Origin of the sequence: Xenorhabdus sp. TH1 (assembly GCF_037260955.1) — a bacterium.
Lineage (GTDB): Bacteria > Pseudomonadota > Gammaproteobacteria > Enterobacterales > Enterobacteriaceae > Xenorhabdus > Xenorhabdus griffiniae.
Map to the genome: position 1 here is coordinate 3073700 of NZ_CP147734.1, position 57671 is coordinate 3131370.

Annotated in this window: 44 protein-coding genes and 3 pseudogenes (2 of these 47 running past the window's edge); 30 read left to right on the forward strand and 17 right to left on the reverse strand. The window is 40.5% G+C overall.

Annotated elements, in window-relative coordinates:
• Positions 1 to 547: the 5' portion of a phosphate regulon transcriptional regulator PhoB gene (gene phoB, locus WDV74_RS13425; RefSeq protein ID WP_338883279.1), read on the reverse strand. Its footprint begins 143 nt before the window's first position; only the first 547 of its 690 coding nucleotides appear in the window; it begins with the start codon at positions 545 to 547; its stop codon lies off the left edge, out of view.
• A gap of 277 nt (positions 548 to 824) precedes the next feature.
• Here phoB and sbcD point away from each other — a divergent pair, with 277 nt between their 5' ends.
• The 3 genes from sbcD to tnpA all read left to right on the forward strand — a co-directional run bounded on the left by sbcD (position 825) and on the right by tnpA (position 6473).
• A complete protein-coding gene (gene sbcD, locus WDV74_RS13430; protein ID WP_338883280.1) occupies positions 825 to 2042 on the forward strand; it encodes an exonuclease subunit SbcD in 1218 nt (405 codons plus the stop codon).
• A gap of 17 nt (positions 2043 to 2059) precedes the next feature.
• Positions 2060 to 5740 (forward strand): AAA family ATPase, encoded by a 3681-nt coding sequence (locus tag WDV74_RS13435; protein WP_338883281.1) that lies wholly within the window; start codon positions 2060 to 2062, stop codon positions 5738 to 5740.
• A 277-nt stretch (positions 5741 to 6017) separates the two neighbouring features.
• A complete protein-coding gene (gene tnpA, locus WDV74_RS13440; protein WP_338882928.1) occupies positions 6018 to 6473 on the forward strand; it encodes an IS200/IS605 family transposase in 456 nt (151 codons plus the stop codon).
• A 117-nt stretch (positions 6474 to 6590) separates the two neighbouring features.
• Here the strand turns inward: tnpA and WDV74_RS13445 are convergent, their stop codons facing one another.
• Complete coding sequence (locus tag WDV74_RS13445; RefSeq protein ID WP_338883283.1) at positions 6591 to 8213, reverse strand: ABC transporter substrate-binding protein; 1623 nt, start codon at positions 8211 to 8213, stop codon at positions 6591 to 6593.
• Positions 8214 to 8858: 645 nt separating this feature from the next.
• Between WDV74_RS13445 and gltP the strand changes: the two genes are divergently transcribed.
• Positions 8859 to 10172, forward strand: coding sequence for a glutamate/aspartate:proton symporter GltP (gene gltP, locus WDV74_RS13450; RefSeq protein WP_338883285.1), 1314 nt, complete (start codon positions 8859 to 8861; stop codon positions 10170 to 10172).
• A gap of 369 nt (positions 10173 to 10541) precedes the next feature.
• On the opposite strand, the gene WDV74_RS13455 is transcribed toward gltP, so the two are convergent.
• The 5 genes and pseudogenes from WDV74_RS13455 to WDV74_RS13475 form a co-directional block, all read right to left on the reverse strand.
• Positions 10542 to 12179 (reverse strand): bifunctional metallophosphatase/5'-nucleotidase, encoded by a 1638-nt coding sequence (locus WDV74_RS13455; RefSeq protein WP_338883286.1) that lies wholly within the window; start codon positions 12177 to 12179, stop codon positions 10542 to 10544.
• 84 nt (positions 12180 to 12263) lie between these two features.
• Positions 12264 to 14234, reverse strand: coding sequence for a bifunctional 2',3'-cyclic-nucleotide 2'-phosphodiesterase/3'-nucleotidase (locus WDV74_RS13460; protein ID WP_338885615.1), 1971 nt, complete (start codon positions 14232 to 14234; stop codon positions 12264 to 12266).
• Positions 14235 to 14296: 62 nt separating this feature from the next.
• Complete coding sequence (locus WDV74_RS13465) at positions 14297 to 15505, reverse strand: porin (protein ID WP_338883287.1); 1209 nt, start codon at positions 15503 to 15505, stop codon at positions 14297 to 14299.
• Between the two features lie 738 nt (positions 15506 to 16243).
• Positions 16244 to 17152 carry a fructokinase gene (gene mak / locus WDV74_RS13470; protein WP_338883288.1) on the reverse strand — a complete coding sequence of 303 codons (909 nt, stop codon included), beginning with the start codon at positions 17150 to 17152 and terminating at the stop codon, positions 16244 to 16246.
• A gap of 98 nt (positions 17153 to 17250) precedes the next feature.
• Positions 17251 to 17608 (reverse strand): annotated as a pseudogene (locus tag WDV74_RS13475) (transposase).
• Between the two features lie 58 nt (positions 17609 to 17666).
• Here WDV74_RS13475 and WDV74_RS13480 point away from each other — a divergent pair.
• The 4 genes and pseudogenes from WDV74_RS13480 to WDV74_RS13495 form a co-directional block, all read left to right on the forward strand.
• A pseudogene (locus WDV74_RS13480) lies at positions 17667 to 17804 on the forward strand (helix-turn-helix domain-containing protein); the annotation flags it as partial.
• A gap of 847 nt (positions 17805 to 18651) precedes the next feature.
• The gene (locus WDV74_RS13485; RefSeq protein WP_338883289.1) at positions 18652 to 20148 is read left to right on the forward strand and encodes a hypothetical protein; all 1497 of its coding nucleotides are present in this window, start codon (positions 18652 to 18654) and stop codon (positions 20146 to 20148) included.
• A gap of 80 nt (positions 20149 to 20228) precedes the next feature.
• Positions 20229 to 21188 (forward strand): Ig-like domain-containing protein, encoded by a 960-nt coding sequence (locus tag WDV74_RS13490; RefSeq protein ID WP_338883290.1) that lies wholly within the window; start codon positions 20229 to 20231, stop codon positions 21186 to 21188.
• 13 nt (positions 21189 to 21201) lie between these two features.
• Positions 21202 to 21600, forward strand: a complete 399-nt coding sequence (locus WDV74_RS13495) for a hypothetical protein (RefSeq protein WP_338883291.1) — start codon at positions 21202 to 21204, stop codon at positions 21598 to 21600.
• A gap of 139 nt (positions 21601 to 21739) precedes the next feature.
• Here the strand turns inward: WDV74_RS13495 and WDV74_RS13500 are convergent, their stop codons facing one another.
• Positions 21740 to 26701, reverse strand: a complete 4962-nt coding sequence (locus WDV74_RS13500; protein ID WP_338883292.1) for an autotransporter outer membrane beta-barrel domain-containing protein — start codon at positions 26699 to 26701, stop codon at positions 21740 to 21742.
• A 211-nt stretch (positions 26702 to 26912) separates the two neighbouring features.
• On the opposite strand from WDV74_RS13500, the pseudogene WDV74_RS13505 reads away from it, so the two are divergent.
• Together WDV74_RS13505 and rdgC are read left to right on the forward strand one after the other, a co-directional pair.
• Positions 26913 to 27608, forward strand: a pseudogene (locus tag WDV74_RS13505) (IS1 family transposase).
• Positions 27609 to 27735: 127 nt separating this feature from the next.
• Complete coding sequence (rdgC, locus tag WDV74_RS13510) at positions 27736 to 28647, forward strand: recombination-associated protein RdgC (protein ID WP_338883293.1); 912 nt, start codon at positions 27736 to 27738, stop codon at positions 28645 to 28647.
• Between the two features lie 59 nt (positions 28648 to 28706).
• Here the strand turns inward: rdgC and WDV74_RS13515 are convergent, their stop codons facing one another.
• A complete protein-coding gene (locus WDV74_RS13515; RefSeq protein ID WP_338883295.1) occupies positions 28707 to 29855 on the reverse strand; it encodes a porin in 1149 nt (382 codons plus the stop codon).
• A gap of 431 nt (positions 29856 to 30286) precedes the next feature.
• On the opposite strand from WDV74_RS13515, the gene WDV74_RS13520 reads away from it, so the two are divergent.
• The 6 genes from WDV74_RS13520 to nadS all read left to right on the forward strand — a co-directional run bounded on the left by WDV74_RS13520 (position 30287) and on the right by nadS (position 33797).
• On the forward strand, positions 30287 to 30532 hold the full coding sequence (locus WDV74_RS13520; RefSeq protein WP_189760323.1) for a type II toxin-antitoxin system prevent-host-death family antitoxin: 246 nt from the start codon (positions 30287 to 30289) through the stop codon (positions 30530 to 30532).
• On the forward strand, positions 30532 to 30933 hold the full coding sequence (locus WDV74_RS13525) for a type II toxin-antitoxin system VapC family toxin (RefSeq protein WP_338883298.1): 402 nt from the start codon (positions 30532 to 30534) through the stop codon (positions 30931 to 30933). Before WDV74_RS13520 ends, WDV74_RS13525 begins: the two co-directional genes overlap by 1 nt.
• A gap of 137 nt (positions 30934 to 31070) precedes the next feature.
• Complete coding sequence (locus tag WDV74_RS13530; protein ID WP_338883299.1) at positions 31071 to 31697, forward strand: TetR/AcrR family transcriptional regulator; 627 nt, start codon at positions 31071 to 31073, stop codon at positions 31695 to 31697.
• A gap of 57 nt (positions 31698 to 31754) precedes the next feature.
• The gene (locus WDV74_RS13535) at positions 31755 to 32426 is read left to right on the forward strand and encodes a hypothetical protein (protein ID WP_338883300.1); all 672 of its coding nucleotides are present in this window, start codon (positions 31755 to 31757) and stop codon (positions 32424 to 32426) included.
• Between the two features lie 871 nt (positions 32427 to 33297).
• Entirely contained in the window at positions 33298 to 33450 is a 153-nt protein-coding gene (locus WDV74_RS13540) for an addiction module toxin RelE (RefSeq protein WP_338883302.1), read from the forward strand.
• Positions 33451 to 33500: 50 nt separating this feature from the next.
• A complete protein-coding gene (gene nadS, locus WDV74_RS13545) occupies positions 33501 to 33797 on the forward strand; it encodes a NadS family protein (protein ID WP_338883304.1) in 297 nt (98 codons plus the stop codon).
• A gap of 101 nt (positions 33798 to 33898) precedes the next feature.
• On the opposite strand, the gene WDV74_RS13550 is transcribed toward nadS, so the two are convergent.
• The 4 genes from WDV74_RS13550 to exbB form a co-directional block, all read right to left on the reverse strand.
• On the reverse strand, positions 33899 to 34942 hold the full coding sequence (locus WDV74_RS13550; RefSeq protein WP_338883306.1) for an acyltransferase: 1044 nt from the start codon (positions 34940 to 34942) through the stop codon (positions 33899 to 33901).
• A 12-nt stretch (positions 34943 to 34954) separates the two neighbouring features.
• Positions 34955 to 35611: an SGNH/GDSL hydrolase family protein gene (locus tag WDV74_RS13555; protein ID WP_338883307.1), complete on the reverse strand. Its 657-nt coding sequence runs from the start codon at positions 35609 to 35611 to the stop codon at positions 34955 to 34957.
• A gap of 632 nt (positions 35612 to 36243) precedes the next feature.
• Complete coding sequence (gene exbD / locus WDV74_RS13560) at positions 36244 to 36669, reverse strand: TonB system transport protein ExbD (protein WP_338883308.1); 426 nt, start codon at positions 36667 to 36669, stop codon at positions 36244 to 36246.
• 6 nt (positions 36670 to 36675) lie between these two features.
• Positions 36676 to 37659, reverse strand: a complete 984-nt coding sequence (exbB, locus tag WDV74_RS13565) for a tonB-system energizer ExbB (RefSeq protein ID WP_338883309.1) — start codon at positions 37657 to 37659, stop codon at positions 36676 to 36678.
• Between the two features lie 567 nt (positions 37660 to 38226).
• On the opposite strand from exbB, the gene metC reads away from it, so the two are divergent.
• The 4 genes from metC to WDV74_RS13585 all read left to right on the forward strand — a co-directional run bounded on the left by metC (position 38227) and on the right by WDV74_RS13585 (position 43112).
• Positions 38227 to 39420, forward strand: a complete 1194-nt coding sequence (gene metC / locus WDV74_RS13570) for a cystathionine beta-lyase (protein ID WP_338883311.1) — start codon at positions 38227 to 38229, stop codon at positions 39418 to 39420.
• 166 nt (positions 39421 to 39586) lie between these two features.
• Positions 39587 to 40258: a DedA family protein gene (locus WDV74_RS13575; RefSeq protein ID WP_338883313.1), complete on the forward strand. Its 672-nt coding sequence runs from the start codon at positions 39587 to 39589 to the stop codon at positions 40256 to 40258.
• A 259-nt stretch (positions 40259 to 40517) separates the two neighbouring features.
• On the forward strand, positions 40518 to 41348 hold the full coding sequence (gene dkgA, locus WDV74_RS13580; protein WP_338883315.1) for a 2,5-didehydrogluconate reductase DkgA: 831 nt from the start codon (positions 40518 to 40520) through the stop codon (positions 41346 to 41348).
• 1446 nt (positions 41349 to 42794) lie between these two features.
• Complete coding sequence (locus WDV74_RS13585) at positions 42795 to 43112, forward strand: hypothetical protein (RefSeq protein ID WP_338883316.1); 318 nt, start codon at positions 42795 to 42797, stop codon at positions 43110 to 43112.
• A gap of 2 nt (positions 43113 to 43114) precedes the next feature.
• On the opposite strand, the gene WDV74_RS13590 is transcribed toward WDV74_RS13585, so the two are convergent.
• Positions 43115 to 43780, reverse strand: coding sequence for a YtjB family periplasmic protein (locus WDV74_RS13590; protein ID WP_338883317.1), 666 nt, complete (start codon positions 43778 to 43780; stop codon positions 43115 to 43117).
• 116 nt (positions 43781 to 43896) lie between these two features.
• Here WDV74_RS13590 and serB point away from each other — a divergent pair, with 116 nt between their 5' ends.
• The 4 genes from serB to WDV74_RS13610 all read left to right on the forward strand — a co-directional run bounded on the left by serB (position 43897) and on the right by WDV74_RS13610 (position 49606).
• Complete coding sequence (gene serB / locus WDV74_RS13595) at positions 43897 to 44874, forward strand: phosphoserine phosphatase (RefSeq protein WP_338883319.1); 978 nt, start codon at positions 43897 to 43899, stop codon at positions 44872 to 44874.
• A 39-nt stretch (positions 44875 to 44913) separates the two neighbouring features.
• A complete protein-coding gene (gene radA / locus WDV74_RS13600; protein ID WP_338883320.1) occupies positions 44914 to 46296 on the forward strand; it encodes a DNA repair protein RadA in 1383 nt (460 codons plus the stop codon).
• A gap of 687 nt (positions 46297 to 46983) precedes the next feature.
• Entirely contained in the window at positions 46984 to 48210 is a 1227-nt protein-coding gene (nadR, locus tag WDV74_RS13605; protein ID WP_338883321.1) for a multifunctional transcriptional regulator/nicotinamide-nucleotide adenylyltransferase/ribosylnicotinamide kinase NadR, read from the forward strand.
• Between the two features lie 667 nt (positions 48211 to 48877).
• Positions 48878 to 49606, forward strand: a complete 729-nt coding sequence (locus tag WDV74_RS13610; protein WP_338883323.1) for an ATP-binding cassette domain-containing protein — start codon at positions 48878 to 48880, stop codon at positions 49604 to 49606.
• A gap of 168 nt (positions 49607 to 49774) precedes the next feature.
• Here the strand turns inward: WDV74_RS13610 and ettA are convergent, their stop codons facing one another.
• Positions 49775 to 51442 (reverse strand): energy-dependent translational throttle protein EttA, encoded by a 1668-nt coding sequence (gene ettA / locus WDV74_RS13615; RefSeq protein WP_338883324.1) that lies wholly within the window; start codon positions 51440 to 51442, stop codon positions 49775 to 49777.
• 180 nt (positions 51443 to 51622) lie between these two features.
• Here ettA and WDV74_RS13620 point away from each other — a divergent pair, with 180 nt between their 5' ends.
• The 4 genes from WDV74_RS13620 to trpR all read left to right on the forward strand — a co-directional run bounded on the left by WDV74_RS13620 (position 51623) and on the right by trpR (position 54880).
• Positions 51623 to 51868 carry an AbrB/MazE/SpoVT family DNA-binding domain-containing protein gene (locus WDV74_RS13620; RefSeq protein ID WP_338883325.1) on the forward strand — a complete coding sequence of 82 codons (246 nt, stop codon included), beginning with the start codon at positions 51623 to 51625 and terminating at the stop codon, positions 51866 to 51868.
• A complete protein-coding gene (locus WDV74_RS13625; RefSeq protein WP_338883326.1) occupies positions 51868 to 52218 on the forward strand; it encodes a type II toxin-antitoxin system PemK/MazF family toxin in 351 nt (116 codons plus the stop codon). Before WDV74_RS13620 ends, WDV74_RS13625 begins: the two co-directional genes overlap by 1 nt.
• 364 nt (positions 52219 to 52582) lie before the next feature.
• Positions 52583 to 54502, forward strand: a complete 1920-nt coding sequence (gene sltY, locus WDV74_RS13630) for a murein transglycosylase (RefSeq protein WP_338883328.1) — start codon at positions 52583 to 52585, stop codon at positions 54500 to 54502.
• Positions 54503 to 54556: 54 nt separating this feature from the next.
• Entirely contained in the window at positions 54557 to 54880 is a 324-nt protein-coding gene (gene trpR / locus WDV74_RS13635; RefSeq protein WP_338883329.1) for a trp operon repressor, read from the forward strand.
• Between the two features lie 82 nt (positions 54881 to 54962).
• Here the strand turns inward: trpR and yjjX are convergent, their stop codons facing one another.
• A complete protein-coding gene (yjjX, locus tag WDV74_RS13640) occupies positions 54963 to 55490 on the reverse strand; it encodes an inosine/xanthosine triphosphatase (RefSeq protein ID WP_338883331.1) in 528 nt (175 codons plus the stop codon).
• Positions 55491 to 55544: 54 nt separating this feature from the next.
• On the opposite strand from yjjX, the gene gpmB reads away from it, so the two are divergent.
• Positions 55545 to 56192, forward strand: a complete 648-nt coding sequence (gene gpmB, locus WDV74_RS13645) for a 2,3-diphosphoglycerate-dependent phosphoglycerate mutase GpmB (RefSeq protein WP_338883332.1) — start codon at positions 55545 to 55547, stop codon at positions 56190 to 56192.
• Here the strand turns inward: gpmB and robA are convergent.
• A complete protein-coding gene (gene robA / locus WDV74_RS13650) occupies positions 56189 to 57070 on the reverse strand; it encodes an MDR efflux pump AcrAB transcriptional activator RobA (protein WP_338883333.1) in 882 nt (293 codons plus the stop codon). The genes gpmB and robA overlap by 4 nt on opposite strands.
• A gap of 592 nt (positions 57071 to 57662) precedes the next feature.
• Between robA and creA the strand changes: the two genes are divergently transcribed.
• Positions 57663 to 57671: the beginning of a protein CreA gene (creA, locus tag WDV74_RS13655; RefSeq protein WP_338883334.1), read on the forward strand. The gene runs 468 nt beyond the window's last position; 9 of the gene's 477 nt are visible here — the first part of the coding sequence; the start codon lies at positions 57663 to 57665; its stop codon lies beyond the right edge, outside the window.

Here is a 57671-nt window from a genome sequence, read left to right on the forward strand (position 1 = left end):
CATAGTTGAGTAACTGTTCACGACTATAAACACGCTCAGGATGAGTCATAAAAAAGTGGAGAAGTTTGAATTCAGTTGGCCCCATTTCCAAATCTTGTCCATGACTGGAAACACGGTGGGATGATGGATCAAGAACCAATCCATCCATATCAATAGAGTCTTCCAACGCTACAGGTGAAATGCGACGCAAAACAGCCTTAATCCTGGCAATCAATTCCTTAGGTGAAAAAGGTTTCGTGATATAGTCATCTGCACCGACATCTAAACCACGTACCCGATCTTCTTCTTCCACCCGAGCCGTAACCATAATGACAGGGATCGCCTTAGCGTTATTATCCCGCTTCATTTGCCGGATAAGTTGTATCCCTGAACCGCCTGGCAACATCCAGTCCAATAATACCAAATCAGGATAAGGCTCAGACAAACGTCTTATTGCTGTATCGTAATCTTCGGCTTCAATGGCTTCATAACCGTTTTGTTCCAGTGCAAAACACACCATTTCACGAATCGGCACTTCATCTTCAACTACCAAAATGCGTTTAACCATGGTTAATTCCGTTAATATCATTAAGGCTAGTGACTTTTACTGCAAATATTATGCGTCAATTTTATGACACTTTTATGAAAATCCTTATTTCTCAATTAACAAGATACAAACTGGTTCCCAAAGAAAATCTTGCATCTTTGTTATATTTCACTACGGATGCGAAGCAGCTCGAAAATTCAGTAAAGGAAATCGAATTGCACAGGACATCCCTCACACTGCCATTATAATTAGCACCTGCAACAGATAAGAAAAGCATTCAAGCAACGGCGGGAAAATCATGCGAATTATTCACACATCTGACTGGCATCTTGGCCAATATTTCTTTACTAAAAGCCGTGCCGCTGAACATAAACACTTTTTACAATGGTTGATTGAAAAAATCGTGCAGCATCAGGTTGACGCATTGCTTATTGCCGGCGATATTTTTGATACCGGTTCTCCTCCCAGTTATGCACGTGAACTTTATAACCAATTTATTGTGGCTCTACAGCCCACAGGCTGCCAACTTGTCATTCTCGGTGGAAACCATGATTCCGTCGCCACACTCAATGAATCTAAATCCCTGCTTTCTTACCTGAATACTACTGTCATTACCCAAGCTGAACCCGAAGATATAACACAGCAGATAAAGATCCTGAATAACAGAGAAGGTCATGCAGGAGCGATCCTCTGTGCCATTCCCTATCTGCGTCCACGGGATATCATCACCAGCCAGGCGGGGCAATCAGGCGCTCAAAAACAGCAGGCCCTACAAGATGCCATCACCAAACACTACCATAGTCTCTACCAGCAAGCCTGTGCATTACGGGAACAGTTCGGCCAGACATTACCAATTATTGCCACTGGTCACCTCACTACGGTGGGTGCTTCCACAACAGATTCCGTTCGCGATATTTACATTGGCACATTAGAAGCCTTCCCCGCTCAATCATTTCCGCCTGCTGACTATATTGCCCTGGGGCATATTCACCGCCCGCAAGTCATCGGTAAATCAGAGCATATCCGCTACAGCGGTTCCCCTATTCCACTCAGTTTTGACGAATTGGGACAGGAGAAAAGTGTCTGCTTAGTGGATTTTAAATCAGGCAAACTCGATAACATCACACTGTTACCGATCCCACATTATCAGCCAATGCAACTTATTCGCGGTAATTTGAAACAAATCGAAGGGCAATTACACTCTTTTAGGGAATATCAAGGAGAACGCCCGGTTTGGCTGGATATTGAAGTCGCAACTCAAGACTATCTGCCCGATATCCAAAAACGCATTCAGGCCCTAAGTGAAAGCCTGCCTGTCGAGATCATCCTGCTACGCCGCAGCAAAAGCACTCGCCAACTGTCACTGTCTGCACAAAATAAAGAAACCCTTACTGAACTGAGCGTCAATGAGGTCTTTGAACGTCGTTTAGCGCTGGCAGAAATCGACGATCCCGTGCAAAAACAACGCCTAACCACCCTGTTTAAACAAACGCTGGATGATATTTCTCAGCAATAACTTGAAGAGAACACGCCATGAAAATTCTTAGCTTACGGCTGAAAAATATCAATTCCCTGCAAGGTGAATGGAAAATAGACTTTACGGCAGAACCCTTTGCCAGTAATGGATTGTTTGCCATTACCGGCGCAACGGGTGCAGGAAAAACCTCCTTATTGGATGCTATTTGCCTCGCCCTTTATCATGAAACGCCAAGGCTCAACACCATTTCAGCCTCACAAAATGAGCTAATGACCCGTCATACCGCAGAGTGCCTTGCTGAAGTAGAGTTTGAAGTCAAAAGTATTGTCTATCGGGCATTTTGGAGTCAGCGTCGTGCTCGCAACCAGGCAAATGGCAAACTCCAACCCCCAAAAGGAGAATTGGCCCTCAAAAAAGGGGGAAAAATTCTGGCTGATAAAATTCCAGAGAAAAAAGAAAAAATTGCCGAAATAACTGGACTGGATTTTAGCCGTTTTACTAAATCCATGCTTTTGTCACAGGGAAACTTTGCCGCATTTTTAAATGCACAGGATAAAGACAGGGCCGATCTACTGGAAGAGCTAACCGGTACAGAAATTTACGGCATTCTTTCCCAGGAAATTTATCAACGCCATAAAGAGGCACAATCAAAACTGAATATCCAACAGGCCAAAGCCTCTTCCATTGAATTACTCACGCAAGAACAACAACAGGCATACCAAAACCAGCAACAACAACTTATTGCAGAAGAAACCCAACTTAGCCAACACATGAAGGCATTACAAACTGCCGATCAGTGGTTGTTGCGCCGGAATGAATTACAGCAATCCCTGATCAGCAATGCTTCACTTTTGCAACAAACTGAGCAAGCTATTCAAGAAGCACAACCTCAGTTACAACAGATAACAGCTAGCGAGCCAGCAGAAAAAATTCGTTCATTATGGGATGCACAAAACCGAGCTATTCATGAAAAACAGCGGCTCACGGAGCAACGCACTAAAATAGAACACGAACGCCGACAACAACTGGCAATGTTACAACCTGCCGAACAACAACTAACACTGCTGGAAAAAAAGCGAGAAGAGCACCAACAGCATCAAAATCAACAAGAAAAGCTCATCTCAGAGCAGATTATGCCGCTCGATCATAAAATTGATATTCAATCCAAAGATCTACTGAAACTTGGACAAGAGATCGCAGAACAAGAGCGCGATCTCACAGAGATTTTATCCCAATACCAAGCCACACAGGATCGAACGGTAACCTTAAATAGTGAACAAAAGGCATTGGGATCCTACTATGAGCAGCATCCTTATTACTGCAATTTGGACAGCAAACTGCCTGAATGGAAACAACTATTCACTCGCCAAAAAGAGCGACAAGAAAAAATAAATCAGCTTACTCAAAGCACCCAACAAATTACCTCAGAGCTTGCTCATACAACCCATTATTTACATACCTTGAATGCAGAATTAGCCAAACAACAAGAACAGAGCCGAACACTGCATAACAACCTTGCCGCTGCTGCAAACCAACTCACAACTTTGCAGCAAAAGCATCCATTGGAACAATTGCAGAAAAATTTAGAAAATTACCAGAAACAATTGGTGTCACAAAACCAACTGGAGATTTTGCTTCCGCAGAGCCAGCAGTTACAAACCGCGCTCTCAGCCGATCAAAACCAATTAAACCAATCTCAAGCATGGGTAAAAGCCTTACCTGATCAGATCGCAATCCTCAATCAACAGTTAGCAGATAAGCAGCAACATTATGACGATCTCAACAATCGAATTCGTTTGGAACAACGGATAGTCAGCCTGGAAAAAGAACGGGCACAATTAAAAGAAGGGGAATCTTGCCCACTTTGTGGTTCAACTCACCATCCTTTAATCAACGAATACCAGGATATTGCCTTACCACATTCAGAAGCGCGCCTGAGAACCTTGCGCCAACAGATTGATCAACTGCAAGAAAAGCGTACAGCCCTACAGCAGAAACATCAGCTTCAACAACAACATAGTGAGCAATTGCAGCAAAATATTGCACAATACAATGCTAAATTAACAGAATTAGTTAAACAGTGGGAATACCATTGCCAGCAGTTGCAAGCTACCGAATTACCGATGGAGGCAGAGGCGGTTAATCACTTTATCAGTCAGCGACAATCTGCTTATCACCAATACCAGGCTCAACAAGAAGCACTTTCACAGGCAGAGAAAAACTATCAAGCAGCCGAAAAAGCACTTGCTGCTAACCGAGAACACTACCAATCTTGTGAAAAAAATATTGAATTGGAAAAATTCAAACAGGATTCAGCCCAAAAACAATTAGCAGAAAAGACGGCAGAAGTTCAACAAATAGGGGCTGACTACGCGACGACAGCACAACAATTAAACACGCAATTACAGCCGACACCGTTCATACTTCCTGCCCCTGATGAAACAGAAAACTGGCTACAACAGCGTGAACAAGAATTAAAAAACTACCACGATTCACGGGAGAAATTGCTACAACTACAAAAAGAACAAGCAGCCTTGCAAAGCAAACTGAGTGAACTAGACAAACAAAAAAATAAGCTTTCCACTCATCTCCATGCTTTGAATGAACAGCAACAACAAAAAATGCAGTTATTGGAACAAACACGTCAGGAACGCCATCATTTATTTGGCGAACAATCCATTATTACCGTTCGTCAGGCTTTGCAACAAAAAACCCATGAATTAGAAGTCGCCTACAAACAGGCCGTTTTCCATCTGCAAACACTGCAAAACAAAATGAGCCAACTAATCGGTGCCGCCAGTGAAATAGAAAAAAGCCACACCACCGCCGAAGCAAACTACAAACTTGCTGTCAGCCATTTCCAGACAGGCTTAGAACAGCAAGGCTTTCCTGATCAATCATCCTTTGAACATGCCTTGTTAGAACCGGAACAGCGGGAAAAGTTACAACAATTACAAGAAAAACTTGAACAACAACAATTGCAAGCCAAAACACGCCATCATGAATCAGAAGTGGCCTTACAACGACATACGGAAACACAGCCGCAATTGCTTAACCAATATGAACCTCAACAATTATCCGCCCTATTGACTGACGTTACGGCTAAGTTGAAACACAACAACCAACAACAAGGTGAAGTCAGAACCCTATTGAACAGTGATGCAATTCGCCGCCAACACCAACAGGAGTTACTGGTACAGATCGCACACTTACAGCAAACATATGATGACTGGAGTTATCTTAATAATCTCATTGGTTCTGCCGATGGCGCTAAGTTCCGCCGTTTTGCCCAAGGCCTGACATTGGATCATCTCGTGCATCTGGCAAATATCCGATTAGAAAAACTACATGGCCGTTACTACTTGCAACGCAAAGATGACAGCGGGTTGGAATTACAAGTCGTTGACACCTGGCAAGCGGAAGCCATGAGGGATACCAAAACACTTTCTGGAGGAGAAAGTTTTCTTGTCAGCCTGGCTCTTGCCCTCGCCTTGTCTGATCTAGTGAGTAACAAGACACAAATAGAATCCCTGTTTCTTGATGAAGGATTTGGCACGCTTGATCCTGAAACCCTGGATATCGCTTTGGATGCACTGGAACACCTTAATGCATCAGGAAAAACTATCGGAGTCATTAGCCATGTAGACGCATTAAAAGAACGAATTCCTGTTCAAATAAAAGTAGAAAAAAAGAATGGATTAGGGTTCAGTCAATTATCTGCTGAATTTCGGGTTTAAACATGGAAATCAAATAGTAACAATCACATTGATACAAAACATCCTGAATATGGAGCCTCGCTTTACCTGCCCGTAAAACACTACAATAAACTATGGAGAGCCTGCTTAAGCAGGCTCTTTAATTATGGCTTTAGCCAGTTTAAGTAGCATCAGCTGCTTAAACATAAAACCACCCGCTATGCGGGTGGAGTTCAAGGGTTATACCAAGAAAAACACCTTTCCGTTACGATATAGATGTTCAAGCTAATATCCGTAACTTAAATAAGGAAAGGTGTTTATGGGAATTAAAGCACAAAGCTCAGCGCATACAAAGTGGCTGTGTAAATACCATATCGTCTTTTCGCCGAAATATAGACGAAAAGTCATCTTCAATAGTATCCGTTCAAGTATAGGTGAGATTCTACGAAACCTTTGTAAGTACAAAGGAGTCGAAATAATCGAAGGGCATTTAATGCCAGATCATGTTCATATGCTGGTGAGTATCCCCCCGAAAATAAGTGTTTCCAGTTTTATGGGGTACTTAAAAGGTAAAAGCTCGTTGATGATATTTGATAAACATGCCAATTTAAAATACAAATTTGGCAACCGGAAGTTTTGGTCGGAAGGATACTACGTCAGCACAGTGGGGCTGAATGAAGCCACAATCCGTAACTATATCAGAGAGCAAGAAAAGTCAGATTTACTTCAAGATAAATTAAGTACACGAGAGTATAACGACCCCTTCAAGGGGTAAGCCAAAGAAGCAAAGACACTTAGCTTGAACGAAGAGAAAGCCGCGTCATTTAGGCGCAGTCGGTAACATGCCCTTATAGGGCTAGAGCAAACCACCCGCTATGCGGGTGGTTATGATTTAGTGCTTAAGCACATAAAGATCTTTCGTTGATATTCTCCCCAAAAGATCAGCGTAATAACCACCAATATAAGGCTTAACCAATATCGCAGTAACATAGTAATAAACGGGAATAATCGGCGTATCTTTTGTCATAAGATCGAGTGCATGTTGAAAATCTTCTTGTTTATTTGTTTCTCCTGCTTTACGAATCCAATTATCGAAGTCTTTATTAGAATAAAATGAGGTATTATTGGTTTGATTTGTTGTAAATATATTAAAAAAAGCCATCGGATTATTATAATCGCCAACCCATCCACCTCTAACGACATCAAATTTCCCTTGATGTTCGTTCTCCAGCATCACTTTCCACTCTTCAGTTTGTATATTGGCAATGACACCGAGATTCTTTTTCCACATCGAGGTTGCAGCAATAGCAACTTTTTTATGTAAATTTGATGAGTTGTAAACCAAATTAAATTTAAGGGGATTATTTTTATTAAAGCCCGCTTCGTTCAATAATTGTTTGGCTTTTTCATTTCGTTGATTTTGTGTCCATGATGCATAATCAGGTTGTTTAAATTTAAAACCACCAATTCCAGGAGGTAAAATTGTGTACGCAGGTATTTGCCCTTGAGCAAGGACTTTATTAGCAATGATATTTCTATCCAACGCAAGACCTAGTGCTTGTCGGATCCTACTGTCTTTAAACAGTGGTTTTTTATTGTTAAATTCATAGTAATATGTGCTAAGCATCGGTGAAATATGAACTTGTGAACTCATATTTTTCTTTAATGAGGCAAACGATTCTAATGGTATCGTAAATGTAATATCTATTTCTCCAGCCAGATAACGGTTTAAATCTGATGTATCTGATGAAAGTGGAAGATAAGTGACTTTATTAATAGCGGTATTTTTATTATCCCAATAATAAGGATTTCTTACACCAACAATTTTTTCATTCACTTTCCACTCTGCTAATTTAAATGCACCACTAGAAACAAAAAATTCAGGCTGAGTCCATTTATCCCCATATTTTTCAACTACTTTTTCGCTAATCGGCGCCGCAATATTGAATGCCAGCATCTGTAAAAAGTACCCAACCGGTTTTTCTAACTTGACCTCCAATGTCGAATCATCCAAGGCTTTAACACCAAGCTCCTCCACTTTTTTCTTTCCGGCTAAAATATCTTTGGCATTAACCACTGAAGCATCAACAAAATAGCTGCCATATGGAGAAAGTGTTTTAGGATTTGTCAGCCGTCGCCAGCTAAAAACAACATCATGAGCGGTAATCGGTGTACCATCAGACCATTTGATTCCCTTCCTTAAATGGAAAATCCACGTTTTATTATCCTTAGTTTCCCAGCTTGCAGCCAGTCTAGGTATGATCTGGCCTTGTTTATCCATTCCCACTAACGTATCAAAAAAATCATTGATAATGTTTAATGCAATATTACCTTCAACTTTATCGACATCCAGTGATGCAGGTTCGGCACCATTATTACGAACAATCTCTTGTTTTTCCGCCAATTGTGTATCAGGTGGAATAACTGCAGCATAAGACAGTGTTGTACTACCCAATATCATACTTATAGAACAAATTAATGTTTTAACCGTTTTTTTGCTGATTTGATTTAACATATCATGTCTCCCCATAGCTGTGCTGTAATTATTTATTCTTTGTCCTTTATTTTAAATCCATGTTACAGAATGACATGCTATTTATTACTCAACAAATCATTTAGTGCAACAATAATAAAATTTTCAAATACTGTATTTATAGCTATGTATTTATACACAATAGTTTTCAAATTTCAGCATATACCAATCCAACCTCAAATTGCAGCTTGTAAATCAATGTGATTATTTATATCTTCCCGCTACGCGGGAAGATATAAGACGCATTTTGAAAGGCGATTGGTATATACTAATTTAACTTCAAGATGCATGTGATTTCTCCCCCACGAAGCGGGGAAAAATCAGGTTTCATAGCGTGTTGTAAATTGCAACTTGAAGTTTAATGCATATAGAGGCAAAAAAGGTGATGAATAGGACTTGATCTCAGAAACTCAAATGACAATATTGATGCATCAATTCAAGGAATTATTCCTGGGTTAGTGTCAGATGGGTTCTCATGATCTAACTTGAATAATAAACAAACATCTCAAATGATGACGAGTATCATTTATACATTATTTAAAAGATTATCTCAGATTTTATTGTGCATTAGGTCGAGGTTATTGTATAAGAAAGAGGAGTAAAGAAAATAAAACATAAGGTTGTCTAATGAATAAGGCCGAAACAGTTAATAAAAAGAAATTTAAATTTGGGCTTGGCTGGCAAATTTTAGCCGCGCTAATATTGGGAATTATTGCAGGAGCAATTTTACATGACAATGAACACAAACAGTGGTTAATTGTTAATGTACTTTCTCCTGCCGGTAAAATATTTATTCAACTTATTAAGATGATTGTTGTTCCGATTGTAATTTCAACATTGGTTGTTGGTATTGCCGGTGTTGGTAATACTAAACAATTAGGAAAATTAGGCTTAAAAACAATTTTGTATTTTGAGATTGTCACAACAATTGCAATAATTGTAGGCATTTTTTTAGCAAATACATTTAAACCTGGTGCAGGTATTGATATGTCTACTCTCCATCAAATAGATATATCTCAATATGAACGCACAACACAGCAGGTTGAAAGTCATTCACACGGTATTGTTAATACTATTCTATCATTAGTGCCTAATAATATTTTTGCGGCGATGTCCAGTGGCGAAATGTTGCCCGTTATTTTCTTTGCCGTATTATTTGGTTTAGGTTTATCATCACTACCAAAGGAAAAAAAAGAACCTTTATTAACGGTATTACAAACATTCTCTGAAACCATGTTTAGAGTGACTCATATTATTATGATGTATGCTCCAATCGGGGTATTTTCGTTAATTTCAGTAACAGTGGCTAACTTCGGCTTTAGCTCATTATTGCCATTGATAAAATTAGTTATTTTAGTTCACTGTGCAATTTTATTTTTTGCTATTGTCATTCTTGGTTTGATTGCCCGCTACTGTGATATCAACATCTTTATACTCTTTAAAATCCTGAAAGATGAACTACTGTTAGCTTATTCTACTGCCAGCTCAGAAACCGTATTACCCCGTATCATGGATAAAATGGAACAATATGGTGCTTCAAAATCAGTGACCAGTTTTGTTATTCCAATTGGCTATTCATTTAACCTTGATGGTTCAACGCTGTACCAGAGTATCGCCGCCATTTTTATTGCTCAGCTCTATGGAATTGATTTATCCCTTTGGCAAGAAATTACGCTTGTCCTCACATTGATTATTACCTCAAAAGGGATTGCTGGTGTTCCAGGGGTTTCTTTCGTTGTTCTGTTAGCCACATTGGGTAGCGTGGGTATTCCATTAGAAGGTTTAGCCTTCATTGCGGGTATTGACCGGATTCTTGATATGGCTCGTACCGCATTAAATGTAGTCGGTAATGCACTCGCTGCACTTGTTGTGGCTAAGTGGGAGAGACAATTTGATCAACAAAAAGCTAAGCAATATGAAGAATCTTTGATTTCTGAATAATATTTATTTTTAATTGTATTCCCCGGAAAGGAAAAGCAAGGATTGCTTTTCCTTTGAATAGATATCACGAACCACTAGGGTTATCAGAGTGCAATAATATAAACATCTTTTGTAAAAAAGATAAGTCATTTAATTGTTTTCATTATTAAATAACCAATACATATACGCATTAAACTTCAAGTTGCAATTTACAACATTATATGAAACCTGATTTCTCCCCGCGAAGCGGGGGAGAAATCACACGCACCTTGAAGTTAGATTGGTTGCAACGCAGAGTAATTAACATTGCACTTCTGATCTGGATCAAACCGCCGTTACAGTACCTTTGATCTATTGATTTTATCTACGTTATCTTTTATTCCCATCACATCATTTTGTACCAATATCTATAATCCGATCTTGTTTTGGATATTGAATTGGAGATTTTTCAGTAAAATATTTCACCACGGCATCCACATCCGGCATGCTATACACCGGATCTGTCCCCTCTTTAAATACAGAGAAGCTACTTCCACCTGTTGCCAAATAATCATTGGCTGCCACACGGTATTTCGCTTGCATATCAACAGGCTTGCCATTGATTTTCATTGAACTAATAATCACGCGATTACCCACAGGTTTGGTGCTATCCCATGCATATTGAAAGCTATGTGATACCGCCAAAACCTGTGGCCGTGTGCGACTCCATTGCTGTTCCAGCAGCCGTTTGATCTGCTCACCCGTCAATGTTTTGGTCACCATCATATTAGAGAAAGGCTGGACGGTATAAATTGCGTTATAAATCACTTCTCCCGCATTTATAGGCGCACGGATACCACCATTGTTTACAAATGCAATCTGGGCGCCACCATTTTCTTTGGCTGCGGTTGCGTATAAATGGGCATCGGCTATCACTTTACCTAATGTTGATTCTCCACCTGCATTAGCTTCTTTGGTTAGATTCTTTTCCAATATACCAATCACGCGGTTTGCCAATGGCGTGGCTATTTTTTCGTAGGATGACAATAATTCAGTGATTTTTGCATCTTTGGTATATTTACGGTTATCAACCCAAATATTTTTAGCCTTGAAATCCACCACGTCTTTCGTGGTTTTATCCAATTTTAGATCTAATTGAGTAAGCAATGCTCCATTGGATTGAGCAGAAGTGACAGATTTACCATTAATGACGCAATTATAAGCCTGGTGAGTATGGCCACTGATAACAAAATCCACTTCTTTATCCAGCTTGTTAACGATCTCCAATATTTTGCCTGTTATGTCATTACAGGCGTTGACATCTATCTGGCCTCTATTACGTTTTTGTTCAGCACCTTCATGGATCAAAACCCCTATAGCCCTCACCCCTTTTTTCTGCAATTCCGCTACCAAGGCGTTAATAGTTTTAACTTCGTTAGAAAAAGTCAGCCCTTCTGTCCCCTTGGGTGCCACAATGGTAGGCGTTCCTTCCAGCGTCAACCCGATAAAAGCAACGGGAATACCATTAAATTCTTTGATGACATATTCAGGGAAAAGTGTTTTACCCGTTTCATTAACTGTGACGTTGGCAGACAGGTATTTGAAATCCGCGCCTTTAAAGGGTTTTGGCCCCTGACAGCCTGTCACCGGATGGCAACCACCATTTTGCTTACGCAATAATTCATCCTTGCCTTTGTCAAATTCATGGTTACCGACAGAAGTCGCTTCTAATCCAGCCAGAGACAATGCTTCAATAGTGGGTTCGTCATGGAACATTGAGGAAAGCAGCGGGCTAGCACCGATCATATCCCCAGCAGCAACGACGATATTATTCGGGTTTTCCTGTTTCAGTTCCTTAATCAAAGTAGACATATATTCAATGCCCCCCGGTTGATTAGAGCCGGGTGCTTTCAGTGCTCCATGAAAATCGTTCAGCCCCAGAACTCGTACATCCACAATATTTTCTGGATCATAAGCTGGCTTGGTTGCACACCCTGCTAACAATACAGTACCAATCGCAATCGGAAGTAATTTATATTTATAATTCAATTTATTATCTCTTAATGTTCAGGATTTGCCTGCCCTTTAGCCAAGTATAGGAGCAGGCATTAATACAATTAAGTTCAGTAAATTTTACTTTTTCTCTGTTAGATCAATTTGATAGATGGCAAAACCAGTATCGTCATTTTCTAAGTATTTCATTGGGTATTGGGCATGTTCTTTAATGAATTGCGCCGCTTTTTCTGATGGTGAAGTTTCAAAACGGATATCTAATTTTTTATCTGTTTTGATTGGCAAAAATGACCAATTGTTTTCAGCCTGAGTTGATATTACGCCCTTTTCTTTGGTCATTCTGGAAATGTAAGAAGCCAAAATGGTACGGTTTTCATCCGGTGAAGCGAATGCAATGTGATCTTCCCCAGTTCCGGCAAATTTACCGCCGTAACCACGATAGTTATTGGTGGCGATCAGGAAAGTGGCTTTTGGATCAATCGGCTTACCCTGATAAGTAACGTCTTTGATGCGGTTCGCCCCTTTATTAATAAGCTGGCAATCAGTATCGTATTTAGCGGGTTGTGTCAGATCTATCTTATAGTTGACACCCGTAATGGTGTCGAAGTTATAAGTACGGAAACCCTCCCAGTTCAGCAATTCTTGCGGTTTGGTGGAGTTTGCATCAATTTGGTTAAACATGCCCGCCGAACATTCCAGCCATTCAACCACATCCGCCCCCATTGCTTTTACCACCACCAATGTATTTGGGTAGAGGTATAAATCAGCCGCGTTACGGAAAGTTAAATCACCTTTTTCCACTTCCACAAAATCAGCCGGTGCATTTTTACGCCCACCCGCTTTGAAAGGTGCTGCGGCCGCCAAGACAGGGAGTCCATCCAAATTTGGATCACCCTGAATAAAATGTTTGGTGTAATCTATCTGCGCATCATTGACGATCTGAACGGTGGGATCGCTTTGGATCAAAGCCAGATAGCTGTACATGTTGTCAGTGGCTTTACCTATGAATTTACTCACGAATTCGCGAGTTCCCAGGTGATCTTTTTCGATGATAGAAGCCAGTTTATTATCGCGTTCAACCAAGGCTTTTTTATGGATTTTATCATAGATAGGACGAGCCTCCGCTTTAGCAGATTCGACTTTCCATGCACCACTGTCGTTATTGATCACCATATCGACAACCCCCAGATGATCCCCCCACTGCCCCGGCATGACGGCAGGAATACCATTAATCGTGCCATTGGTGACATTAACACCTTTGATACCTGTATATTCCTTGCTTGGGAACACGCCATGAGCATGACCAAACATAATGGCATTAATGCCAGGCACTTCACTCAGATAGTAAACCGAGTTTTCTGCCATCGCTTTATAAGGATCTTGGGAAAAACCGGAATGGGGAATGGCAATAATCAGCTCTGCGCCCTCTTTCTTCATTTGAGGGACAAATTTTTTCGCGGTTTCTGTGATGTCATTAACAACCACTTTGCCATTGAGATTGGCTTTGTCCCAAATACTGATTTGTGGTGGCACAAAGCCGATATAGCCGATCTTAATGGTGTGCTCTTTGCCTTCACGATCTTTAACTGGAGTATCAACGATAATATAAGGCGTAAAGTAGTTTTTGCCGGTTTTGGCATCAATGATATTCGCATTGATATAAGGGAATTTGGCACCAGAAATTGCCTGTTTCAGGTAATCCAATCCAAAATTGAATTCATGGTTACCAAAGTTACCGACGGTATAGCCCATCGTATTCATCAACTTGTAGGCTGGATGAACCTCCTCTTGTTTCAATCCCTTTGCCACCATGTAATCTGCAAGCGGGCTGCCTTGAATCAAGTCACCGTTATCTACCAAGATCGCGTTAGTTGCTTCCGCTTTGGCCGCCTTAATTAAGTTCACAGTACGAACTAAACCAAATTGCTCAGTGGATTTATCTTTAAAATAATCGAAATCCATCAGATTACCGTGAATATCCGAGGTTTCCATCACTCGTAAATCAACGGTCGCCGCGTTCACATTGAATGCCACCAGCATTGCTAAAGTTGACATTTTCAACACGTTCTTACTTTCCAACATACTCTTCATCATGCTATGCCCCTTTATAGAAGGATACGGGAGAACTCAACTGAGCTCTCCCTATGAAAGACTTAAAAAGACAAACGAGCCCCTGTTCCCAGAATGGTCTGTTTTTTATCTTTGTAAGCCGGATTGTCGCTACGGGCATCATCATATGCCGTTTCAACAAATAGGATCAGGTTATTGTTATTAGATACTGCAAAACGTTTATCTAAACCGACGGTGTAAGTCTGTTTTTTATAGTTGAATGTATTGGCATCACCATCACGCAAGTAATATCCCGCGTACATGCCGCTACCCAGTTTGTCCCAATGCCATTTACCAGCCAGACCATACAAGTTTGCTTTCCAGTCACCTTTGACCGATTTTTCCTGCAAACCGGTACTACTTCCTTCTTGATATACTAACCCTGAATTTTTGGAGCGCGCCTGGCCATAATCCAAACCAATGGAGAATTCACGGCCAGGGAAATAATATTCCATACCAATAGCCATCAGGCTGTCTTGTGGAGAAGCCAGTCCAGCGTCTTCCGTGCGCTTACCCTTACTTCCATCTGGCTGTGTCATCTCTATAGTTACCGGCTTTTTCCTCTCTCCCGTTGCCTGAGAGTAACCGGCATTAATTTCCAAACCGAAGTCTGATTTATAAAAACCTACCACCGAATAAGCGTGGCGAATATCACCATGATTGCGTTCGTTATCTGAGCCGGATTTACCACTGTAGGTTGCAGCAAGGCTGAAGCCCTGATAGCTATTGGTTTTAGCGAAAATCGTCTGGGGCAAGCGGGTAAGGAAATTATTTTTGCCAACGCCTTTGCCATCATAACCGGTTGCACGACCCAATACGTCACCGAAATAAAACACTCCCGTATTGCCATAGCCATAACTGGATTTTTTCACCCAATCGATAGGAATATAAGTACGGCCAATGCGTATTTCACCAATATCATGATGAGAAGCCCCGATATAACCAACACGGTTATATATCTCAAAACCCGTTTTGGCATTATCGCTATTCGTTCTTTGGGTATCAGAACCCCATTCCATTTTGCCGAAGACTTTGATCTCGGGGGTCAGTTCGTGGCTAGCATTAATTCCGAAACGACTGCCATCATCTTTAATTTGAAAATCACGATCATCGCTGGTCACTGTCGTTTTCATACGAACCTGACCGGTTAAATCCACCTTGCTTCCCTTATCGTTGTATACTGTAACCGCATTGGCACTGCCAGACATGACCAATACCCCAATTAAAGCAGCCAACGGCTTCATGCTTCCCATAATAAGACACCCATAAAAGATTAAATTTAATAATTTGATTTTCTTTCAGGCAAAAACTCACCCTATCGCAGAATAATCTGCAATATATTTAGAGCAATAAATATCCATCACGATTTTTCATCGAAAAAAAATCGCTCAAATCATGATAAAATTTATAAGTTATTTAAAATTGTCTAATTTCTATTACATCTTCCCGTTGAGAACTATATAAGCATTAATATGGAGTAAGTAATCAAAATGAACCGCAGCAATATTTCACTTTATTTCCAATCAAATTTCATAGTTGGAAAACAGTTTGTTGCATATGCTAATAATAACCTAAAAAAACTGTATGTTTCGTGAAGAAATCCACATTAATACAAACATATAGAAAAAATATCGATCTTTATTCACTTAAATTTTCTGTCTTTTTTATCACCTAACAATTAATAAATTTAAAGTTAAATGTGATATTTTATTCACTAGTAAACAAATATATTTTTATTATTATAAAAAAGTGCCATTCATAAATACAATGAATAAACTTATTTATTATTCCATTATTACTCTTAATATGGAAAGACAGTTAATTCATTAGATTAAAAATTTAACTTAAGCCAATCTTTAATAATTTTATCTTGTTATTCATCTTTCAAGTTGCGGTTTATTAGCGCTTTCTTCACTATGACACGCAACTTGAAATTTTCTTAAATAGATGAGCGTTTAAGATTGCCCACTATCATTGGCAGAAATACAGTGTCATCGCTGAGGCCATAACCAGGCTGCCCCACGCACACCACTGGAATCCCCATGTACTGCTTTTCTAATCGGTGTTGCACACTCGCCACCAAAAACCCACTCTTTGACTAAATCAGGCAACGTTTGGTAAAGGCGATCAACATTGCTCATTCCACCGCCAAGTACAATCACATCCGGATCCAATAAATTAATCACCTGTGCCAACGCTCGCGCCAAACGCCTTTCATAACGACGCATCGCTAATTCCGCAAACTCATCTCCCTGCGTCAACGCCTCTATAATTTCATGGCCTTTTTTCTGCACTCCGCTCAAGCGAAAATAATCTGTCATAAATCCAGTGCCTGACACAAATGTCTCAGTACATCCCGGTTTGCCGCAAAAACAACGTACTTCATCCTGATACACGCGATCATCTTCATCCATCCACGGTAATGGATTATGCCCCCATTCCCCTGCCAATCCATTACCACCGGCATGAACCCGCTCCTTAAATGCAATACCTGAACCACAGCCCGTTCCAATGATAACGGCAAAGACCATTGGCATCCCTTCACCTGCACCATCAGTGGCTTCTGATACCGCCAGACAATTTGCATCGTTGGCGATACGCACTTCACGCCCTAACAAAGCAGCAATATCCTTATCCAATATTTTTCCATTCAACCAAACTGAGTTGGCGTTTTTTACTTTTCCGGTAAAAGGCGAAATCGCGCCAGGAATACCAATCCCCACTGTTCCTTGCTGTCCAGTTGCCTGTTCCGCATCGATAACCAACCCAGCAATGGCAGCCAATGTTTTTTGATAATCATTGCGGGGAGTATCCACCCGTTTGCGGAATAACGTTTCCCCCTGATCGCCTAATGCAATCACTTCAATTTTGGTTCCACCAAGATCAATGCCTATACGCATAGCTTACTTTTCCTATTTAGCGTGACGACACTTTTTATTATCCAGTGCGCCGTAACACCCCGTCTTTCAGGGCGGGGATATAAGGCGCGGTTTTCCGACTAACTTGGTGTTTGCTGCCGCTCAATGTATTGTCGGATGATCGATATCGGTGCACCACCGCAACGACTTGCAAAATAATTCGGTGTCCACAGAACGCCTTTGTAGTCATAGCGCAGGGCTATATCGGGTCGGTCACGGTGAAGCAGCCTACTGGATACGCCTTTAAGACTGTTGAAAATCAGCGCATACACTTGCAAAGTCGCTGCATCACTTTTCGATGGCATCCTGATCGAATATCTCCCGTCGATATTTGGTGACAAACACCAAATGAACATGCATCAGGAAAACACCGTGTCTTCCACAGCGAATATCAATATCAGTTTCTTTTGCCATAGACCAAAGTATAATCGTCGCCATGAAGCGCGTTCAAGCCTTTAAATTTCAGTTAAGACCAAAGAGTTAGCAAGCGCGCAATATGCTGCGCTTCGCGAGGGCTTGACGTTTCGTCTTCAATCGCGCACTTGCGCTTCAGAAAGAGAACCATGAAGCGGGAAACAAATATATTCCCTATACCCGAATGGCTTCATGGCTCATTGACTGGAAATCTAAGTCAGTCGTTTTTGATGAATAGAAGATAACAATATCAAAATGTTACATATGAATAGTCATCCCTTGTGTACAAACCTTATTGTTCCCGCACAACTATAAAAGCTCCAATTGATGAATTAGTAAAGCGTATCAACGAATCAAAGGGTGTTGACCGAAAGGTGGGAAGTAATCCCATTGGAGGATAGATTGGTTTCATTGAGACACTTATTTCGCTTAGAAGAATGTGAAGCTGAACGTTTACAAAGTGACTTGAGATGCCAGAGATACACTTACTATTTAAAGTAAGATATTTTTCCTCATGCAAACAATATGCATTAGAGTTTTCAGCATAACATATTTGTCTATAAACGCGTTTGGTGATACTGTATTGGAGATTGTACGATTAAGTTAAGCCACATTACCAAAACCATCAGAGTGCGTATGAATCAGTGCACCTTAATATTGCACTTCGTCAATCCGTTAATATTCTATCTTTACATTTTATTTTTTTAATACATGTAGGTTATTTCTTTTGTTTTTATTATTTATTTTTTATTTTTTATAATATAAAAAAGTAATTTTTACTTTAAATTAAACAATTGTGTTATTTAAATTGTTTGCAATTGTCGCCAGAGGGAATATTTATTTCAGATGTTATATTGACAAGGCATTAAATACAGTAATATTTTTTCTTTATGTATATTGACATTTGTTTTTTTGAATGTAACCTGATACGCAGAACTTAGTAATAACAATCCTCCAAGAAAGTTATATTGATTGTATTATCAAGTAAGTCATATATATACACGCTGTCATTTTTGTTACTTTCTATTTATTTTAAAATAAAATTTATATTTTGAAAGGATAATATAATGGCTGGAAAATTAAATTTAATTCCCCCAAGCGGTAACATTATCAAAGGGCAACCATTCCTTGTGGCTGTTTCGATAACCGATGAAACAGGAATTACGGATACTACAAAGATTGACGTTGTTCTTCCACAGGGAGTGACGCTAATAAAGAAATTCCCCGGCTCAGTTGCTAGAGGGGTATTTAATCAGCAAATGGTATTTCAGGCAGACGAGAGTGCCACAGATCACGAAATCATATTTACCGCGGATTCGACGAGCAAGCCAACAAATAAGGCAACCTATCATCCTGTCGATAACCCGGTTCTGAAACCAGAGACTTGTGTACTGAGAGGAGCTTCGGCCTATCTGTACGACTCAAACCCCGCTAAACCCGGGGCTGATATCACAGGTCATCCATATGTTTCAGCATCAATTAATCCGATGACAAGACTGAATAAACCAATTTCAAGCTATGATATTCCGCTTCGTACAACGGCCCCTTTGCGCATAATCCCCGAAGGTCAGAATGAAGTTCAGCCATATCAAGTGGAGGGGGAAAATCAATATTATTACTATTTGATTAATAAACCATCAGAGACTGCTGTTAACCTAAAAATATACGCCACTGAGGGACTCAGCCAGTTCGTCGCGATTGAGACGATCTTCAGTGAAATAGAATATAATCAAAAAGAAACCATATTTGTTAATACCGATACAATTAATACATCCAGCAGTTTTGAACCACCCACTATTGAAGAAACATACTCGTCTTCGACTTTAACAAGGCAGGATCAAACGGATAATTTTCATTTTATGATCCCGAATTATCCGGGAGCTAAACCTGGTAATTTCATCATCGGTTTTGTGAGCGACGATCAAACAAACTTTTATAAAAAACAGCTATGTATTGGACAGTTAAAGCATGAACATAACGGATATTATAAAATACCAGCCGATTACGGCAACCTATACGATGGTGATAATTTTATCAGCTATGTTGGGCTGGACCAATATGGTAACACAATAGGGTCTAAGCCTAATTACATAAGCTATGATAGCGGTGGCAATAACAGTCCAGATCCCGATGATAAAAACCGGACTTTAGTTGCGCCGGAATTATATGATCAGTTCAAGCGATTTATTGGCATATATCAGTCAGTCAATATCTATAGTATCGGTCAAAAAGGGCTTGAGGTTCGATTGCCAATCGATCCAACTCAGCAGAATCAGGACACCATCGTACTTGGTGACATGATTATGATTAAAGCCTATATTTCGTACTGCATTGATACTACCTCACCACCACGTCCTTTACCTATTATAGTTGCTAATAGCAAAACCGTGAAAAAGTCTGATGTAGACAGAGGTTATTTTAAAGCTACCATCAAGCCCGAACAACTGCTGGGTTATGATTCGTCAGATGATAATGACGGAACTATTTCAATCGATTATCTCCGTGTTGCTTCAGGCCAGAAATCGAAACTTTTTATCAGGAGTATAGGTACAGTTGCACCTTAATTAATCTGAATATGTGATTGCTAATAGTTCTATTGGCAATCACTTTTTATAAAAAGAATTATTCAGCCAGAGGTTATTGTATGTCTATAAGCGGCAGCCTAACGGCTCCTTTTTTACCACAAAGTAATAATGGCTTTATTGATGAATCAGAACTAAGTCAACCCATATTGGTGGTAGTAATAAACCAATATGAACACGCACATGTAGATGATTATATTACTGTTCATTTGAATAACGAGATATCGTCAAAACGATTTTATATTACAGAGAAAAATATCCATCGTCCAAGATATGTAATATCAATACCATTCTCTGAGATTCCTCTTGATAGCTATGATGTTTTCTATACTATTACTGATTGGACAGAAAATTCTGCGTCATCTGCAACTACTCGTGTCACAATTAAAAAGTCAGATTATCCACAGCCTGCGGTAATTTCTTATTTAGAAACAGAGAGTTTGGCTAATGGTATGCCAGCCAATGGTTACACTCCGAATTCTGTACTCATTACAGCCTTAGATGAAAAAAAGATGGCTGTTCCCGGAGCACCAATACACATTGTTGCTAATGACAATACACATATTACACCCTCTTCTGGTGTTACAAATCAGGATGGGGAAGTCGTTTTTTGTGTAACCTCAGATGTTGGTGGGATTTCTTCAATACAAGTAGCATCACGAGATGGAAATATAAAAGATAAGGTTGAACTGTATTTTTCCCCTGTTAATGAAGCAATATTAATAATAACCGGAAGTGAACAAATTGGTGAGGAATACGAAACAATTACACTTCAGTTTTTCGATAAAAATACAAAAGAACCAATTAAAAACTCTATTGTTTATTATAAATTAGATCAAGCTATAAATATAAATAACATATTAGAAATCTCTTTAAATCCAGATACAATACGGTCAGTGATTACAGATGAAATAGGACAATTCCAAATAAACCTGAAAGGCCATTCGAATGGAAGTTGTCTTATAATGGTAACTGCCAACAATTATGTTGGCAGTATAAATTATACTATGGGACAACAGTAAGGAGATATTAATAATGGCAAAGAAAATACTTTACTTCACAGGTGTAGAAAATAATTGGCATGTATCGTATTACTTTCTGACGCAAGCTGGTTATGATTATACAGTGACATTATTAGATAAAGATACCGAACAAATTTACGATACTTGGAGAAAACCAGATGACCCATCTGGCGATCCTCACAGTAAGGCTGGTATCATTCTCTTCACAGGAAAAACTGGAAATCTTATATGTAAAGTTGATTGTCCCGAAAGCTCTAGGCTTGACGTTGACATGAGTAACAGTGATATAACTGCTAATGCGGGACAAATAACTTTAGGAAAGACCTATACCGCTGCCTTTGAGGATAACGGTGGCTCAATCGATTTTAATGATTTGTTTATTTCTATAGCAGGATGGAAATATTACGAATAAATTCAAGAAATGATTCTCTGTCTGAAGATATATTTTAATAATTATAACTGTGGGATATCACTCCCACAGTTTTTATTCAATTCCAGTAAGTAGATATGTGAATTAAAGAACTTTTTATTCTTCTATGGAAGGATATTAATCACCATATCACCCTTAGCCCAACTTTGGCACTCAGTTCATAGCTGTCAAAATTATTCAGGCTGGTGTTGACGGAAGTCTGACCATAGACGACAGACTGGTTATCCTTCCAACTGTAGGAACCCCCGATTCCTGTTTCACCCCAAGTGCGGTCATTCCCCCTGTGGAAGGCAACATTTGCAACATCAACCGCGTCATTACGCCCCAGCAGCTCTTGGCGAAGATTGAACAGGCCGTAAAGATTAGCGGCTTTTTCAGCCTTGCCCTGATCTTCGCTCCACTTTTGGCTGTAGTCTATCGTCGCACCCACGCGCAATTTCACGTTCCTGCTTTGATCAAAGCGGACTTTGGCTCCAAATGTATCATGGAAGTCATTCATATTGATGGCAGAATGCACAAGCTGTACTTGCGGAGTCAGCGACCATTTTGGGGTCAAATCAAACCGTTGCCCTGCTTCCAGACCCAATGCATAGCCCAGAGCGGACTTATTATTCCCCAGTTGCCGACTGGCCGTCTTTGAATCCAAGTCATTTTCAAAGTAGGTAAGCTGCGTTAAGCCATCCAGATAAAACCCATTATTGCCATACCATGTACCTGTCACACCTATCGTGTAACCATTCGCACGGATTTTACCTTCACCATGCACGGAGTCCACGTTTGCATTAATATTCGAATATTGCAGGAAACCACCACCAACCACTGAGCCGTGGTCATTTTCATACAAACGGCCGTCTATGCCGATTTGAGCACGAACCATGTTATAGGTGATATCGCCAGCTCCAGATGTGGTGATACGGGGCGATAATCTGCCGTAAGAAGCTGTCATCCGTCCCCATGTGCCACTGGGCAATGATGGGTTTGTGCTATCATCTGCGCTATCCTCGTCAGCAGTGGTTCTGAAGCTATTCACACCCCGCAGTTTGTCCTCACGCCCGCCAACTCGTCCATGCAAAGACTCTGGCATATTCAGGGTCTGTAAAACTCGTCCATAAGCCTCGTAAACGCTAACGCCAGCATGATAGAGTTGTTGTGGCTTTGGTAGAGGATCTGGGTTGGGTTTTGGACTGGTCAGCGACGAGCGCAGATACCAATTTCCATCCAAATTATCAATACCATTCTTATGAAGCCGGTAAGCATAGGCACCGATCACAACGGCTTGCTCTCCCTTATAACTATAATCACCGACCAAACTGAAAATGCCATCCGACGTGCCTTTCACATCAACAACCTTGATGCCTTCAGTCGTCGGTGCCCCCGCGCCGCCGACATTTTTGATAACGAGATGAGTTGTGCCAGATGTATTGCCGTTCACTACCAGTCTGTCAGTCTTTGAGTTATCGCCTTCCAACACGGTCGATAAACTCACTATACCGTTATTACCGCTATAGTTACCTGCGATCACCAGTGTACGCCCTACGGCTTTGTCATCTCCGCCAGCCAAAACTGTGCCACTGTTATTTAAAGCGGAAATAGTCGTATTAAATCCCCCCATATCAAGCTTACCATGTTGCCCGATTGTATAAGACGAATTTGCACTGAAAGCCCCTTCTGATCCTTGGCGAAGCGTCCCTTTCTGTACTTCCGTCATGCCTGTATAGTTGTTAATGCCGGTCAGAAGGGTTGTACCGTTACCCGCCTGCACCATTTGCCCTTGCCCTTTTAGGGAACCGGAAAATGCCATTTGATCAGCACGGTTGAAAACCAGTTTCGTACCGACCCCACTTTCGACCAATCCGGTAAGAGTTCCTCTGTTATGCCCGTCACCGATCTGCAAAGTGCCATGACGAATTACCGTGCCGCCCGAATGCGTATTTGTGCCGGTAAGCGCCAGCGTCCCTTTACCGTTTTGAATAAGTTTGCCTTCGCCAGTGATATTGCCGCCAAATGTCACAGCATCTGCGCGGTCAAAAGCCAGCGTCCCTTTACTGCCTGTGACCACATCACCGGAAATACTGCCCTGAGTACCACCGTCCCCTATCTGGAGGACACCCCGCGTCACTTTCGTGCCGCCGGTGTACTTATTCTCACCTTTCAAAACCAACGTCCCGTCATCCGTTGTCTCAAGTGTAGCAAACCCTGTCAGGGTTGATTCAATTGTGGCAACCCTACCAGCAGTTGACTTATTACCCGTTCCAACACGAATTTTGGCGCTGCCTGTTTTATCATTCTCTAAGACCAGAGAATCGCCAGTGATTTTATAGCCATCGGCGCTAAACTGCATACCATTTACAGTGACATTGCCGCCGCTATTATCTACCTGCACTGTTCCGGCGATCCCTGAGAAAATGGCAAACTGGTCAGTACTTTTCCAACTGGCATTGGGATATCCTGTTTTTGACGTCCAGTTATTATTTCCACCGACCTGCCAAATACCATCACCACCATCAATGGCATTATTGTTGTGTTCACGGGTATTACCACCATCCCAATAGTTCAGGAGCATACCGCCAGTATTGATGAGATAGACTTCATGGTTTCTGCTTGTACCGAGAGAGAATGAGTCCGGTTTTCCGCCAGTGAACGTCATTCCGTTATCGATTAAGGTGCCGCCATAGTGAAATATATCGTATTCACCTGCTGCTAATCCGCCAAGATCCGTGACATTCAGTGTTCCTGCCAATGTCAGATCACCATGAACATCAAATAATGCCGGCGCGGAGACATCCTTTGCCCCAAGCGAAATATCCACATTTGCGCCGCTATTGAGAATAAGATCTTTGCTAAATGTCAGAGTATCACCTTGTTTGCCTGTAAGGTGACCGCCGCTTTCAATCGTTGTTTTACCTCCAACTATGCCAGTACCATTAACAACACCACCATTTTTAACATTGAAGGTTGAGGTTTTTGTACCTAGCTGGCCGTCAACGACAAGGGTTCCCTCCTTAACACGCGTTGATCCTGTAAAAACCGAGGAATCCGAACTGAGCCTCGTTACGCCAGTGCCAATTTTATCGATATGACCACTTCCAGAAATAACTCCCTCAAAATTGGTTGTTCCACTCAGATTAAACGCCAGAGTACCTTTGTTTAAGATATCGCTTTTGGTAAGATTTCCGGTCGCTCCACCATTGCCGAGTTGTAACGTTGCGTCATTGCCAATAGTGGTCTGACCCGAATAGGTGCTATCATCGGTTACGATCGCCTTACCACCAGTAATTTCCAGGATCCCTGTTCCGTTAATTTTACCATCAAGTGTAACCACACTATTAGCAGCACCGGCAATGATAACCGCGCCATCATTGTTAATTCCGGAGAGCGAGAGCTTGCCGATTGTAACACCATCGCCAAATTGCAGTTTGCCTGATACAACTGATACTGGCTTACCTGTGGTCACATTACCGGTCAGAGTTAAATCACCTATACCCTGTTGGCGAAGGGAACCGTCGCCTTCAATATCAACGGCAAAGAGAGTGGGATTTGTTCGGTCGAAGGCCAGTACACCGTCCTGCCCGATTGTAACTTTGGAAGTATTATCAATGCTTCCCGCTGTTCCTTTATCACCAAGTTGCAAAGTACCCGATTCGATTTTTGTCTCACCTGTATAGGTGTTTGCCCCCGTCAAAATGGTTGTACTGCTACCCATTTGGTGAACAGCACCTGTTCCGCTGATAATGTGGCCATAAATCGCTTTGTCACTAGGATTGAAATAAAAGTTTCCCTCATTATCAATATTACTGGAAACACTTCCTGTTTTATGTCCGTCACCCAGACGCAACGTGCTGCCGGATAATATACTGACCTTGCCAATATTCATATGGTGGATATAGGTAAGATCCAGATTTCCCGTTTTAACACCTTTTCCCCCTATAGTGACAATTGAATTTTTCGTCCCAGACACATTGCCCTTCAAGGTTGCATTTGAACCAGACATATAAAGGTTGGCACTGCCAAGCTCTACATTGCCATCAATTACGCTTGAATTCTGAATACCGTTAGTAATAGTGCCATCATTCTTTATAGAGAATTCGTCTCCCTTTATTACTCCTCCGTCCAAATTCGTGATGGTATCAACAACACCTTTATCATCGATATAAATGCCATTTCGCTTTCCATATATCAAAGAAGCATTGGTAATCTGTTTGATTTTGGACGGCCTAATGTGAGGATTAACATCCAATTGGGCCATGCCTTGACCAGTGACCTGAATGCCGTCTTGGTCAGCTGTTATGCCCTTACTTTCAGCTAGGTTATTCAAGTTTTCGAGGTAGCCACCATCTTGAATCAGAACGCTGTGATTGGGTCCTGCCACTGTTCCATAATTATGGAACTTTTTAACATCACTACCAGATTCAATAATAACTGTCGCGTTAGCAGAGTTAGCAATTTTTCCCTGAGATAATGTTCCATAATTATAAAGAGTCTCAAGTATTGACGTTGTAACAGATATCCCATCAATCGAGCCGTTTTCCCTATTCAGGATGGTATCTACGTGTCCATATGGACCATTATTTGAGTTAATCGCCCGCTGGATCATTATTGAATTGAATGCATTAGGATCATCATTGGCTGTAATTGCACCATAATTATCTAGCATGTTCATTTGACCAGAAACCCATACTGCTCCGTTCCCTCCACTTATTGTTCCACGATTAAGCAACTGCCCAACAGAACCATCGGGAGTTACAGTGACTCCACCCGTTCCTCGCAAAATTCCGTTATTATTAATGTCATTGACTAAAATTATTTGTGTCTGATTATTATTGTTAGTTCCGACATTAACCGCACTGTGTGTTAGATTGTAGAGATCATTTAGGTTGACACCTTGAGGAACATCAATTGATGCATTCTGATTGATAGTAAGATTTTCACACTGTGAGAGATTATAGGGTTCGGTTTTATTTCCAGAAATGAGAGTGGTCTTCGTATTCGAAGAGTCACATGATGAGTCTGCTATTGCATCAACACTTATAAATAAAACTACTCTGAGGGCTATTGGGAATACCATATGGTTGTATATTTTCATAAGAGAAACTCCCTAAGCAACCTGATTTTCATTTAAATATTTAAGTAGAAGACTTCACTAAGGTATTATTACTGTAGAATAAATTTACCACAGTGTCGATTATTCCATCAAAAAGGTTATGTGGAGTTTAGCATTCAGGTTTGAACGGGGGGTCATGTGCCCAATGATTAGATGTTGTGATAAACTTCCCGTTTTTTATTATGGGTGAAAGATGGCTAAAGTTGATGTGATTTGTCGTTACTGTCACAAGACGGAAGAGGTAAAAGGACATAGAAAAGAACGTACTGGACATCCCCGTTATCGCTGTTATGCCTGCCGTAAAACGTTTCAACTGACTTATACCTATCAAGCCTGTAATCTCGGCATGAAAGAATGGATTTGATATGGCAATCAATAACGCTGGTGTCAGGGATACCGTTCGCGTTCTGAAGGTCGGTATTAACACTGCCATTCGCACACTAAAAAACTCACACCAAGAAACGTAACCACGCTGCCGCTGGTAGGGAGTGACATGCAGATTATTGTTGAAATAGACGAGCAATGGTCGTTTGTCGGTAACAAGAAAAATCAGCATTGGCTCTGGTATATTTGGGAACCGAATATGAAGTGGGTCATCGCACATGTCTTGGGTGATCGCAGCAAGGAAACGTTGGAAAAATGGCTGGCTCTTCTACCTCCTTTCAACATCCAGTTCTACTGTACGGATGATTATATCGTTTACGATTGTCTTCCTGAAAAAAAACATTTCATAGGAAAGAAATTTACTCAACGTATCGAGAGAACCAATCTCACCCTACGTATTCGCATCAAGAGACTGAATCGAAAAACGATAGGCCACTCTAACTCTGAAGAAATGCACAATAAAGTGATAGGCATGTTCATTGAGCGTGAATACTACCTTGTTTAACCGATCTAACTATTGGGAACATAACCAACTCATGAAGTTCTAGGGCTTCGTCATATGATTCGTTATCATGCCCCCTTATGTTTTAAGATGACCTTTGTCACGATGCGCAACAATATGGGGTAACTGCATGTTATGGTTCAAAAATTTAATGATTTACCGTTTAAACCGAGAGATTTTCCTTTCGGCGGATGAACTGGAAAAACAATTAAGCCCACTGGCATTCACCCCATGCGGTAGCCAGGATATGATGAAAACAGGCTGGGTTTCGCCAATAGGATCTCATGGTGAAGCATTAACCCATGCTTCCGGCAATCAAATTCTGATCTGCGCACGCAAAGAAGAAAAAATGCTGCCTTCTCCGGTGATTAAGCAGGAATTACAGGACAAAATAGCCCGTTTGGAAGGCGAACAACATCGCAAACTGAAAAAGACAGAAAAAGATTCGCTGAAAGATGAAGTCATTCATACGCTGCTGCCAAGAGCATTTAGCCGTTTCAGCCAAACCTATATTTGGATCGATACCGTCAATCATTTGATTATCGTTGATGCCGCCAGCGCAAAACGAGCCGAAGATAATCTGGCACTGCTGAGAAAAACATTGGGATCACTGCCCGTTGTTCCTCTTACTTTCACCAATCCCATTGAATTGACGCTAACCGAGTGGGTACGTTCAGGTGATCTTCCTGCCGGCTATGCCTTGATGGATGAAGCCGAACTCAAAGCCATTCTGGAAGAAGGTGGCGTGATCCGCTGTAAGAAGCAGGATTTGGTTTCAGATGAAATTGCAGCACATATTGAATCTGGTAAATATGTCACTAAATTGGCCTTGGATTGGGAAGAGCGCATTCAGTTTATGCTGTCAGATGATGGCGCTTTCAAACGGATTAAATTCAGCGAAACTTTACGTGACCAAAACGATGATATCGATCGTGAAGATGTCGCCCAACGATTCGATGCTGATTTTACCTTAATGACGGGTGAACTCAGTGCACTAATCAAAAATACAATTGATGCGCTGGGCGGTGAAGCCGAAAGGTAATGGCAAGCGGACTGCCTTAACAGTTGAATCCATTAAGGCAGTTCGGCAAGAAATAATAATTAGAAGCGATAAACTAAACCAACGCCAAAGACGTCGTCAGTACTGATCTTCGCTTTCTTGATGAAATCATTGTCTTTCAATAAGTTGAATTGATATTCAGCATACGTGCCCATATTTTTGTTGAAATTATAGTAGGCACCGACTGAAACATATTTCACCAAATCTTCAGATCCCTTGTCTGTCAGTATGCTCTTATCAGCCAGGTCATTACCCAAATCTTTACCTTTGGAATAAACAAAAGCGACAGAAGGACGCAAACCAAAATCAAACTGATATTGAGCCGTCAACTCAATGTTTTGGGTTTTATTGGCAAACATCGTGTAGTTATTCACAGAGCTGCCAAATCTGGTCATATTACGGGTTTCACCATACATAGCAGCCAGATAGACATTATCTTTGTCATACTTGGCAGAAACGATCCATGCCTCGGCTTTGTTCCCTTTTGCCAGAACCTTAGCGGCATCAGAACCCAGTTTCTGTACCGAAGTACGGTTAGAGTTGCCGTATGACGCCCCAACATTGAAGCCATTACCAAAGTCATAGGTACTGGAAAGGCCAAAACCATCACCATTCTGCCTTGCAACATCGCTGCGACTGTTTTTAGTACCATCATCATTTTTAGCCTGATACTGCAAGGCAAAATTCAGGCCATTTGCCAAACCAAAAAAGTCAGTGTTACGGTAGGTTAACAACCCTGTTGAACGCCCCATCAAGAAGTTATCGGTTGCGGACATAGAATCACCACCAAATATCGGCAATACATCTGTCCATGCGTTGGCATCATAAACCACACCATAATTACGCCCATAATTCAGCGCACCGTATTTGCCAAATTTCAACCCAGCGAAAGCCAAACGGGTTTTGGTGTTTGCCCCACTCTCCGCTTCTGTTCCATTGGCACCCATATTGTATTCCCACTGCCCAAAGCCAGTGAGTGTATCCGTAATTTGAGTTGAACCTTTAATACCTATACGGCCGACAGAACCATCACCAGACTGGCTATCTGATTTGGAGAAAGTTCTTTGTACATCGGCCTTTCCATATAAATCTATTTTATTGCCATCTTTATTATAAATTTCAGCAGCATTTGCTGCTCCCGTAATAAGAAGTACCGAAATTGCCATTGCTAGTGTGTTGTGTTTTATCATTATCATAATCCTCATGGGTTTTGTTATATTTAGCCACCGCCAAAAGAGCCATATCCCAAGAACAGCTCGCTCTGGAATAGTCAATAATCAGGTGGACGGAGTATCTTACTTATCTAAGTAAACAAAATGTTAAATCCGCAATAAGTAATAACAATACTAAGATCCAGTAAAACATTTTTCTAACAATAATTAGCAAAAAATGCTATACCGTGAAGAATATCACATTATAGATATGTACCCTATAATTCAACAATATTAACCATGAAAATAAATCATTAAAAACAGTCAGTTATAAATAATGAATGGGCAACAAAAAGTGCGATGGTTGAATAGGAAACGTATTTCGGCGATACAGGTCTAATCAACTTGACCAGACTAATAAGAATAAATATCCTAAAATTGTGTACATTAAAACATCAATAGGTAATGCTATGGAACAAATTAACATCTACGATGCAAAAACCAACCTATCCAGAATTGTTCAGAAAGTCGCCCGCACCGGAGAACCGGTGGTGATCGCCAAAAATGGTCATGCACTGGTTAAAGTGATTGCATATAGAGAAGAGCAGCCCAAACGCAAATTAGGTTTCCTCAAAGGCAAGGGTAGTGTTCCCGCCAATTTTGACGATATGAACAGCGCCGAAATTGCTGATATGTTCGAAGGGAAATATTCATAGTGGAATTCCTGTTAGATACCAACATCTTGCTGTTTATGGCATATGAACCGGAAAAACTGAAAGCGGATATTGCTGATCTGCTGGAAGATACCAGCAAAACCCTGTGTTTTAGCGCGGCGTCTATATGGGAGGTGGTCATTAAAAGCAATTTAAACAAACCTGATTTTTCCATAGATCCCGAACAGTTCAGGGATGGGCTGTTTGACGCTGGTTTGATTGAAATCCCCATTAAAAGCGATCATACGCTCATTGCATGCGATTTACCGGAACAGTTACATAAAGACCCATTTGATCGGTTAATTGTCGCTCAGGCAAAACACAACAAGATTCCACTCATCACGAATGATAGCAAGCTAATCGATTTTGTCAGCGATTATATTACCGTCATCCCTAATAGATGACACTGCTATTTCATGACCGGATAATCACGCTTTGATAGGGTTGACAAGCACCAGCGAGTTGCGTATCAGTCTGTTCTGTTTATTAATGAGATCACGCCAACGCGATACAAATATTAATAACTTATTAAGGTGCTAAAATGGCAGAAAATCATCCACGTCCACGAGGCCGCCCCACCATTCCAGAGCAAGTCATACGCCAAAAAATTCTCGACGTTACCTTTCTACTTCTGATTAATCAAGGTTATAACAAAACAACCATGGATGTGGTTGCCAAAAAAGCCGGCATTGCTAAAAAAACGCTCTACCGTTTTGCCAAAAACCGAGAAGATCTGCTTGAACAAGTGGTTATGGGTTGGGAAGATAATTTTATTCCCGCTTTTAAGAAAGACGCTAATAATTTTCAACAATTGATGAAGTCATTGAAAATATTTCTGATTGAAATAGCAGAGAAAACTTTATCTATGGAAGCGGTAGGATTATTTAAATTATTACAATCTGATTTTCCTCATCGTGAAGTATTATTGGATAAATATCAACAAAGTGGAATTGAAAAAAGCAGAAATATATTGGCAAATTGGCTTGAGCGCCAGTATCAAAAAGAATTACTAAAAAAAATGGATTTTCATATTATCAGTGAACTTATCATCTCGATGGTAATTGCAGAACCACTCAGAAAAATGGCACTGGGTATTCTTCCACCATTGCCAGAAACGGATATGACACCTCGGATTAACGCAGCGGTTAGTTTACTTGAATATGAGTAATATTTATTATTAAGGCTGAGAAATAAATTCCCAGCCTTTTATTTATCAGAATATTCATTGAAACGTTATTTCGTGATCTCAATGCAGGCGTCTGAATACACGAGCCATCAGTCCAAGCGCAACTATAAATTACAAATCACAGATGAAATGCCACACGCTTACCGGTTTTTAGTAGCTTGTGACTGGAAATTGCTGGAATCGACGCCAGGTGGTTCAGGTGGTTCAGGTGGTTCAGGTGGTTCAAAGGATATTATGCTGTCTTTCGATCTCACATTAGGGACTGCTAAAAATGGGGAGGATATAGAATATTGGGGTTATACAAGTGACAATCAACCTAATATTGGTTCTTTAACTGGATTGCAACCTAATACAGATATTGAACATATTTCGGAGTTCCTTTTTGAGGATGGGAAGGGTGGAACTCTGAAGGGAGGTAAAGTTCCTAATATAATTCCTACCTCACTGTCTTTGCATATATCCTCGAATCTGAATAGCTATCAGAAAGTAATGGCACTTCTTAATAAAACTCTTTATGTCACCGTTGATAATGTAACTTATAATCTTATGATTGACAGTCCTAGTAGTATACTAGGAGACAGTGCCAATTATACGTGTAGCGTCGTTTACACAGAATACGCTGAAGACTCTGATATATACAAATTAGGTAACATATTGAAGCAACAAATAGGCCAAACCAAACATTTTAGTCTCAAGTGGAGTGATAATTAATTTACCAAAATCGATACTCTAAATCAAAGTATATGCTTAGTTTTTTATAATATTCAATGTGTTAATCAATACATAGTTAAAATCATAACCGAATTCAGTGTTAGTCATATATACGCATTAAACTTCAAGTCGCAATTGACAACACGATATGAAGCCTGATTTCTCCCCGCTTCGCGGGGAGAAATTCACACGCATCTTGAAGTTAGATTGGTATAGCATTAAGCGCTGAAATAATTTCACTTCTTGATAAAGTAATATTACAAATAAAATCTGATTTATTGATTTTATTTGTGTCCAAGAAGGTGATAGTTAATCATTTTGAATAATAATATTATACGACCAAAACCTGTTTTTTTGGTCGATGGGTTACGGTATATGTCAAATTATTGCGGCATTACAAGCTCCCAAAAAATTCATCTTCTGAGAGCATTCCCGCTTTCATCATGAAGATATTCATAGCCATACTTTCTCGACCAATGAAGCTGTCGGTATACGTTAGTGTGACTACTCTACACCCTGCTGAGGGTTTGGCGACTTTTAGCTAAGTCCTGATCAACTTTAGGCTTTAAAGAAAATATCCTACTACGCATTTTTAATGATAATCATCAATAGCCATTAATAAAAGTGGTACAATGTATTACTTTTTTACTGGAAAGTGGTACGTTGTACCACTATACTATCAGCACGGAGAGAGGATACCGTGGATTATTTGGAGTTTATCGAAACTACCACATTCAGTAAGGTACGAATCGAACTAATGGAAGATGATGAGTTCCAAGAACTCTAAAGTTACTTACTGAAATACTATGAGAGTGGTGACACGATTAGTCAAACTGGTGGATGCAAAAAAATTCGCTGGCGTCGTAAAGGGATGGGCAAACGTGGTGGGATAAGGGTCATCTACTATGTCAAGACATTAAGTGGGCGAATATATTTGTTACTAGTTTACCCTAAAAATGTACAAGCTGACCTAACACAAGAACAGAAGGCTCAACTTAAAAATGCTATTCAACAGATGAAATAAACATCGTCTTCAGCGGTTAATCTATCTATAACGAGAACGAGGATAATTCTATGGAAAATAATTTATTTAATAATCTTCTTAGTAGCGTAGAGGAGATGGTTGCGATCGAGAATGGTGAATATCACCCTAAACCTGAGCATACCCACCGCTATGCTATTCCTAATGTTAAATCTATTCGCAAACATTTTGGCATGAAACAATCCGAATTTGCGGAAATGATAGGAGCAAGTGTTTCGTTGGTTCGGAGTTGGGAACAAAAGCGTCGTATACCATCAGGAACGGCACTAAAAATGTTATTTTTGATAGAGAAAAATCCAAATATCGTAGATACGTTAAAGTCTCTTTGACCCTTTAAGGCTTTTACTCCAAATCGAGTACCCTAAGGCGCCGTATTCCATCGGGAACGGCGCGTTTTTACCCCATCACATACGTCCTTCAATTCATCACATTAAACAGTGATGATTGACGAAGTTATCTTAAATTTTCGTAATAAAACACACAGCATATATGACAGGAAAAAAGCCAGTAATGAATACACTATTATATAAATATATATATTTACGTAATAAAATTCCCTTAACAAAAACTCGTGGATAAATTCATTATGTATCTCAACAACAAAAATATTGTGAACGAGATATATCCCCAGTATATTTTTGTTTATATCTTTTGTTATATTTGATATTTTACTTACATTTAAATTAACCAAGAATAAAAATAAGCATACGGAAGACACCTGAAGGAATACATTATAAAATTTCCCATAAAAGAAGGCCATTCCTGTCCTGACTGAGATGAATGATAACAATATCAATGAGATAATGGATAACGCCAACAGAGTGATGTGGTTAAAGGAGAAAGTTTTTATTGTAGGATTAGTCAGTCCTATATACCCACCTATCAGAAAACTAAGAAGCCCTTGAACCTGGAATGGAAGTAAAATATTAAAGGGCACAATGGAAAAGTGATATTTATAATCTGTCAATGCATTCAACAAGGTAAAATTAGAAATAATAAACATTATGATTATTATCTTTATAAGCCCCTTAGCATTCTCTAAATTAAATGAACTTCGTATTAATGGGGTTAGTATGTAAAGAGCAATTATTGCAAATAAAAACCATAAATGCGTGGCATCGGATATAATATTGCTAACGTTAACATAATTTAAAAAACTGACAGAAGGAATTTCTGTGAATTTACTAATAAAGAAATTATCATAACAATAATAAAAGACCAACCAAAACAATAATACAATGAGAATTTTCTTTACTTTATTAATTGCATAAGCTGTTTGGTTTTCATGTTTGTTATTCAGCAAAAAATAACCACTGCACATAAAAAATAACGAAACACCCAGCTGACCTGCTTGCCTATACAAATATAAAATCACGTCATTATCATGGCGTGACAAAAAGAACAATGTGACGTGGGATACGACAACGAAAAATATAGACATTATCTTTAATAAATCTATAGTTAGGATCCTCATTTAAAATCCCTTTTAAATTGATAACATGAAATTTGCAATTTTAGGCGCTATTTTTGCCATACCTATTTTTGATGGATGCAATCCATCGGACACAGTACCTAAGCTATTGCTCGTCATGATATCGATATTTCCTTCATTAAAGCCGGAGTTTTTCAATAAATCCAGATACGGGATGGAATATTTTTCGCAAACTTCCCTGCAAACATGGCAATAATCAGACAAATAGTATCCTTTCAAATTTTTTTCGTTCATTCCTCTTTGTATTGAGAGAGGCGTTGTTATGATGAATCCTATCCGTGATAATGGGTATTGTTTTGTCACTCCTGCCAGCAATAAATTCATGGCGCCAATAAATGTTAATGAGGTTTTATCTTTACTGTCACCTATTTCTATCCCGCCATGAGAACCAAAATCATAACCAAAATCGTTAACCCCTCCCCATATAGTAATGATGTCTGGATTATTCCCCATTTCTTTATATCTTAAACATATAGCAGAACTATCATCTTTATCTTTTTGAGCTATACATGTCCCGCCAATACCGTAATTAACAAATTCTTTTAAGCCTAATATTTCAGTCACGATGGGTTGATACCACCCTCTTTCTGTTATGCTGTCGCCGAGTGAGAACCAAACTTGCCCCGCCAAATGAGATTGAATATAAGACATTTCTTTTCCTTTGTTTGTTCTGGAATGATAATCGGGGCGTTCCTGGAGGTATCCTTCTTAGGAAAAGATAACCACATCACAGTATTTGCCCGCATTAAAGAAATTAAATTAACAGTTAAATTCGTAAAATATTGTGTGTCACCTATCATTTTGTCATTATTTATAAATATTATTGGAGATTCGTATATACCAATCTAACTTCAAGATGCGTTTGATTTCTCTCCGCGAAGCGGGGAGAAATCAGGTTTCATAGCGTGTTGTAAATTGCAAATTGTGACTGCGCCTTCGGGTTGCATATGCGGCCTTATGCTCAAATTTTGTCAAAATTTACAGTGGCAAAATTGAAATTGTCAGGGAAGATAAAAGCGCAAATCTAAAAAGTATGTTTAAAGTGATGTCAATGGGAATCAAAAATGGCATGGAAGTGATTATTCGAGTTGAAGGCGACAATAAGAAGGAGATAGCACAATCGGTTATTGAGTTTATTCGTAATATAACAAACTGAGCTATCTATACCAATCTAATATTCCCAACTCAATTAAATAAATATTTAAAGAAACAATATTGGTGTTTCCCCAAAACTGCCCGAATCGTTAATCGGGCAGTTCATATTTTAGGTAATCCAAGAAACGTTATTGCGCGGAAACTGCTTCCATCCCCACTAATCCCACTTTGAGATAACCCGCTTTACGTAGAGAATCCATGACGCTCATCAGGGTTTCATAATCCACGGTTTTATCAGCCTGGAAGAAAATTGTCGTGTCTTTGTTGGATTGCGTGGTTTGATCCAGTACCAAAGACAAGTTATCACGATCAATGGCTTGATCTCCCACATACAACTGCTTATCTGCTTTTACCGTCAAAAATACCGGTTTTTCTGGTCGTGGTTGCGGCTTAGCGGTTGATGCCGGTAAATCAACTTTAATATCTACCGTTGCCAATGGTGCTGCCACCATGAAAATAATTAACAGTACTAACATCACGTCAATAAACGGCGTAACGTTAATTTCATGCAGTTCGCCGCTATCGTCCAAATCTTCATTAAGACGTATTGCCATAATTTATTACCTTGCTTCTGCTTTTTCTGTTTTGCTTTCAGCCAGATCAAGATCACGCCCCAGCAACAGGATTGCCTTAGCGGCCATGTCACCCACCTGACCACGATATGATGAAATAACGCGAGCAAAGACGTTATAAATCACAACCGCAGGGATTGCTGCCACCAGCCCCAATGCGGTCGCTAACAGTGCTTCCGCAATCCCTGGTGCAACAACGGCCAGGTTAGTCGTTTGTGAATGAGCGATGCCAATGAAACTGTTCATAATCCCCCAAACAGTACCAAACAGCCCCACAAACGGAGAAATTGCACCAATGGTCGCCAGATAACCGTTACCACGCCCCATATGACGGCTAATTGCTGCGACAGCACGTTCCATACGGAAAGAAGTTCGCTCTTTAGTTCCAACCTTGTCAATACTGTCAACAGACAGGGTGCGCTCAGACTGTGCTTCACTTAACAACAGGCGACTGACGCTGCGATTGCCAAAATCTGCTGCAACTTTCACTGCCTCATCCAGATTGGCAACGTCAACCAAAGCCAATTGCTCTCTACGCAAACGACGGCGAGCCATTAAGAGTTCAGTACCTTTGGAGAAAAATAACGCCCATGTGATGACAGAAGCGATCACCAGTCCCACCATAACCGTTTTTACTACCGCATCTGCGTTTTGGTACATGCCCCAAACAGACAGATCCGTTGCAAAACCACCAGACTGGTTGCCAGAAACTTCTTTAATGGGTGCCACAACGGTTTCTTCCGTCGTCACCGTTACATTTTCTGTGGTATCAGCCGCCACGGTTTGCGCATCTGGGGTTGATGGTGCATCAGTTGTTGGTTCAGCCGCTTGCGGAGCTGAGGAAGATACTGGTGTTGCCGGAGCGGCTACCTGAGCAGCAGCCTGATTTTCTGGCGTGGCTGGTGTTGTATCAGCCCATGCTGAACTTGTTAATCCGAGTGCCAATAGAATAGAAGCTGTCAAATTACGCATCAGTTAGCCTTACTCTCTTTCTTATAGATTCTGTTACTTAGCAGTGAATCACGTTTACTCATCTTGCTAATCCTAATATGTCCTGAGTCATGGCTCACCTTTCAACCTTGTATCTTCATCCTCTCACAGCTTGATAGCTGCACTACAAGGTAAATTCAGGAAGATGCAGGTCTCGTTTGAACCCTAATCCAGGCCTCTTACCTCGGAAGAGGAAAAAGTCCGCTACAAATGATATCAGACATTTGGCGATTTGATAGTAATTATCATTACTATTTAATAAAAAAGTCCCACTTAATGATATTGCTTCGTTAATCAGTCTTGATCGACCATGCCAGCTCACCTTGAATTTTCGTCAAGTTGCTCGAATCTCTTTGGTAAAACTCTCCCAAATCTTTTAACTTGCTAATCATTATTTGAACAATTCTATTTAGATATATACCAATCTAACTTCAAGATGCGTTTGATTTCTCCCCGCAAGGCGGGGAGAAATCAGGTTTCATAGCGTGTTGTCAATGGCAACTTGAAGTTTAATGCGTATAGGCAGGAAATAACTTGGGGAAAGATGCCATGACAGAAAAAGAACTAGAAACTTTATTGGTTAATACAGGGAGACAAAAAAGATATACGCAAAGTGCCGTTAACCCACTGATTCAACGCACTTCGTCTGTCATTTTTGATACCGTTGAAGACTTAAAGCATGCTTTGAAGAACCGCGCCAAGGGCGAATTATTTTATGGACGCCGTGGCACTTTGACTCACTTTTCATTTCAGGCAGCGATGGCTGAGCTGGAAGGCGGGGCTGGCTGTGCACTTTATCCTTCCGGTACGGCAGCTATTGCCCATTCAATTTTGGCATTTGTGGCAACCGGTGATCATGTCTTAATGACAGGAACAGCCTATGAACCTACACAGGAGTTTTGCCAGCATGTTCTAAAAAAAATGGGGGTTTCCACCGATTATTTTGACCCCATGATCGGAGAAAATATTGCTTCGCTGATTCAGCCTAATACCAAAGTTATCTTTCTGGAATCACCTGGCTCCCTGACGATGGAAGTACAAGATATTCCTGCCATTGTGCGTGCTATTCGACAAGTCAATTCTGAGATTGTGATTATCATTGATAATACATGGGCGGCTGGCGTACTGTTTAAAGCCCTGGATTTTGGCATCGATATTTCTATCCAATCCGCCACCAAATATATTATTGGTCATTCCGACGGGATGCTGGGTACAGCTGTCGCCAATGCACGATGTTGGGATCAGCTTAGAGAAGGATCTTACCTGCTAGGACAAATCGCCGATCCCGATACAGTGTATATGGCAAACCGAGGGCTGCGAACGTTAGCGATTCGTTTAAAACAACACGAAGAAAACAGTATAAAAATTGCCAAATGGCTTGCACAGCGGCCGGAGGTTGCCGAGGTTTATCATCCTGCCCTACCTTCTTGCCCAGGGCATCAATTCTTTCAACGCGATTTTACTGGCTCCTGTGGGCTATTTTCTTTTCTCCTGAATACTCAGCTTACACACCAACAATTTGCTGATTATCTCGATAACCTGAATCATTTTAAGATGGCCTTTTCGTGGGGAGGTTTTGAGTCATTGATTTTAGGCATTCAACCAGAAACGCTGCAACAACTGCGTCAATATCCTTCGCCGAAAAAAACTGGCACTTTATTCCGCGTCCATATTGGACTGGAAAATCTACAAGACTTGATTGATGATCTGGAAGCAGGTTTTGCTCGTTTGGCAACTCGTTAACTTTCACCTTTAAACTATGGCTATCTCTTTATTTTATTGCGTATTTGCAGATAGCCGTGGTTTCCCCTGATGCGGAACAAATCACCCTCTATCTCATCATTTTGCGGTACACTGGGGTAGATCTGTCTGTTAATTATGTTTACTCGCAAAAGTCACAGGATAAATAATGGAAACGTTAAGCGAGATTGTTCATGCACTCTGGCATCATGATTTTAACCAACTTGCCAACCCTGATGTCATCTGGGTGATTTATGGCGTTCTCTTTGTCACGTTAGTGCTGGAGAACGGGCTACTACCAGCCGCCTTTTTACCCGGCGATACTCTGCTGGTGCTCTCCGGTGCCTTAATTGCCAAAGGTGTCATGAGTTTCATCCCCACGGTAGTTCTACTCACTATCGCGGCAAGCCTGGGTTGTTGGCTGGGTTACTTACAGGGGCGCTGGCTCGGCCATACCCGTATTGTCAAAAACTGGTTGGCTCAACTTCCTTTGCAATATCGCCAACGTGCCGATACGTTATTCTCTAAACACGGTCTGTCTGCCCTACTTATCGGACGCTTTTTAGCGTTTGTTCGCACTCTTCTACCTACATTTGCCGGTATTTCTGGACTAAATAATAAACGCTTTCAATTTTTTAACTGGTTAAGTGGCTTTTTATGGGTCATTATTATCGTGGGTTTTGGCTATGCCTTGAACCAGATCCCTTTCGTTAAGGCACATCAAGATATGGTCATGAATATTTTGGTGATTTTGCCTATCATTCTGTTGATCAGTGGGTTGTCAGCTTCTGTACTGATGTATTGCCGTCATAAGAGAGGAGCAGCAAAGAAAAAAAAATAACGGGCTTATCGTCTTAACACGATCGCAAAAAACCACTATTTTTTCTATTTACTTGATTTTCTATTTACTTGACTATCATCTTACTGGATTATCAACTCAATAATTGAACAACCAGAGTCCATTCCAACAGGTACTGTTACTGCTAACTATTTAAGCTGTGCTCAAATTTAACGTGCTGAATAACGCCCCCTGCATGGGATGGACAACCTCATTAACCAACCCACATCGAAATTAGGTTTAGGCGTAATAGGAGGTAATAATGGGTCAGCAAACAATTATTAAACTCGCTGATGAAAATCACATGCCACAATTGGGGCTTGGCGTTTGGAAAGCGAGTAATGAACAGGTTGTTAAATCTATCCATACCGCATTAGAAGTCGGCTATCGCTCCATTGATACAGCAGCAATTTTTCATAATGAAGATGGTGTGGGAAAAGCCTTGCAGGAAACTGATATCCCACGCGAAGAAATTTTCATCACCACCAAACTTTGGAATGATCGCCATCTGGATGCTCGTGCAGCACTACAAGAAAGCCTAGATAAACTACAGTTAGATTATGTTGATCTCTATCTCATTCAATGGCCAATGCCTGAACAGGATCATTATGTTGATGCATGGAAGCAACTGATTGAACTGAAAGAAGCTGGCCTGACCCACAGTATTGGAGTATGTAATTTTCATATCGAGCACTTACAAAAAATAATACAGGAAACAGGTGTCGTTCCCGTGATCAATCAAATTGAATTGCACCCTTTGCTGCAACAGCGACAACTTCACTCATGGAATGCCACCCACCACATTACAACCGAGTCCTGGAGTCCGTTATCACGGGGTGGAAAAGGCGTTTTTAATTCTCCACTGGTTGAACGTCTAGCACTTAAATACGGCAAAACCCCAGCACAAGTTGTGATTCGTTGGCATCTTGAATGCGGTATGATTGCCATTCCTAAATCTATTACGCCTTCCCGTATTAAAGAAAATTTTGATGTATTTGATTTCAGACTGGAAAAAGAAGACTTAACAGCTATGGCTGAACTGGATATTGGGAAGCGGATAGGCCCAAATCCCGATAATTACAATCAATTCTAGCCACACTGCACAGGAACAATAGAGCTTGTTCCTGTGCAGTCAGATCAAACTATACCTATGTTAATAGAGTGACAAAAATCATTGAATCCATACTGGTGCTTAATTTGCCAGTTTTAAGCTCGCAGCCTATTACCTCCTCATCTGTAGGAGTACTTCACCCCATTGAGCATAAGTATTTCCATATTGTTTTTGATGGGCAGATAATGTTTGTCATGCAGGAAAAATATCAAAAAAATTGTCGGGTTTTAACCCGACTTTAACCAAATAACCTAAGACTTTTTTATTTTTATGTTTTATAACGTTTATAGGATATACCAATCTAACTTCAAGATGCGTCTGATTTCTCCCCGCGAAGCGGGGAGAAATCAGACTTCATATCGTGTTGTAAATTGCGACTTGAAGTTTAATGCGTATATAAAAATATTATTTTATAATTAATTTAACTGGATAACTCTAATGACAATAATTTTTATTTACTGAGGTTCTATGCCTATTCATCTATCTGGACTAACCCTACCATTATTGCTTCACCAAAACCATAATATTGCTAACGGTTGCAATTTGTAAATCGCAATTATTATCAATTATTGAATGATAGGCCAATCTCCTTCCATTATTTAATCCGTAAAAATGACTAACATCAACCTCCGCTAACCAGGTATCTCTAAAGAACTTTTTCCATATAAATCATCATCAAAAACAGAGACCAAATAACTATCGTTTTTTCATATAGTGATGTTATGTGCAATATTTCGAGCAATACCACCTGACGTATATTTTGTTTTCCCTGGGTTGGAGTCTTTTTCATAATTAAATCGAAACAAAGCTAGTGATAACTACTTTAGAAAAACCAACTGTTACGATCTAATTCACTCTAGAAAAAGAGTAATTTCAGGATAAGAAGAGAAAAGGATTTTTCCTGAGATTTTAATACGTTAAACTCCAGGTTATCCATTTTTCTCATATCATGTCCTTCAAGTTTTCTATTATTTTTAGACATGTTTTTATTCTATTGAGTCATGCCAGTAAAGCGTATTTTTATACATTATGTCTGTAGTGAGAAAGAGATCGTAAATCTAATGATATGTAACGTGATATAACATTAAAAATGTGATCTCGATCTTGAATTTTATACTTATATCCCTATCCAATTGGGCGAAGGTTTACGGCGAGAAAACAGGGCCTGAACTCCGTTTTTCAGCCAGACTTAGGCCATAAGAACCTGAATAGTATCCTTCCCATAAAACACTATAATTTATCAATTAAATTAAAAATATTAATAATAACTATGTTTACTATTTATATATAAATCATGTTATAGACTTACTTCACAACGCTAAATAACTGGCATATTAGACAGATAATTGAAACATGCCACATGTTTATGACAGCGTTCAATCTATCTATTTACATCAACGTTCCGAATAAAAACTTAAGGAAATGATAATGGTTTACATAGTTATTTCTTTATTAATGCTTATCCCTTTTTTCTTCATCTTAAAGCGCTTCCTGTTGTCACGCCGGATCCACCATAATGCAGCGGGGATCTTACTTGCAATCGTAGCTATGGCCTTTCATATGTATGTCTTTCGTTTTAACAATATTCCGATTGTACATATTAATGTTTCCAACCAGCCGATTGTGTTTTACGGCGCAGTAATGATTGCGCTTCTACACGGCATACTCTATTCCATTTGTTTCAAGCGGTACTATGGAAAGGATATTGATAATGAGGAAAATCATCAGCACGATCCCCAACCGTAATGTTACCGTTGGGGATCATCACCTTGCTCTTTACTATCCGCTTCATCAGAAGGTCTAGTATTGGCAGTCAGCAGATAAGGGGATTGTTGCCAGCGACTAGGATACAGTTTCAGCAAGTTATGAGCCAAAATAAATCCAATAGCCAAAGATAACAGGAGCATTACTCTAAGTAAGTTAGTTGTGTTATCGACCTGTTTAGCCTCAGTTGCCAATCGATGCGTATCCAGTGTCAGGCGAAGGAAACCTTTTGGATGATTTTTTCCTGGTATCGGCACAACAATTTGTTGGTTGAAATAACCACTGGATTTTTTGCCTTCCAACGATAATCGTTCACGAACAGAAACCGGTTCACCACTTCGTGCTATCTGTGTGCCATTCTCCAAATAGACACTGGCATCCAAAATGCGACTGTTGCGAGTCAAGTAATCTAAGCTAGCAACAATCTTTTTATTATTAAGATCTTTGCTACCATTATCCATATAATCAGACAAGCTGAATGCGACCTGTTTTGCCAATGTTTTCGCCAGATCTTCAAATTGATCCATATGCGCTTGTTGTTGAGAACGGCTGAAATAGGAAACACCCTGCATCAGCAGTACTAACAGTGCTATACATATTAATATAATCGCCGTCTTGTGCAGTCTAACTTTTAGCTTTGCTTTTATCATGATTATCTCATCCCATACTTAGAAAGCACATGTTGCCAGATGCAGTAATGATAGGATAGTTTGAAAAGCGCTTTTTACCTGCACCAAATTATATGGAATTACAGGAGTCGATGTTCATGTCTAATAATCTGGCCTATCGCTACTTACCGGATGAGATCCATAAATGGCCCGGATTACCCTTATCCCTCAGCGGCGATGAAGTCATGCCACTGGATTACCGGGCAGGAGATAGTGGTTGGTTGCTGTATGGACGTGGTTTGGATAAACAACGTATCAGCGAATTCCAGCACCGATTGGGGGTAGCCATTGTGGTCGTCTCTTCATGGCGAATCGATGATTATCAGGTTGTCCGTATTGCCGGTAGCCTTTCACCTCGTATTAAACGACAGGCAGATGAATGCCGTTTAGATGTCGTTCCCTTGGGGCAGATCCCTCGACTCCGCTCGCCTGGCTTATTAGTGATGGATATGGATTCTACCGCTATCCAGATTGAATGCATTGATGAAATTGCCCGCCTGGCTGGCGTTGGTGATAAAGTGGCGGAAATCACCGAACGGGCGATGCAAGGCGAACTGGATTTTTCAGAAAGTCTGCATGAGCGAGTTGCTCAGTTGGCAGGCGCCGATGTATCAATCTTGCAACAAGTAATGGAAACACTTCCTCTCATGCCAGGGCTAACCAGCCTAGTTCGCAAATTACAATCATTGGATTGGCACGTCGCAATTGCTTCCGGTGGTTTTACTTTCTTTGCCGATAATCTTCGCCAGCAACTACGCCTTTTTGACGCAGTCGCCAATCAATTGGAGATAAAAGATGGCAAGCTAACCGGTAAGGTCAAAGGGCCAATTGTCGATGCAAAATACAAGGCAACTACGCTGATAAGATTGGCAAAAGCACTGGACATTCCTCTGAGCCAAACCGTTGCTATTGGGGATGGTGCCAATGATCTGAAAATGATCCGCAAGTCAGGATTGGGAATAGCCTATCATGCTAAACCAAAAGTTTACGCCCAGGCCAAAGTTGCTATCCGACATGCAGATTTAATGGGTGTCCTATGTGTGTTGAGCGGTGGTTTGAAACATGAAGAACGCTAATGCTCACAGGAAAAAGTGATTATATTGAGGGAGTACAAAGTGGCAAAAGCAGCAAAACGGGCATTTGTCTGTAACGAATGCGGTGCGGATTACCCTCGTTGGCAGGGGCAATGTACCGCATGCCACGCATGGAATACCATTACGGAAGTGCGTTTAGCCGCAGCTTCATCATCCCGTAATGAGCGTTTCAGTGGCTATGCCGGAAATGCTGGAATCAGTAAGGTACAAAAACTCTCTGATATCAGCCTGGAAGAACTGCCTCGTTTTTCAACAGGGTTTAAAGAGTTTGACCGTGTACTCGGCGGTGGTGTGGTTCCTGGCAGTGCCATTTTGATTGGCGGTAATCCTGGTGCGGGGAAAAGTACCTTGCTTTTACAAACCATGTGTCAGCTATCAACCCAGATGAAAACCCTTTATGTAACAGGGGAGGAGTCATTACAACAAGTAGCGATGCGAGCACATCGGCTGGGTTTGCCGGCAGATCACTTGAATATGCTATCAGAAACCAGCATTGAGCAGATTTGTCTGATTGCAGAGCAAGAACAACCTAAACTGATGGTGATTGATTCAATTCAAGTCATGCATATGGCAGATATCCAATCGTCACCAGGCAGTGTTGCACAAGTCAGGGAAACTGCCGCCTACCTGACACGGTTTGCCAAAACCCGTGGCGTTGCCATCATTATGGTTGGACATGTAACAAAAGATGGCACGTTGGCAGGCCCCAAGGTACTCGAACACTGCATAGACTGCTCCGTCATGCTGGATGGTGAAACGGATTCCCGTTTCCGCACCCTGCGCAGCCATAAAAACCGCTTCGGTGCCGTTAATGAACTCGGTGTATTCGCAATGACCGAACAGGGGTTACGGGAAGTCAATAATCCTTCCGCCATTTTCCTGAGTCGTGGCGATGAAATTACTTCGGGCAGTTCGGTCATGATTGTCTGGGAAGGTACTCGTCCTCTACTCGTTGAAATTCAGGCATTAGTCGATCATTCCATGATGTCAAACCCACGTCGCGTAGCCGTAGGTCTTGAACAAAACAGGTTGGCTATTCTGCTTGCCGTTCTGCACCGACACGGCGGGTTACAAATGGCTGATCAAGATGTTTTTGTAAATGTAGTAGGTGGGGTAAAAGTAACGGAAACGAGTGCTGATCTAGCGTTATTACTTTCTCTGGTTTCCAGTTTCCGTGACCGGCCTCTGCCCCGTGATCTGGTGGTATTTGGAGAAGTGGGACTGGCAGGAGAAATTCGTCCCGTTCCCAGCGGACAAGAACGCATTTCAGAAGCAGCCAAACACGGTTTTAAACGCGCTATTGTTCCCTATGCTAACATGCCGAAAAAATCACTACCTGACATGAAAGTATTTGGCGTCAAAAAACTGGCTGATGCGTTGTCTGTTCTGGATGATCTGGATTAAGATACTATCCTTTATTCCTTTTAGGTCTATACGCATTAAACTTCAAGTTGCCATTGGCAACACGCTATGAAACCTGATTTCTCCCCGCTTCACGGGGAGAAGTCACACGCATATTGAAGTTAGATTGGTATATCTATCCAATAGAACTTGAAATCTATTAACCTACTAATTAAGAAGAGTATTTTCTCACCAACCATCGCATATCAAACAAGAAAAATAATAAATTTTGGGTAAATATTTTTATTCATTCTGTTTAAATAAAACACAAAATAGTTAATCACTATATTATTTAAATTTTTTCTATTCTTACACATGATGTTATTTATATATACGCATTAAACTTTAAGTTGCAATTTATAACATTAAATGAAACCTGATTTCTCCCCGCTAAGCGGGGAGAAATCACACGTATCTTGAAGTTAGATTGGTATAACTAATAAATCCAGATAGCCTGTTTAATGAAAATTGAACAGACGCTGTTGTCATTCACTTTTATTGTTTAACTACCAATTTAGCATGTGATTATTTTATTTAAGATAAATAGCCGATTATCCAATTTTAAATATTTATTATAGTTAAGATAACGGAATTTAATCTCAAACAATCAATAAACAACCAATTTTGTTTTTACCTTTCACAACAAGCATGTTACTTTGTTTAGTATACTAAACATATAGAGAGGGTATTATGGGACAATTTGACTATTTAAAAGAAGCAATCAAACAGGCTGGTTACACGTTACAGCAGGTTGCTGATGCCAGCGGAATGACCAAAGGCTATCTAAGCCAACTTATTAATGACAAAATAAAAAGTCCTAGCGCACAGAAACTGGCTTCTCTTCACCAATATCTAGGGTTAGCGTATCCTATGGAAAAGAAAACCGTCGGAATTGTGTTTGGTAAATTTTACCCATTACACACTGGGCACATTTATTTGATTCAGCGAGCATCCAGTCAAGTTGATGAGCTACATGTTGTTCTTTGTTATGACGAAGTGCGTGATCGTGAATTATTTATCAACAGTTCGATGTCTCAACAACCTACTGTAAGTGACCGTTTAAGATGGTTGCTGCAAACATTCAAGTATCAGAAAAATATTCATATCCATGCGCTTAATGAACAAGGAATGGAGCCTTACCCAAATGGCTGGGAAGCGTGGAGTCAAAGCGTTAAGTCGTTCCTGGCAGCAAAAAACATTAATCCTAATTATATTTATTCCAGTGAAGCACAGGATGTTCCTCGTTATAAAGAATACTTTGGCGTTGAAACTGTGCTCATCGATCCACAACGCTCATTCATGAATATTAGCGGCAGCCAAATCCGCCAGGCGCCTTTCCGTTACTGGGAATATATCCCTACAGAAGTAAAACCATTTTTTGTGCGTACAGTGGCTATTCTTGGCGGAGAATCGAGCGGAAAATCGACATTAGTGAATAAACTGGCCAACATGTTTAACACTACCAGTGCATGGGAATATGGACGCGAATACGTATTTTCCCATCTGGGAGGAGATGAAATGGCTTTGCAATACTCAGATTACGATAAAATTGCATTAGGCCATGCTCAATATATTGATTTTGCAGTTAAATACGCCAATAAAGTGACATTTATTGATACTGATTTTGTGACAACGCAGGCATTTTGCAAACGCTACGAAGGAAAAGAACATCCTTTCGTTCAGGCAATGATTGATGAGTATCGATTTGATTTAGTTATTCTTTTAGAAAACAATACACCGTGGATCGCAGATGGTTTAAGAAGTTTAGGCAGCAAGCAAGATCGAAAAGAATTTCAACATTTGCTAGAACGTTTGTTGAAAAAAAATAATCTCGATTATGTCCGTGTCGATTCACCAGATTATGATCAGCGTTTTCTACGTTGCGTTGAGCTGGTTCAACAGATGTTAATGGAATAACAAACTTTTTTATATAAAATAGATTACACTGATATTATTAGCACAACTAATTGATAGTTATTTATTATTTAGTGTAATCTTTGTCTTTTTATATTTACCCTATTTTAACAATGAGTTAAATGTTTACTTTGGTTATTTTCACAGATGTAATAAGATAGATTGTGATAATAATATTTTTTGATACTTTAATTTTCCTGTTTTGACTTGAATTACAGAAAAATAAGTCATTTAATGAATGGACCTATTGATTTATTTATATAAAATTTATTAGTTACTAACAAACCCACAAATATTCTAGGTATTTATATTGATAACGGAGGTAAAGAAAAATAGCAGAAAAGTATTAACGGAATATAAAGTGACTTTTTCTCTTATTATGAAAATGGAATAAAAATAAAAGAATTTATGCTATTTTTTCGACGTTGGTTTAAGCATAATTCATTAATGTTTTTGATTTTTATCCCAAGACTAAGAAACATCCCATTCATGAGATACTCATTGTAAATAATAATTGACATAAGATGAGTATCCTTAGTAAATATGTTTCACATGTAGACTATTTTTACTCGAACAATATCATAGGGATATCAGTATTGTTACGAATGAATTTAGACAGCATATGTTTAAGGAAAAAGCTTTAATCTTCTAACCTAATTGTGTTGAGAATATGAACTTAAATCAATTTAAATCGATTGAGGTTATCAATATTTCATATGGTTTAACTGATGCAACAGTTAATCATGAAATGATTTCAGATATCACATTTTCTATTATACCAGGTGAAATTACTTTGATAACAGGGCCAAAGGCATCGACTAATCGTACAATGTTGTCGATTGCATCGGGTATGTTACAACCAGATCAAGGAGATGTATTAATTAATAATAACAAATTGAAACTAATGAATGATGTTGAATTAGGAAAATTTCATCATGAAAATAGCGGGTTTATTTTCCAAGATTTCAACTTATTTAGCGAACTCACTCTATTAGATAACTTGTTATTATCAACGTCTTATGGATTATCACTGACTCGCGAGCAAGCCGAAAAAATCGCACAAAAATCGCTGGATATTGTGAAGTTAGGCGATAAAAGCCGTTATTACCCAGGAGAGCTGTCTGAAAATGAGAAACAATCGGCTGCAATGGCAAAAGCCATTGTCAGAAGACCTGAATATTTATTTGCAGATGATCCAACACGCAATTTAGATCATCAGGTATTTCAGACATTCATTAATATCTTTAAATTTATTGCCCACGAGCAGAAAGGTACGGTTGTCATTGCCTCCCAAGATAAACGCCTGATGCAACATGCAGATAGCGTTATCACTTTAGCAAGTGGAAAGGCAACTAAGACTTATGAATCCATGCTGAATCAACGAGTTTTAGTGTCGTAATGACAATGAGTTATATCAATCTAACTTCAAGATGCGTGTGATATCTCCCCGCTTCGCGGGGAAATATCAGGTTTCATATAATGTTGTCAATGGCAACTTGAAGTTTAATGCGTATAGTTACTATCAATAAAAAAACGGCCTAATATTAGGCCGTTTTTTCTGCCAGGCTTACTTGCTGATCTTTTTATATTTAATGCGGTGAGGCTCTAGTGCTTCCGCTCCCATAGTCCGCTTTTTGTAATCTTCGTATTCGCTGAAGTTTCCTTCAAAGAAGGTAACTTTACCTTCATCCTGATAATCAATAATGTGTGTTGCGATACGGTCAAGGAACCAACGGTCATGGGAAATAACCATCGCACAGCCTGGGAATTCCAGCAGGGCATTTTCCAATGCACGCAAAGTTTCAACGTCTAAATCGTTAGTTGGTTCGTCAAGCAGTAACATGTTGCCGCCAACTTGCAGCAGTTTAGCTAAATGCAGACGACCACGCTCACCACCAGACAATTCACCAACACGCTTGCCTTGATCTACGCCTTTGAAGTTAAAGCGACCCACATAGGCACGGCTCGGAATTTCAAAGTTACCAATGCGCATAATGTCTTGGCCGCCAGAAACTTCTTCCCAAACGGTTTTGCTATCATCCATGCTATCGCGGAACTGCTCAACAGAAGCTAATTTAACCGTTTCACCCAGTGTAATTGAACCAGAATCTGGCTGCTCCTGACCGGACAACATACGGAACAGCGTTGATTTACCTGCACCGTTCGGGCCGATGATCCCAACAATAGCCCCTTTTGGCAAAGAGAAATTCAAGTTGTCGATCAGTACACGATCACCATAAGACTTGGTTAGATTGGTGACTTCCAGCACCTTGTCCCCCAAACGTGGGCCAGGCGGAATAAACAATTCGCTGGTTTCATTACGTTTCTGGTAATCAACACTATTCAGTTCTTCAAAGCGCGCTAAACGTGCCTTGCCTTTTGCCTGACGTCCTTTCGGATTTTGGCGGATCCACTCAAGTTCTTTCTCAATGGATTTACGACGAGCCGCTTCTGACGCCGCTTCCTGTGCCAGACGTGCATCTTTTTGTTCCAGCCATGAAGAGTAGTTGCCTTCCCACGGAATACCTTCACCACGGTCAAGCTCCAAGATCCAACCAGCAACGTTATCAAGGAAGTAACGGTCGTGGGTGATCGCAACCACTGTGCCTTCATAATCGTGCAGGAAGCGCTCCAGCCATGCGACAGATTCAGCATCAAGGTGGTTAGTGGGTTCGTCAAGCAGCAGCATGTCTGGTTTTTCCAACAACAGCTGGCAAATCGCTACACGACGGCGTTCACCACCAGACAAATGTTCAATCTTCGCATCCCATGCAGGCAGACGCAAAGCATCAGCCGCTCGCTCAAGCTGATTATCCAGATTGTGGCCGTCATGGGATTGGATAATCGCTTCCAGTTCACCTTGCTCTTTTGCCAGCTTATCGAAATCCGCATCTGGATCAGCATAAGCAGCATAAACTTCATCCAGGCGAGTCAACGCATTTTTAACTTCGCTAACAGCTTCTTCCACAGCTTCACGAACCGTATGTTCAGGATTAAGCTTAGGTTCTTGCGGCAGATAGCCGATTTTAATACCCGGTTGTGGACGTGCTTCTCCCTCAATATCTTTATCAATACCCGCCATGATGCGCAGTAAAGTAGATTTACCAGCACCATTGAGGCCGAGAACACCGATTTTTGCTCCAGGGAAAAAACTCAGAGAAATATTTTTCAGAATATGCTTTTTAGGAGGAACAACTTTTCCCACACGATGCATACTATAAACAAATTGAGCCAATGTAGTTTACCTTTTGATTATCTGCTTAATGGATCTGGTATTGTACGACTTCTTTTTAACTTGCCAACTGAGGAAGTTGGATCTTTCTCGCTGTAATCACTGTCCTGCCTTTTTTATCACCTTGTCGTTCTCACAGATAGAAGTATATACTATGTATAAACGTTCATAGTGGAGGTTTGTATGTCTACTGCCATTAAAAAATGGGGAAATAGTCAAGGAATTATTATACCTACCCATATCCTCAATCAGGTTGGTCTGAAAACCGGTGAAGCGCTGGATATGCAGGTTGATTCTGGAAAAATTATTTTAACCCCAAAGAGAAAAAGGAAAATCTTCTCTGAGAGTGCGCTGCTTGCGGATATTAATGAGCATAATTCTCATGCGGATGAATTAGCAACCACGACCAGCACGGAGTTAGGTTCATAATGTATCCTTACTTACCTAAAAGAAATGACATAATTTTCCTTGATTTTGAACCCGTTAAAGGAAAAGAGATCGGTAAGTACCGACCGGCACTTGTTCTTTCAAGTGAGGAATATAATAAAAAAACTGGGTTAGTCATGATATGTCCAATTAGTACAAGTATCCGTGGTGGAATGACTGAAGTGCCAGTAAATAATCTGGCAAAAGCAAGCGTTGTTGCTGCAAGCCTGATTCAAACATTGCCATGGAAAGACAGGAAATCCCAGTTTGTAACTGAAGCTGAAGCCGATGTGATGGACGAGGTTTTGGCTCGATTGATTTCATTGATTGGCGCAAATCATTTTTTTGAATAACCTAACCCGACTCATACGGATTTCTCTTTTCTAGTGCCGCTTAACTGCGGTTTTATTGCGTCTCAATTTTAATATGCCGCAGTTCCTGCTGGGATCCCGCACGCCTGGAGCAAATGAATTTTGTCTTTTGATTAAAAAATCGTTTGTATTTATCGAGCCTGGATGGTGTATTTTACCTATCCAATTATAAAATAACACTTTTTCAGCGTTTTCCATTTGGTATGACAATTGTAATAACTCATACCAATAATATGATTATAATTACATAACATCTTAACAATTCACTTGGACAACGCACCTGAGCAAGCATTTAGACACAGGGCATTTGGACACTGATAGTAGTCTTCCGAAGGGGTACGTGGGAATGAGTAAGTGGCAGCATTTCATTACGGCTGTGAGTATGGTTTCTGTTGTTACTGGAGTGGCACATGCCGATTCTCTGGATGACCAACGTCAACGATATCAAGCAATAAAGCAGGCATGGGATGCCAAAAATAGCGCGGAAGTGGCACGTCTGATGCCAACGCTGAAAAATTATCCCCTGTATCCCTATCTCGAATATCGTCAATTATCTCAGGATCTAGCAACGTCCACACCTCAGCAAGTTCAGCACTTTATTAATACTCACCCTACCTTGCCACCAGCACGTTCGCTAGCATCACGATTTATCAATGTGCTAGCAAACAATAATGATTGGCGCGGCATCTTGGCATTCAGTCCCAACCCACCAAATACCGTTGCAGAACGCTGTGATTATTACTTTGCGCAATGGGCCACAGGACATCAACAAGTCGCCTGGCAAGGTGCCCAAGAAATTTGGCTCAATGGCAACGCATTACCTGGTAGCTGCGATAAACTACTCACTGCCTGGGAGCAAGCTGGATACCTGTCTACCAATTTAATTTTACAGCGTATCGAATTAGCTATGAAAGCCAATAACACCACACTGGTTACCTATCTTGCCAAACGCTTGCCATTACGCTATCAGGGCTTGGGTACGAGCTTGCTGAAGCTGCAACGTGATCCAAAATTAATTGAACAGTTTGCCACAACTACCACACCAACCGACTTCACCCGCTCAGTTACCATAACGACCTTTTCTCAATTTGTCCGCATAAATGCTGAACTTGCCAGAGCAAGCATCCCTACCCTTGTCCACGCACAAAAGATGAATCACGCCGAGCAACAACAATTAAAAGACATCGTCGCATGGCAATTGATGGGAAACGTCACACCAGAGCAGACAAAATGGCGGGATGATACCATTCGTGACTCACACTCTATCAAATTGATTGAAAGGCGTGCCCGCTTGGCACTGAGGGATGGTGATCATTCTGGGCTTGAAGAATGGATTTCGTTACTGCCACAAAAAGTGTTGCAACAAGATGAATGGCAATATTGGCATGCTATTATTTTGCTCAATCAAGGGAAAAGCGCAGAAGGCAACGCGATATTACGTAAGCTGACCGAACATCGTGGTTTTTATCCCATGGCGGCAGCCCAGAAATTAGATATTTCTTATCCTCTGACCATCAACAAATCAGAGAGGCCAGATCTTTCCATCACCACTATGCCGGAAATTAAGCGCATACGGGAATTACTGTATTGGAATATGGATAATTTGGCACGCTCAGAATGGCTCCTCCTGGTTTCTTCGCAAGATCGCGTGAAACAAGAAAAGTTGGCTCGTTATGCATTTGAGCAGCATTGGCCCGCATTCAGTGTACAAGCTACCATTGCGGGAAAAATGTGGGATCACCTTGAAGAGCGTTTCCCGATGGCATGGCAAAACGAATTTGCAAACTTCACATTAGATAAAAATATTTCACAAAGTTACGCCATGGCAATTGCCCGTCAGGAAAGTGCCTGGGATCCACAGGCTCGTTCTTCCAAAGGAGCCACTGGATTAATGCAAATCATGCCAAAAACCGCCGAGCATACCGTGAAGAGTAAGAAAATTCAGGGTTATGTCAACAGCAATCAATTAATGAACCCGATTACGAATATTGAAATTGGTACCGCTTATCTGGAGTCTGTCTATCAGCGTTTTGGCAATAATCGTATTCTTGCTAGCGCCGCTTATAATGCCGGCCCTGCAAATGTTGAGCGTTGGTTAACTAATACCGCTGGAAACATTGATCCCATCGCCTTTATTGAAAGCATTCCTTTTGCGGAAACGCGTACTTATGTCAAAAATGTTCTTGCCTACGACATGTTCTACCATAATTTTATGGGGAAAATGTCAAATGTACTGACAAGTGCTGAATGGCAAAGACGTTATTAATTTAAAATAAATATGGTATGCTGCCGTACTAGTTAAATAGTATGGCAGCTAATTATGACACAAAATCATTTGATTGATCCGGCACTTTCCCCAGAAGGTAGTGATGACTGGCTCAATTTTGTCGAGTTGTTAAAAGAAGCGTTTGAACAAGATTTGCAACATTCTATTTTGCAGCTATTATTGACTCCCGATGAGCGTACAGCTCTGTCAACGCGGGTTCGGATTGTTCAGGAATTAATGCGTGGGCAAATGAGCCAGCGCGAACTGAAAAATGAGCTAGGCGTTGGTATTGCAACAATTACACGTGGTTCAAACAGCTTAAAGAACGCACCAGCTCATGTTAAGAAATGGCTGGAGGATCAGTTACTAACTGATTGATAATAGCTACGATAAAATCACAAATGAAATAATTCAGTGGGGGCATCTAATCCTACCCCCACACAACTAAGTATCGTAAAAATTAGTTACTCAACTCTTTGTAAATTTCATGATGGATAGGCACAAGAGCCAGTATCAAAGCTTGATGATAAACGCTGGTACGCGTCAGGATACCATGGGTGAAAAAGCCAATCGCACCACCTTTCTGCTTGATATTATCGACGCCAGTTACATTCGCCATTTCATGGCCAAGTTCGCGTCCTTTACGAATACCTTCCAAGACTTTTTCTGGCAACATCAGACTAGCAGAACGCGATTCTCCCCGAATTTGTTTATGTTCAACAACCATCCAGGCAAACGTCATGTCATCTTCAATTCCTGCTTCAACCCCAACCCAGAAATCAGCTTCTGGCCGGACTTGGCGAGCAGCCATAACTCGATGACGTGCGCCTGTGCGAGTTTCAGTATTACCAATGGGTTGCTGAGGTACACTACTATCTACATTTACATCTTCTATATGATAGGTGCCTGGGCCAAAAACATCATCGAATGCAAGGCTAATCGCTTTTATCTTCGCAGGGTTAGTTGTTGCTGCAATAACGTGGTACATATAAATAAATTATCCTTTGAACTATTTCATGATGCAGTATAACGGAAAATAACTATGTTACAGGTCTATCTTGTTCGTCATGGCGAAACCGAATGGAATGTGGCTCGCCGTATTCAGGGACAATCTGACAGTCCTCTGACTGAAACTGGCCGACGTCAAGCTCACTTGGTCGCGCAGAAAGTTAAATCAGAAAACATTACCCATGTTATCACCAGTGACCTTGGTCGGACACGCCAAACAGCAGAAATCATCGCTCAAGCTTGTGGCTGCGACATCATACTGGAACCACGCCTGCGAGAGTTAAATATGGGTATTCTGGAAAATCGCGAACTGACTTCCCTCACACCAGAAGAAGAATCTTGGCGTAAAAGTCTTGTGGATGGTACACCAAATGGGCGGATCCCAGAAGGTGAGTCGATGCATGAAGTGTCTACTCGTATGCGTGCCGCACTGGAAAATTGCCTTAACCTGCCTGCAGGTAGCCGCCCACTGTTGGTCAGTCATGGAATAGCCCTCGTCAGTTTGATCGGCTCTATTCTGGGCCTTCCCGCTAACTCAGAACGCCGTCTACGGTTGAGAAATTGTTCCATCTCACGGGTAGATTACCAGGATAGCCCATGGCTGGCCCCAGGTTGGATAGTTGAAACAACGGGCGATATCACTCATCTGGATATGCCCGCCCTGGATGAATTACAAGGTTAACGTTCAATTGGGATGAGATACTCAAATTCCACAACATGGTTTTGTGTCTCATTCCCAAGATTTTTCCTTTCAAGATTAGTGAGGTAATATCGCTCGACATCATATCCCTTTCTGCGAGTTATATTTAGTGTAGGCAGACAAACGCCATAAACTGTAAAGAGAAATTCTTGTAACTGCTCTTTATCACCAAAATAACTAAATGAAATATAATCCCCACTCGGCAAGACGACTGGACGGCTATCTTTGGTATCAAAGGTAGCATATTTTGGCTCTATAGCCGTGGTATAGAACACCGTTTGTTCATCTTCATTCTCCATACAGGGGGCTGTATGGTATAACCCATAAAGTCTCGGTGGTAATACCTCAGCATTCTGTAGATAGTTAATCCAAAACTCATAACGCATATTCTTGCAATCTTCTGACCATTGCTCAAGCGTGTAACTGCAAGTATGCTCAGTGCCGATAAGTGATTTCTCTTCCAATGTGACAAATTTGTGCTCTGGCAGAGGTTTGTTATCCAGCAAGATAGGGGGACATATTCCTTTTGCACGCCACTCTTCACTTCGACGATAGGCTGCCGGCGTTCGGTCAAACTGTTTTTTGAAAGCTCTTGTGAAAGTTTGCTGAGAATCAAAGCGATATTGCAAGGCAATGTCCAAGATAGGACGACTGGTTAAACGTAATGCAACGGCAGCTCTGGATAACCTTCTCGCACGGATATAAGAACCTATTGCCTGGCCTGTTACCTCCTTAAACATACGCTGCAAATGCCATTTGGAGTAACCTGCTTTTGCTGCAACGTTATCAAGAGACAACGGACGATCCAGATTATTATCTACCCAATGCAGCAAGTCCCGAATGATGTTGGTTTGATCCATACATCTCCCTCAGTCATTAAGACAAAAAGAAAATTATACAAATGTAAAATAACTTATTTGATTGAAAAACAAATACTTTTCTAAAAAAGGATATTCTCTAATTTGATCAATAATCAACACCTATACTTTTCCCAAAATATACCTATTCCAGAAATAATTACCCTTTATTACTGTTACTTAATGAAAGTAATTCCGCGTGTACAATTATGCTAAGATTATTCCATTAAGAATATTGATTGTTACATTGATGCTACCAACAAACCATCAATAAAATTAACCAAGATTTTCCTTGGAATAAATTAATAGTAGAATTAGCAATATGTCAAGCATTGTCTTGGAAAATAATTCAACTTGTTAAATTATAAAGTAAAATGTATTTTCTACTAATGTGATGAATGTCGACCTAATTTCAATGGTATTAAATTTTAAAGACCATGACTTACTCGTCTTGGATACATATTCAGCTATAATGCCCTGGTTTTCCATCACAGATACATTTTCAGTGAAAATAATTTAATTAAATTCATTGGGCTACATTATATGTGAATAATAGATATTTTCACTGTATTTATTTAATTCAATTGGACTAAATATGGTAATA

Coding starts and splice junctions, on each gene's coding strand:
- sbcD (WP_338883280.1), top strand. CDS start 825: ATGCGAATTATTCACACATCTGACTGGCATCTTGGCCAATATTTCTTT.
- WDV74_RS13435 (WP_338883281.1), top strand. CDS start 2,060: ATGAAAATTCTTAGCTTACGGCTGAAAAATATCAATTCCCTGCAAGGT.
- tnpA (WP_338882928.1), top strand. CDS start 6,018: ATGGGAATTAAAGCACAAAGCTCAGCGCATACAAAGTGGCTGTGTAAA.
- WDV74_RS13445 (WP_338883283.1), bottom strand. CDS start 8,213: ATGTTAAATCAAATCAGCAAAAAAACGGTTAAAACATTAATTTGTTCT.
- gltP (WP_338883285.1), top strand. CDS start 8,859: ATGAATAAGGCCGAAACAGTTAATAAAAAGAAATTTAAATTTGGGCTT.
- WDV74_RS13460 (WP_338885615.1), bottom strand. CDS start 14,234: ATGAAGAGTATGTTGGAAAGTAAGAACGTGTTGAAAATGTCAACTTTA.
- WDV74_RS13465 (WP_338883287.1), bottom strand. CDS start 15,505: ATGGGAAGCATGAAGCCGTTGGCTGCTTTAATTGGGGTATTGGTCATG.
- mak (WP_338883288.1), bottom strand. CDS start 17,152: ATGCGTATAGGCATTGATCTTGGTGGAACCAAAATTGAAGTGATTGCA.
- WDV74_RS13485 (WP_338883289.1), top strand. CDS start 18,652: ATGGCTGGAAAATTAAATTTAATTCCCCCAAGCGGTAACATTATCAAA.
- WDV74_RS13490 (WP_338883290.1), top strand. CDS start 20,229: ATGTCTATAAGCGGCAGCCTAACGGCTCCTTTTTTACCACAAAGTAAT.
- WDV74_RS13495 (WP_338883291.1), top strand. CDS start 21,202: ATGGCAAAGAAAATACTTTACTTCACAGGTGTAGAAAATAATTGGCAT.
- WDV74_RS13500 (WP_338883292.1), bottom strand. CDS start 26,701: ATGAAAATATACAACCATATGGTATTCCCAATAGCCCTCAGAGTAGTT.
- rdgC (WP_338883293.1), top strand. CDS start 27,736: ATGTTATGGTTCAAAAATTTAATGATTTACCGTTTAAACCGAGAGATT.
- WDV74_RS13515 (WP_338883295.1), bottom strand. CDS start 29,855: ATGATAAAACACAACACACTAGCAATGGCAATTTCGGTACTTCTTATT.
- WDV74_RS13520 (WP_189760323.1), top strand. CDS start 30,287: ATGGAACAAATTAACATCTACGATGCAAAAACCAACCTATCCAGAATT.
- WDV74_RS13530 (WP_338883299.1), top strand. CDS start 31,071: ATGGCAGAAAATCATCCACGTCCACGAGGCCGCCCCACCATTCCAGAG.
- WDV74_RS13540 (WP_338883302.1), top strand. CDS start 33,298: ATGGGCAAACGTGGTGGGATAAGGGTCATCTACTATGTCAAGACATTA.
- nadS (WP_338883304.1), top strand. CDS start 33,501: ATGGAAAATAATTTATTTAATAATCTTCTTAGTAGCGTAGAGGAGATG.
- WDV74_RS13550 (WP_338883306.1), bottom strand. CDS start 34,942: ATGAGGATCCTAACTATAGATTTATTAAAGATAATGTCTATATTTTTC.
- WDV74_RS13555 (WP_338883307.1), bottom strand. CDS start 35,611: ATGTCTTATATTCAATCTCATTTGGCGGGGCAAGTTTGGTTCTCACTC.
- exbD (WP_338883308.1), bottom strand. CDS start 36,669: ATGGCAATACGTCTTAATGAAGATTTGGACGATAGCGGCGAACTGCAT.
- exbB (WP_338883309.1), bottom strand. CDS start 37,659: ATGCGTAATTTGACAGCTTCTATTCTATTGGCACTCGGATTAACAAGT.
- metC (WP_338883311.1), top strand. CDS start 38,227: ATGACAGAAAAAGAACTAGAAACTTTATTGGTTAATACAGGGAGACAA.
- WDV74_RS13575 (WP_338883313.1), top strand. CDS start 39,587: ATGGAAACGTTAAGCGAGATTGTTCATGCACTCTGGCATCATGATTTT.
- dkgA (WP_338883315.1), top strand. CDS start 40,518: ATGGGTCAGCAAACAATTATTAAACTCGCTGATGAAAATCACATGCCA.
- WDV74_RS13585 (WP_338883316.1), top strand. CDS start 42,795: ATGGTTTACATAGTTATTTCTTTATTAATGCTTATCCCTTTTTTCTTC.
- WDV74_RS13590 (WP_338883317.1), bottom strand. CDS start 43,780: ATGATAAAAGCAAAGCTAAAAGTTAGACTGCACAAGACGGCGATTATA.
- serB (WP_338883319.1), top strand. CDS start 43,897: ATGTCTAATAATCTGGCCTATCGCTACTTACCGGATGAGATCCATAAA.
- nadR (WP_338883321.1), top strand. CDS start 46,984: ATGGGACAATTTGACTATTTAAAAGAAGCAATCAAACAGGCTGGTTAC.
- WDV74_RS13610 (WP_338883323.1), top strand. CDS start 48,878: ATGAACTTAAATCAATTTAAATCGATTGAGGTTATCAATATTTCATAT.
- WDV74_RS13620 (WP_338883325.1), top strand. CDS start 51,623: ATGTCTACTGCCATTAAAAAATGGGGAAATAGTCAAGGAATTATTATA.
- WDV74_RS13625 (WP_338883326.1), top strand. CDS start 51,868: ATGTATCCTTACTTACCTAAAAGAAATGACATAATTTTCCTTGATTTT.
- sltY (WP_338883328.1), top strand. CDS start 52,583: ATGAGTAAGTGGCAGCATTTCATTACGGCTGTGAGTATGGTTTCTGTT.
- trpR (WP_338883329.1), top strand. CDS start 54,557: ATGACACAAAATCATTTGATTGATCCGGCACTTTCCCCAGAAGGTAGT.
- yjjX (WP_338883331.1), bottom strand. CDS start 55,490: ATGTACCACGTTATTGCAGCAACAACTAACCCTGCGAAGATAAAAGCG.
- gpmB (WP_338883332.1), top strand. CDS start 55,545: ATGTTACAGGTCTATCTTGTTCGTCATGGCGAAACCGAATGGAATGTG.
- robA (WP_338883333.1), bottom strand. CDS start 57,070: ATGGATCAAACCAACATCATTCGGGACTTGCTGCATTGGGTAGATAAT.